44 protein-coding genes and 2 pseudogenes (1 of these 46 cut by a window edge) are annotated in these 57,671 nt (G+C 50.1%); 26 read left to right on the top strand and 20 right to left on the bottom strand.

All coding sequences use genetic code 11. The features are described 5' to 3' along the window. The first annotated feature begins 427 nt into the window (after nucleotides 1–427). The 4 genes from repA to BLS62_RS28345 all read left to right on the top strand — a co-directional run bounded on the left by repA (nucleotide 428) and on the right by BLS62_RS28345 (nucleotide 5,109). Entirely contained in the window at nucleotides 428–1,648 is a 1,221-nt protein-coding gene (gene repA / locus BLS62_RS28360; protein WP_093190358.1) for a plasmid partitioning protein RepA, read from the top strand. Then, on the top strand, nucleotides 1,645–2,715 hold the full coding sequence (gene repB, locus BLS62_RS28355) for a plasmid partitioning protein RepB (protein ID WP_093190355.1): 1,071 nt from the start codon (nucleotides 1,645–1,647) through the stop codon (nucleotides 2,713–2,715). The genes repA and repB overlap by 4 nt, the downstream gene beginning before the upstream one ends. Before the next feature lie 253 nt (nucleotides 2,716–2,968). Continuing rightward, entirely contained in the window at nucleotides 2,969–4,270 is a 1,302-nt protein-coding gene (gene repC, locus BLS62_RS28350) for a plasmid replication protein RepC (RefSeq protein WP_093190352.1), read from the top strand. 41 nt (nucleotides 4,271–4,311) lie between these two features. Further along, nucleotides 4,312–5,109 (top strand): hypothetical protein, encoded by a 798-nt coding sequence (locus tag BLS62_RS28345; protein ID WP_093190349.1) that lies wholly within the window; start codon nucleotides 4,312–4,314, stop codon nucleotides 5,107–5,109. Here BLS62_RS28345 and BLS62_RS28340 read toward each other — a convergent pair. The 6 genes from BLS62_RS28340 to BLS62_RS28315 form a co-directional block, all read right to left on the bottom strand. Then, the gene (locus BLS62_RS28340) at nucleotides 5,084–5,566 is read right to left on the bottom strand and encodes an NUDIX hydrolase (RefSeq protein WP_093190346.1); all 483 of its coding nucleotides are present in this window, start codon (nucleotides 5,564–5,566) and stop codon (nucleotides 5,084–5,086) included. The two genes, BLS62_RS28345 and BLS62_RS28340, sit on opposite strands and share 26 nt — an antisense overlap. A 108-nt stretch (nucleotides 5,567–5,674) precedes the next feature. After that, entirely contained in the window at nucleotides 5,675–6,721 is a 1,047-nt protein-coding gene (gene arsB, locus BLS62_RS28335; RefSeq protein ID WP_093190343.1) for an ACR3 family arsenite efflux transporter, read from the bottom strand. A gap of 45 nt (nucleotides 6,722–6,766) precedes the next feature. Beyond that, nucleotides 6,767–7,093, bottom strand: coding sequence for an ArsR/SmtB family transcription factor (locus tag BLS62_RS28330; protein WP_093190340.1), 327 nt, complete (start codon nucleotides 7,091–7,093; stop codon nucleotides 6,767–6,769). Nucleotides 7,094–7,231: 138 nt separating this feature from the next. Beyond that, the gene (locus tag BLS62_RS28325) at nucleotides 7,232–7,834 is read right to left on the bottom strand and encodes a peroxidase-related enzyme (RefSeq protein ID WP_093190337.1); all 603 of its coding nucleotides are present in this window, start codon (nucleotides 7,832–7,834) and stop codon (nucleotides 7,232–7,234) included. A 129-nt stretch (nucleotides 7,835–7,963) separates the two neighbouring features. Continuing rightward, a complete protein-coding gene (locus BLS62_RS28320) occupies nucleotides 7,964–8,485 on the bottom strand; it encodes a protein-methionine-sulfoxide reductase heme-binding subunit MsrQ (RefSeq protein WP_208991279.1) in 522 nt (173 codons plus the stop codon). Nucleotides 8,486–10,037: 1,552 nt separating this feature from the next. Continuing rightward, nucleotides 10,038–10,295: an SHOCT domain-containing protein gene (locus BLS62_RS28315; RefSeq protein ID WP_093190331.1), complete on the bottom strand. Its 258-nt coding sequence runs from the start codon at nucleotides 10,293–10,295 to the stop codon at nucleotides 10,038–10,040. A gap of 823 nt (nucleotides 10,296–11,118) precedes the next feature. Here BLS62_RS28315 and BLS62_RS28310 point away from each other — a divergent pair. Beyond that, nucleotides 11,119–11,724 carry a hypothetical protein gene (locus BLS62_RS28310; protein ID WP_143521629.1) on the top strand — a complete coding sequence of 202 codons (606 nt, stop codon included), beginning with the start codon at nucleotides 11,119–11,121 and terminating at the stop codon, nucleotides 11,722–11,724. Here BLS62_RS28310 and BLS62_RS28305 read toward each other — a convergent pair. Together BLS62_RS28305 and BLS62_RS28300 are read right to left on the bottom strand one after the other, a co-directional pair. Beyond that, complete coding sequence (locus BLS62_RS28305; RefSeq protein WP_093190325.1) at nucleotides 11,721–12,767, bottom strand: helix-turn-helix domain-containing protein; 1,047 nt, start codon at nucleotides 12,765–12,767, stop codon at nucleotides 11,721–11,723. The two genes, BLS62_RS28310 and BLS62_RS28305, sit on opposite strands and share 4 nt — an antisense overlap. 80 nt (nucleotides 12,768–12,847) lie before the next feature. Then, nucleotides 12,848–15,241, bottom strand: a complete 2,394-nt coding sequence (locus BLS62_RS28300; RefSeq protein WP_093190322.1) for a plasma-membrane proton-efflux P-type ATPase — start codon at nucleotides 15,239–15,241, stop codon at nucleotides 12,848–12,850. A 233-nt stretch (nucleotides 15,242–15,474) separates the two neighbouring features. On the opposite strand from BLS62_RS28300, the gene BLS62_RS28295 reads away from it, so the two are divergent. Together BLS62_RS28295 and BLS62_RS28290 are read left to right on the top strand one after the other, a co-directional pair. Beyond that, a complete protein-coding gene (locus BLS62_RS28295; protein ID WP_093190319.1) occupies nucleotides 15,475–16,461 on the top strand; it encodes an NADPH:quinone oxidoreductase family protein in 987 nt (328 codons plus the stop codon). Between the two features lie 2 nt (nucleotides 16,462–16,463). Continuing rightward, the gene (locus BLS62_RS28290) at nucleotides 16,464–17,255 is read left to right on the top strand and encodes an SDR family NAD(P)-dependent oxidoreductase (RefSeq protein WP_093190316.1); all 792 of its coding nucleotides are present in this window, start codon (nucleotides 16,464–16,466) and stop codon (nucleotides 17,253–17,255) included. Between the two features lie 162 nt (nucleotides 17,256–17,417). Here the strand turns inward: BLS62_RS28290 and BLS62_RS28285 are convergent, their stop codons facing one another. From BLS62_RS28285 to BLS62_RS28275, 3 genes are all read right to left on the bottom strand, one after another. Continuing rightward, a complete protein-coding gene (locus BLS62_RS28285) occupies nucleotides 17,418–18,533 on the bottom strand; it encodes an acyl-CoA dehydrogenase family protein (RefSeq protein WP_093190313.1) in 1,116 nt (371 codons plus the stop codon). 12 nt (nucleotides 18,534–18,545) lie between these two features. Beyond that, a complete protein-coding gene (locus tag BLS62_RS28280; RefSeq protein WP_093190310.1) occupies nucleotides 18,546–19,736 on the bottom strand; it encodes an acyl-CoA dehydrogenase family protein in 1,191 nt (396 codons plus the stop codon). A 66-nt stretch (nucleotides 19,737–19,802) separates the two neighbouring features. After that, nucleotides 19,803–21,062 carry an acyl-CoA dehydrogenase family protein gene (locus tag BLS62_RS28275; RefSeq protein ID WP_244283683.1) on the bottom strand — a complete coding sequence of 420 codons (1,260 nt, stop codon included), beginning with the start codon at nucleotides 21,060–21,062 and terminating at the stop codon, nucleotides 19,803–19,805. Between the two features lie 292 nt (nucleotides 21,063–21,354). Between BLS62_RS28275 and BLS62_RS28270 the strand changes: the two genes are divergently transcribed. The 10 genes from BLS62_RS28270 to BLS62_RS28225 all read left to right on the top strand — a co-directional run bounded on the left by BLS62_RS28270 (nucleotide 21,355) and on the right by BLS62_RS28225 (nucleotide 29,693). Beyond that, entirely contained in the window at nucleotides 21,355–22,188 is an 834-nt protein-coding gene (locus tag BLS62_RS28270; protein ID WP_093190307.1) for an SDR family oxidoreductase, read from the top strand. Nucleotides 22,189–22,196: 8 nt separating this feature from the next. Beyond that, nucleotides 22,197–22,667, top strand: coding sequence for a MaoC family dehydratase (locus tag BLS62_RS28265; RefSeq protein ID WP_093190304.1), 471 nt, complete (start codon nucleotides 22,197–22,199; stop codon nucleotides 22,665–22,667). Beyond that, nucleotides 22,664–23,575 carry an SDR family NAD(P)-dependent oxidoreductase gene (locus BLS62_RS28260; protein WP_093190302.1) on the top strand — a complete coding sequence of 304 codons (912 nt, stop codon included), beginning with the start codon at nucleotides 22,664–22,666 and terminating at the stop codon, nucleotides 23,573–23,575. The genes BLS62_RS28265 and BLS62_RS28260 overlap by 4 nt, the downstream gene beginning before the upstream one ends. An 82-nt stretch (nucleotides 23,576–23,657) precedes the next feature. Continuing rightward, the gene (locus BLS62_RS28255) at nucleotides 23,658–24,695 is read left to right on the top strand and encodes a phosphotransferase (RefSeq protein WP_093190299.1); all 1,038 of its coding nucleotides are present in this window, start codon (nucleotides 23,658–23,660) and stop codon (nucleotides 24,693–24,695) included. Nucleotides 24,696–24,722: 27 nt separating this feature from the next. Further along, nucleotides 24,723–25,388 (top strand): RipA family octameric membrane protein, encoded by a 666-nt coding sequence (locus BLS62_RS28250; protein WP_093190296.1) that lies wholly within the window; start codon nucleotides 24,723–24,725, stop codon nucleotides 25,386–25,388. A gap of 8 nt (nucleotides 25,389–25,396) precedes the next feature. Next, complete coding sequence (locus BLS62_RS28245) at nucleotides 25,397–25,819, top strand: GFA family protein (RefSeq protein WP_093190294.1); 423 nt, start codon at nucleotides 25,397–25,399, stop codon at nucleotides 25,817–25,819. Nucleotides 25,820–26,044: 225 nt separating this feature from the next. Continuing rightward, a complete protein-coding gene (locus BLS62_RS28240; protein ID WP_093191693.1) occupies nucleotides 26,045–26,923 on the top strand; it encodes a MurR/RpiR family transcriptional regulator in 879 nt (292 codons plus the stop codon). Nucleotides 26,924–26,948: 25 nt separating this feature from the next. Further along, complete coding sequence (locus tag BLS62_RS28235) at nucleotides 26,949–27,731, top strand: ABC transporter substrate-binding protein (protein ID WP_093190291.1); 783 nt, start codon at nucleotides 26,949–26,951, stop codon at nucleotides 27,729–27,731. 94 nt (nucleotides 27,732–27,825) lie between these two features. Beyond that, nucleotides 27,826–28,980, top strand: a complete 1,155-nt coding sequence (menC, locus tag BLS62_RS28230) for an o-succinylbenzoate synthase (RefSeq protein WP_093190288.1) — start codon at nucleotides 27,826–27,828, stop codon at nucleotides 28,978–28,980. Then, complete coding sequence (locus BLS62_RS28225) at nucleotides 28,977–29,693, top strand: GNAT family N-acetyltransferase (RefSeq protein WP_093190286.1); 717 nt, start codon at nucleotides 28,977–28,979, stop codon at nucleotides 29,691–29,693. The genes menC and BLS62_RS28225 overlap by 4 nt, the downstream gene beginning before the upstream one ends. A 63-nt stretch (nucleotides 29,694–29,756) precedes the next feature. On the opposite strand, the gene BLS62_RS28220 is transcribed toward BLS62_RS28225, so the two are convergent. Next, nucleotides 29,757–30,461 (bottom strand): putative metalloprotease CJM1_0395 family protein, encoded by a 705-nt coding sequence (locus BLS62_RS28220; protein ID WP_093190284.1) that lies wholly within the window; start codon nucleotides 30,459–30,461, stop codon nucleotides 29,757–29,759. Nucleotides 30,462–30,630: 169 nt separating this feature from the next. Here BLS62_RS28220 and BLS62_RS28215 point away from each other — a divergent pair, with 169 nt between their 5' ends. Continuing rightward, nucleotides 30,631–31,254, top strand: coding sequence for a TetR/AcrR family transcriptional regulator (locus BLS62_RS28215; protein WP_208991278.1), 624 nt, complete (start codon nucleotides 30,631–30,633; stop codon nucleotides 31,252–31,254). A 121-nt stretch (nucleotides 31,255–31,375) separates the two neighbouring features. Here the strand turns inward: BLS62_RS28215 and BLS62_RS28210 are convergent, their stop codons facing one another. After that, a complete protein-coding gene (locus BLS62_RS28210) occupies nucleotides 31,376–31,765 on the bottom strand; it encodes a MerR family transcriptional regulator (protein WP_093190280.1) in 390 nt (129 codons plus the stop codon). Between the two features lie 99 nt (nucleotides 31,766–31,864). Between BLS62_RS28210 and BLS62_RS28205 the strand changes: the two genes are divergently transcribed. The 3 genes from BLS62_RS28205 (at nucleotide 31,865) to BLS62_RS28195 (ending at nucleotide 33,717) form a co-directional block, all read left to right on the top strand. Further along, complete coding sequence (locus BLS62_RS28205) at nucleotides 31,865–32,188, top strand: hypothetical protein (RefSeq protein ID WP_093190277.1); 324 nt, start codon at nucleotides 31,865–31,867, stop codon at nucleotides 32,186–32,188. Nucleotides 32,189–32,192: 4 nt separating this feature from the next. Beyond that, nucleotides 32,193–32,408: a GDCCVxC domain-containing (seleno)protein gene (locus BLS62_RS32400; RefSeq protein WP_093190275.1), complete on the top strand. Its 216-nt coding sequence runs from the start codon at nucleotides 32,193–32,195 to the stop codon at nucleotides 32,406–32,408. Between the two features lie 229 nt (nucleotides 32,409–32,637). After that, nucleotides 32,638–33,717, top strand: coding sequence for an alpha/beta fold hydrolase (locus BLS62_RS28195; RefSeq protein WP_208991277.1), 1,080 nt, complete (start codon nucleotides 32,638–32,640; stop codon nucleotides 33,715–33,717). Between the two features lie 45 nt (nucleotides 33,718–33,762). Here the strand turns inward: BLS62_RS28195 and BLS62_RS28190 are convergent, their stop codons facing one another. Then, entirely contained in the window at nucleotides 33,763–34,785 is a 1,023-nt protein-coding gene (locus BLS62_RS28190; protein ID WP_093190273.1) for a GSU2403 family nucleotidyltransferase fold protein, read from the bottom strand. A 355-nt stretch (nucleotides 34,786–35,140) separates the two neighbouring features. Between BLS62_RS28190 and BLS62_RS28185 the strand changes: the two genes are divergently transcribed. The 3 genes from BLS62_RS28185 to BLS62_RS28175 all read left to right on the top strand — a co-directional run bounded on the left by BLS62_RS28185 (nucleotide 35,141) and on the right by BLS62_RS28175 (nucleotide 43,267). Beyond that, the gene (locus BLS62_RS28185) at nucleotides 35,141–36,001 is read left to right on the top strand and encodes a hypothetical protein (RefSeq protein ID WP_093190271.1); all 861 of its coding nucleotides are present in this window, start codon (nucleotides 35,141–35,143) and stop codon (nucleotides 35,999–36,001) included. Nucleotides 36,002–36,280: 279 nt separating this feature from the next. Next, the gene (locus BLS62_RS28180; protein ID WP_093190269.1) at nucleotides 36,281–38,062 is read left to right on the top strand and encodes a bifunctional helix-turn-helix transcriptional regulator/alpha/beta hydrolase; all 1,782 of its coding nucleotides are present in this window, start codon (nucleotides 36,281–36,283) and stop codon (nucleotides 38,060–38,062) included. 303 nt (nucleotides 38,063–38,365) lie between these two features. Further along, the gene (locus tag BLS62_RS28175) at nucleotides 38,366–43,267 is read left to right on the top strand and encodes an autotransporter outer membrane beta-barrel domain-containing protein (protein WP_159436598.1); all 4,902 of its coding nucleotides are present in this window, start codon (nucleotides 38,366–38,368) and stop codon (nucleotides 43,265–43,267) included. Between the two features lie 230 nt (nucleotides 43,268–43,497). Here BLS62_RS28175 and BLS62_RS28170 read toward each other — a convergent pair whose 3' ends face one another. The 6 genes and pseudogenes from BLS62_RS28170 to BLS62_RS28150 form a co-directional block, all read right to left on the bottom strand. Next, on the bottom strand, nucleotides 43,498–46,545 hold the full coding sequence (locus BLS62_RS28170; RefSeq protein WP_143521628.1) for an Ig-like domain-containing protein: 3,048 nt from the start codon (nucleotides 46,543–46,545) through the stop codon (nucleotides 43,498–43,500). Nucleotides 46,546–47,396: 851 nt separating this feature from the next. Next, nucleotides 47,397–48,401: an AraC family transcriptional regulator gene (locus tag BLS62_RS28165; RefSeq protein ID WP_093190261.1), complete on the bottom strand. Its 1,005-nt coding sequence runs from the start codon at nucleotides 48,399–48,401 to the stop codon at nucleotides 47,397–47,399. 77 nt (nucleotides 48,402–48,478) lie between these two features. Further along, nucleotides 48,479–48,606: pseudogene (locus BLS62_RS32395) on the bottom strand (transposase); the annotation flags it as partial. A gap of 65 nt (nucleotides 48,607–48,671) precedes the next feature. Beyond that, nucleotides 48,672–49,589 carry a glycosyltransferase family 2 protein gene (locus tag BLS62_RS28160; protein ID WP_093191687.1) on the bottom strand — a complete coding sequence of 306 codons (918 nt, stop codon included), beginning with the start codon at nucleotides 49,587–49,589 and terminating at the stop codon, nucleotides 48,672–48,674. Between the two features lie 40 nt (nucleotides 49,590–49,629). Then, nucleotides 49,630–50,415, bottom strand: a complete 786-nt coding sequence (locus BLS62_RS28155) for a glycosyltransferase family 2 protein (RefSeq protein ID WP_093190259.1) — start codon at nucleotides 50,413–50,415, stop codon at nucleotides 49,630–49,632. Nucleotides 50,416–51,062: 647 nt separating this feature from the next. Continuing rightward, nucleotides 51,063–54,977: an autotransporter domain-containing protein gene (locus BLS62_RS28150; RefSeq protein ID WP_093190256.1), complete on the bottom strand. Its 3,915-nt coding sequence runs from the start codon at nucleotides 54,975–54,977 to the stop codon at nucleotides 51,063–51,065. A gap of 506 nt (nucleotides 54,978–55,483) precedes the next feature. On the opposite strand from BLS62_RS28150, the pseudogene BLS62_RS28145 reads away from it, so the two are divergent. Both BLS62_RS28145 and ltrA read left to right on the top strand, forming a co-directional pair. Further along, a pseudogene (locus BLS62_RS28145) lies at nucleotides 55,484–56,076 on the top strand (IS6 family transposase); the annotation flags it as partial. Nucleotides 56,077–56,596: 520 nt separating this feature from the next. Beyond that, nucleotides 56,597–57,671, top strand: partial view of a group II intron reverse transcriptase/maturase gene (gene ltrA / locus BLS62_RS28140; protein WP_200798628.1) — the 5' portion only. It continues 164 nt past the right edge of the window; 1,075 of the gene's 1,239 nt are visible here — the first part of the coding sequence; its start codon is at nucleotides 56,597–56,599; its stop codon lies beyond the right edge, outside the window.

Genomic DNA, 57,671 nt, shown 5'->3' with positions numbered 1-57,671 from the left:
CAGTGACCAGCCGAGTTTTTGTTTCTTCTCTCAGTTTACTCGTTAAGTCTTTGAAAACTAGCGATGAGGAAGCGAGTTATGCCCCTGCTGTCAAATCCATGAAATGCTGCGTCAACATATTCTTAGGAATCAAAGGAGTGCCACTTGAGTCGGCAAGGAATCAACAAGAACGCTGTTTCATCTGAAACGGATTGATTGCCTGTCAGATTTTATGCACGTTTCGTTTTACTCTGCATATTGGAGCTAATATTATGAAAACAAACGATTATTATTGATTGATGGATATGAAAGTGGAAAGTGTTAACGTGGGTTAACTAAAAAGGGATTGAACTAATGTGTAGGTCAGTTACCCTTTCGACGCAAACAAGGGCCTTTTGGGCGTACTTACCGTTTGCAGATGACTGGAACCGTTTGAGGGCTATACGAAGTGGAATACGGCAATAATACTCTTTCGCGTGAGGAAACTCCGTCTGAGAAGATCTCCCGTTATTCGCAGCTCCTATCTGGTCAGCTGCACCGGTTAAGGCAAGAACTTTATCCGCCAGAAGCGAACAAAGCGCTGCGGTCGTTCTCTTCAGTGGATGTTGCGCGTCTTATAGGGGTTTCCGAAAGCACCGTTCGCCAGCTGGATCTGGATGGAGAAGGCCCAACGCCAACCCGCTTGGCCAATGGACGTCGTAGTTACACACTGGAGCAAATCAACGCGATCCGTGAAGTGCTTGCAGCGCGTAAAAAAGGCGACGAGGCAGTCAATATTCATCCGCGCCGGCGTGAGGGTGATAAACTTCAGGTCGTCGCCTGTGCCAACTTTAAAGGCGGCTCAGCCAAAACGACAACGAGCACGCATCTGTCGCATTATCTTGCGCTGCGCGGCTATCGTGTTTTGGCCATTGATCTTGATCCGCAGGCCTCCCTTTCCGCCATGTTTGGTGTTCAACCGGAATTTGACGTGGAGCCAAACTGCACTTTGTTTGGTGCTTTGCGATATGATGAAGGCCGCCGCACGTTGAAAGACGTGATCCGGCCAACCTATTTTGCCGGTTTAGATCTTGTGCCTGCCAATCTGGAGCTGGCTGAGTTCGAACACATCGTGCCAACTGCAATTGCATCTGGTGCCTCTACCGGAGAGGATATCTTCTTCCGGCGCATCCGTAATGTGCTGGGTGAAGTTGATGATGATTATGATGTTGTGGTGATTGATTGTCCTCCGCAACTTGGTTTCCTAACCTTGGGTGCCTTGTTTGCGTCGACCGGACTTTTGATCACACTCCATCCGCAGATGCTTGATCTTGCAAGTTGTAATCAGTTCCTCGGCATGAGTTCGGATCTCATGGGGGTGATTGAAAACAATGGCGGTGAGATGAACCTAGATTGGATGCGCTTCCTCGTCACTCGTCATAACCCCAATGACAGCCCGCAAACTCGGGTTGTTGGTTTGTTGCGTGCGTTGTTTGGTGAAGATGTACTAAACTCTCCGGCGCTGGAATCTACCGCTGTTGCCAATGCGGGTCTTGAAAAGAAATCGCTTTATGAGCTTGAGCCGGGGGCCATTGGCCGTGAGACGCTCAAGCGTGCGCTGGAATCCATGGATTCAGTCAACCGTGAAATTGAAGATCTTCTCCGTGGCTCTTGGGGACGACCAATATGAACAAAGCTAAGGACCGGAAAAACGCACTCGACACACTGTTTTCAGGCGGCGGAATGGCCGGGTTGGTTGCCGATGCGACAGCCCCTCGCCCGCGTTTGTCTTCTGGTGCGATTGGCGCTGCCGAGATCAATTTGATCAAGGATGAGCGCGACAAGCTGCGTGAAGAACTGAAAACCCTCAACACTCAAATGGCATCCTCAGTGAATGTGGTTGAGCTGGACCCTGAAACGGTTCAGCCCTCCTTCGTTGCTGACCGTATGGAAGTGGCGTTTGATCCGGCTTTTGAGGCTCTGAAAGAGTCTATTTCTGACAGTGGTCAGCAGGTACCCATTCTAGTGCGGCCAACGCCGGGTGATGAGGGAACCTATCAAATTGCCTATGGTCATCGCCGTTGGAAGGCGTGCCGTGCACTGGGCAAACCGGTTCGCGGTGTGATCAAAGAACTCTCTGATGAAGAACTGCTGGTTGCTCAAGGTCAGGAAAACCATGAGAGAAAAGATCTCAGCTTTATTGAGACTTGTCTTTTCGTGTTCCGTTTAGCGCAAGACTATCCGCAAACATTGATTGTAAAAGCAATTGGCAAGGACAAGTCTCTTGTCTCTAAACTCCGGAAACTGGCGGCAACCATGCCGGAGGCGTTTTTACGTGTTATTGGCCCTGCTCCAAAAATTGGCCGTCCGCGTTGGGAAGAAATGGCAAGCTATTTTGAAGATAGCGGGCTGTCTCCAGTCCATGACAATGCGGTGGCCTCGCTGTTTTCATTGGAGTCCTTTGCAGAGCTTAACAGTGATGAACGCTTTGGCGAAGTGCTTCAACTGCTGCAAGAAACCCCATCTGAGTTGGAAACCAAGTCTGTGGGGGCTGGTGATATTGCTGTGGCTGCGCATATGCGGAAGTCTAAAAGCTCTGAATGGATTGGAAACAAGCACGTCTTGGTGAAGCATTCTGGCAAAGCTACGACATTTGCCGTGGACACAAAAAATCACCCGGAACTAAGCGAGTTTTTGCTGCATGAGCTTCCCGGCCTTATTGCCAAGTTTGAAGCTACGAAGCAGGAGGACGCCTGATGGTGTAGCCCTGTAAAAGACGAAAGGCCCTGCTGACGGCAATCAGCAAGGCCCTAAAATCGTCGCCCAAGAGAGTAAAGAACTCGTCCAGGACCATCTTTAGCACGATCATCCTACGACGAACGCACCCTGCGAATCAAGTGAGCATTGCTTTCTTGTCCTGCTTTGTGGCGCATTTTTGCTTTTTCGGGCGCACAATCCCCAGTATCACTTGGATAACACCACGAGTTCGCTCTTGGTGAACGGGTTTGCTATGCAAAGCACGAGCGTTGCGTCTTTCCGCAAAATGACACCTGGCATGTTGGCCAGCCAACAATTGGCTATGGCGAATGACATTGTTAAAACCACAAAAGCCGAAGTTGCGATCACTCTCAAAAAGGCTGCGCCTGCCCTCGGCATTGATGGGACAACCTACCATATTCTCGACATTCTTATTGGCCTGACACGCGCGGATGACTGGAAACAGGATCGTCGCCCTTTGGTTGCCATATCAAATGACAAGCTGGCTGAATATGTCTGCCGCTCTACGCGCACTGTCATCAGATCTTTGAAGAAGCTGGTTGAAGTTGGTATTCTAGCCTATCGTGATAGCCCTACAGGGCGTCGGTTTATCTACCGCAATGACCACAGCGGTGAGATTGATCGTGCGTATGGGTTTGACTTTTCTCCTGCCCGACAACGTGTTGCCGAGTTTAAGCAGATCGCTGATGATTTCCAGGCCCGTATCCGTGCGGCTCAGGAAGCTAAGCGCACAATTAACAGGTTGTCGCGCGCAATTGTTGATGCGTGCCGTACAGGACAAGCTGAAGGGACCGATTGCAGCGTGTTCCTTGAAGATCTCAACGCTCTTATGGAAACCCCCATGATGGTTTTGGTCCGTGCAGAGAAGATAACAAAGCTATATGAACTGGTGATTGAAGAGCTGGTAAGGGCTGATGAAGAGCCCGTGACTCCGAGTAGTAATGAAGATATAAACCATCATATGTCATGCGACCATGACAGCAATGTCACCCCATATAATAATACAACCATTCAATCTCATAAAAATAGTAATAGTTGGAAGCCGTCTAACGACGACTACTCAAAAATTAAGCTCGCTTCTAACGAAGCTCACAAAAATGCTCTCGAAATAAGAAGCAAAAGCAAATCTTTTGCCAGATCAGTGAGTACTCGACAACAACAAAGCCTGAGAGCCACCGGTACGAATAGTTCTCTAAGCGAGCATCTTTCCTCCGTTTCTATCGGCATGATTGATGGGGCAACCAGGGAAACCAAAGAGATGTTGGGAGCCGGATTTGCAAGCTGGTTTGATTTGGTCGAGGCCGCGGAACAGCTTAGATTGGCTATCGGTTTGTCGGAGGATGGCTGGAAACAGGCCGTTGTTTCGCTTGGCGATAAAATGGCTGCGGCTGTTTTGGTGGTGACGGTTGAAAAGACCCTGCGTGATCCTGAGGGAATTTCGCGACCTGCCGGATACTTCCGCGCTTGCGTCGACCGAGCGATGGATGGAAAACTGGCTCTGCACAAGTCGCTCTACGGTTTGACGCTGAGCTAGGCCTTGCTGGCGGAAAGTCTGTAGATACAAAGGATTTTGGGATGCGTAGTCAGATTTTGCGGGCAATTGGCGAACTTACGCCAGCTGATGAGAACCGTGTATTACCGCGCATTGGTCAAGTTCCTGGCGCAAACTGGTCTGAGGTTATTGAAGAGCAAACGCATAAGTTGGAAAGTGAGTTTGGCGATGCGTTGATTAGCGTTATTTTACGTGGCTCGGTTGCACGGCAGACAGATGTAGCAGGTGTCTCGGACCTGGATTTATGTGTCTTCACCAATTCTGCAAGTAGGACGGGGATTGAACTTTGCTCTGCTCTTATTCCCTCTTTGGATTTGGATGTTGAGTATATTGATGTTGGTGCCTTCGCTAATCCAACAAGGTACCATTGGTTGAAATTTTCAATGGCCTATTCTGGCTGGACAATTTGGGGAGCAGATCTAATTTCGCAGTTGCCGGAACCCAAATTGAATGTGGAAGCAATTGCACACCTAAAAGCGGTGCCGATAAGGCTGGACCAGTGGATGGTACATTTTGATAATGCCGCCGATGATAGAGCTCGCAAAGTGGTATGTGCTTGGTTGATGAAGCGGATGGTTCGGTCAATCTTTGAATCGGAAATGCTTCAGCTCAATGCTTATAGCCGTGATATTTATATCTGCGCCAAAGTCGGTGTTGAAAAATGGCCAGCATACAGTGATCACATTTGGCGGACTGCAGAATACGCTATTGCTCCAGTTTCCTGTGCTATGCAGATTTCAAATGCCTGCTTTTCTCTCAAACCATTGCTCTTGAGATTGCATCAGAACTATATCGCTATGCAGGACACTCTGTCTGTGTGATATCTATCCGCAAATGAGGGTTTGGCGTGCGATCAACGAATTCAGATTTGATTTGCTCAAGGATACATCTTTGACCTGCGAAGCTAACCAGCTCCTTTGCATCGTCAATCGAGAACCATTGATAGGCATCATGTTCGTCATTGAGAACCAGCGGAGTATCGCGAGAAATTCTAGCGAGGAAGACCGGCAGGATTTCTATCGAGTTTTTAGCCGCGACGTAAAACTGCTCGCAGATATCTGCAGACCACAACTCGGTTAGTGAGATCCCGACCTCTTCTTTGACTTCCCGGAGAGCCGCCTGCCAAGCGGTTTCGTTCTCTTCGATTGATCCAGCAATTTGGCTCCAGGTTCCTGCTGGTCGATTGATACGCCGAAGCAACAGGACTTGTGGTTCTTCCGTGCTTGTATCAATTAGGAAAACGCAGATGGCTCGACAGAATATTGGGAGGTTGGTCATGTGCTGCTCTTTGAAATGGATGAGTAAAAGAACGAGCGTAACCGTAGACTGAGCTAATGCCAAGCCTAGTATAAGACAGGGAAGTTCATCCCTCCCCTGCCCTGCAATTTAGTGCGATTGTATTTCGGTTTTTCCTTCCACTTCATCTTCAGAGAACTGACCGCGTGTTTTGTTGGCATAAGAAACCAACGCCAGCATTACGGGCACCTCCACCAGAACACCAACTATGGTTGCCAGCGCTGCACCCGATGTAACGCCGAACAGACTTATTGCGACAGCAACAGCGAGTTCGAAGAAATTTGAGGCCCCGATCATTGCGCCTGGAGCTGCGACGTTGTGTGGTTGTCGCCATTTCTTCATCCAGATGTATGTGATGAAGAAAATGAGAGCCGTCTGGATCAACAATGGAATTGCGATCAGAACGATGTCTGCTGGTGCGGCGATGATGTTGTTGGCCTGAAGGCCAAAGAGGAGGAACACGGTTCCCACCAGTCCGACGATAGAAAATGGTTTCATGCCAGAGCTGAAGGAGACGAGATGCGCGTCGTTTTTAAAAGCAAGTCGGGTCAACCACCCTGCCCCCAATGGCAAGGCAACAAAGAGGCCGGTTGAAACCAACAGTACATCCCATGGGACAATGATATCTGAAACACCAAGAAGGAAGGCCGCAAGGGGCGCGAATGCAAAGATCATGATCAAATCGTTGGTCGCGACCTGCGCAACAGTATAGCTGGCGTTTCCTTTGGTGAGATAAGACCAGACAAAAACCATCGCTGTACATGGGGCGACACCCAGCAAGATCATGCCCGCAATGTATTGATTGGCTAGATCTGGAGATATCCATGAGGCAAAGACGTAGCGCATAAATAGGATTGCTAATGCTGCCATCGTGAATGGCTTCACTAGCCAATTCATTGCTAATGTAACAATCAAACCTTTTGGTTTCACAAAGCAATTGCGTACTTCGGTGAATTCTACTTGTACCATCATTGGATAGATCATCGACCAGATCAGCAATGCAATGACGAGGTTGATGCCGCCAATTTGTAGTGTGCCGATTGTTTCAAACAGCTCAGGTTGCAATAAGCCGGCGCCTATCCCTGCTCCCATAGCGAGAGCTACCCAAACTGAAAGGTAGCGTTCGAAAATTCCCACAAGTTCTCCTGTCTATCGTCGATTGACGATTAAATTAGGCAAATTTTAGAGCTTAAAGCTGCTTTCAAAGAGGGCGTTGAATTTCTGAAGTTCAGCACGATTTACGGAATAGCAAATACGTGGGCGTTGTGATTCAGATAATATGAATCCTGCGTCTTTAAGTATTCGGAGATGCTCAGAAACTGTTGACTGGGCCAGGCCAATTGAGTTGACCAAATCGCCTCCAACACAACCGGGTTGCGCTGCCATGATTTTGAGAAGACGTACACGCGCAGGATGGGCCAAAGCTTTCGCTTGGGCCGCAAGTTTGTTTTCTTCTTCTTCATTCAAGGAAGCAGGTGAAAACGTGGTTATGCATTGGTTAACTGTCATTTGGCATCACTCGCAAATCGTCGATTAACGATATAATAGTGCTCACAGTGTTGCAAGTGTTATTTTCGCGCGTTGACAGCTGTCAACTTTTGAAGTTGTCAGCTGTCTTAGCTCTCCCCTCCCCCAAACTGGGTGGAATTAGCGGGTCATGCCATGATATTCGGCATTCGGCTGAATGCCGATTGCGGAAGCCATTCTGTTTGACATTGAGAAAAATGCGGCAACTTCGCAAATATCCCAGATATCCTCCTCTGTGAAACCGTGGTGGCGCAATTGCTGGCGGTCAGCTTCAACTATTTCAGAGGACATTTTTGCGATCTTTGCTGCAAAATCCAGCATAACGCACTGCTTATCAGTGAGGTCTGCATAGCGATAATTCATCACAATAGCTTCGCCCAACTCCGGACTGTTGGAAAGCACGCGAACAGCAGCTCCATGCGCAACTTGGCAATACCAACAGGAGTTAATGGATGAGACAGTCACGGCAATGACTTCTCGCTCTAGTTTGCTGAGGCCTGACTCTCCAAGCATCAACTCATTGTACATTGCTGAGAACGCTCTGAGTTTTTTTGGTCTGTGTGCGAAAGCTACCAAAACATTGGGAATGAGACCCAGCTTGCTCTGGCATTTGCCGAAGGGTTCTTGAATGTCATCGGGCAGTGGGTCTGGCAGTGAAAGGTTCAATGCCGTTGGGTGTTTTAAATTTGAGGGGTTAATCCTCGGAAAATCTGTCGTTACCATAATAAGTCCCTCCTCCAAAACAGCAGCTTACCTCTGTTTTGGGTGGCTGTCCTCTGTACAAAAGGAGTGCAAAGTGAAGCCCGCCATCTTGAAGAAAGATAACGGGCTGCTTGATGGGTTGGGGAAATTTTATGCACGGACGACTTGTTTTCGGGACTTACGTTTGTTTGCGATGTGGATATAGCGGTAAATTTCTAACAGGATGAGTGGTGTGAAATGGACGAGTGCGGGGCCTGGTTTAAACTCAAGAGTGACCCAATGGACGAATACGAGCGCAGCGGCAACATAGGTCCATTTTTGTAGTGACTTCCATTTTGCTCCCAATCTAGAAATAGCCCAATCATTGCTGGTTATTGTTAGTGGAATAAAGACGAAGGAAGCTAACCAGCCAAACCATATTCCGATTTTGACCAAATCTTCAATGACCTTGCCAAAAGTGCCTTTGTCCAACAGATAAACTGCAACATGCAAGGTTGCAAAACAGGCGGAGGCAACACCCATATAGCGACGCCGAGCCATGAGCCACCGAACCCATTTCTGTCCGTTGGTTAAGAACATGAGCGGCGTGATCATCAGAGTTGCGATGAGGTAACGGGCTGCAAACTCACCGCTGGGGTTCATAAGGTGCTCTAGTTTTTCACCTTCGCGCAATAGCCCGCCGATTATTGGAACACCTGGAATGCTCAGGAGAAACCAAAATGTGTATGGCGAATTCCAAATAGTGCGGAGGTAAGTCATGGGACGCTCAGTCAGTTGGAGCAATTTGCCTAATTTGATATTGGGTGCACACTGCCGGAAACGCGGTGTTGGGGCCGTGGGAAGCCAGCAGTGTGCGGTCGATTGCGTTTGCGGTTATCGCGTTCAACCTCTTGTTCAAATTGCTCGATATCTGCATTTTCAGCAAGAAATCAACTGTAACGAAATATCTCAGAATTTCGGGATCTCAGTGGGTTGCCGGCGATGCCATACCAACTGCGAGTTCTAGTAACACACTGATTTTATTAATTGATTCACAAATACTGCGTTTATAGTGGTGAGGGCTTTTAATTTATGGTTGCAACGATCTATTACACTTTAGCTTATCTTGGTGCATCCTTAGTGCAGTTTCGTTGAATCTAGGAATGGAGAAAGGTGATAGCTGGCCGGTCGGTTTAACTTTTCGCTCGCTGTTACCCAATTTTTGCGCCTTTTTTCTTCTGTGTTGGCTGCAGTCAACTTTGGTCATAGGACGTCCATTGAATAGTTAGGCCCAAGTTCGACTAGTGGAGAAGTTTCCGGTGTCTGTTGCCATCACCAGCCAAAGTGATACCTCCGCTGGAGGGCTGTCTTCGATCGTTTAGCAATCGGAATTAGCACAGCTCCTTGCGCCTCAACTTAAGTAGATTGGCCCTAATGACATTCTTGTTGCTGAGAACTGTATTCTGACAGAAAAGCTGGAAGACGATGTTAGAGACGCGGACTAAATTGTGTTTTTTGTCCATATGGGTAAGGCGAATGTCTCACTTTCCGTGGATATTTGGTCGTAAATTTTGAGATTAAATAGCGTCGATTTGCTCATCAATGCAGAACGGGACATTTTGCTAAGGGGCTATGAGTGTGCTGGAAACCGATAACAAGGTGGCTTCGGCAATTGCAATGTTCCTGGTAGAGAAACGTAAATGCGGCTGCTGGTTCTCAATATTGATCCATCTATCTAGCTCTCGTGCCGGATGAGGTTATCGGTTCCGGCTCATGGATCTTTCGAGGTTTCCAGTCAACTACGCTTTTACGATCAATGGAGGCCAGCTGCGTGAAGGCGCCTATGAGACCCTCAAGGCGGTCTCCGCTGACGTCTGAATTCAGGACCTGTCTGCGCATCCAGTGCCTACAATAGGTGTGCTTTTAGTCGCGGTTATATGATCAATATGTTTACCAAAACCGAAGTCCCGGCGCTTACCGAGGATTGAGAAGGGTGCTGGTGGGTCTCTGGCTGTAAGGCCCGGCCATCGAATTGCCAGCTGCGAATAAAGATTTGAGATCATGATCTGGAGAAGTTTAACAACAAAAAGGCGACGTGTAGTTGAGATTGTTGAAGAGCTCAGATGCATTCAATCGAATGCGAATATCTGGTTGGCTTGCTCTGTTTGGCTACATCAAAAGGCTCGTGAATTTAGTTTTACCGTCACCTCAAGCAGTATTCGAAGTGACGGAAAACAGATTTGTATTACAAGTTCAGGCGCAGCACTTGAGATCGTTTTTGGAACTCTTCCTCGTCGATCTCTCCTTTGGCAAAGCGCCTATTTAGAATATCCAGCGCTTCGCTGGTGGAGGATTTTGGCTCGGGTGTACTCGTTTTTGGAGAGGATGCCTGGCCTAAGTATCCGTAGGATCGTGCGATGAAATACGCGATGACCAGAAGAAGAATGAGGACGAGCGGGAATGGGAAAAATCCGAAACCGTGCATGCCAGTTTGATGGTACATAGTGATCTCCTTGCAGAAGTTTTCTTGATATTTGTAGAGTGGAGATCTCTTCGCTGAATTTCAAATTCAAGTTGTAATCAAATGTATTATGCGCTCCGATTACGGAAACTTGATACACTTTTATGAAAGTGGACAGCTGTCAACTTCCGGAAAACCGCGTTCATCCATATTTTCTGTTGTTAGGAAATCTTCGAAAGCGAACTCAATCAGGTTTGAAAGTTCAGAAAAGGGCGAGCAAATTGATTAGTTTATTGGATGAGAGAAGCTGTGACGTTTGGAATCAGTCGAAACGCCTCAGCAATAAAGTAGCAAGAATGGATTGAGATTGCTTTGAAGACCCGTGCAATATTCTGAGGGGCCTCGGTACCAACCAACCAAATTGTTGGGAATGCGGCCTGCCCAATATAGTTGCTCTACTGCATCAGACAATACGGCCATTGGCGGTGGTTTCCCATCAATCCTTCTGGACCAAATATGGCTTCGGTACCCAAGATATAAGCTTGGGCGTGTGTGTCTGTCATTCTGTTGATGGCCACGAAACGCGTGCCAGAAAAGTCCGATCCAGTCATGATCTTCACAAGTTTGAACGGGAAAGCACATTGCAATCTCAGGGCTAGTCTCAGCGCATTCTATGATGAGATCCGGAATGCTCTGAGCCCGTTAAGTCGGCCGGCGTGGCTCAGTTCGGTATTGGATAGAGCGGGTCTCAGGGAGGGTACTTCTTTCTGTTTCAGGACGTAGAATTGGTCTCAATTCATGTATTAGGTCTCGCATAATGCGGTGTGTGTTCATGTTTGTGTTGGTTCAAACATGGAGTTTCCAGATGGCTACTAAAATCGTATTGGGTGTAGGTGCAGCCCTGCTAGCAATTGCAATAGCGTCTTATGCATCTGTTTCCAGCGGAATGGAAAGTCACCAAACGCTTAACCCGGATGGTATCAAGGCCATTGAGATTGTTGGAAGCAACACGGGCTTGCGGCTCGTTGGCGAGAGTGAAGGCACCTCTCGGATTTCAGTCAACACGAGTGATGCGATGGGGTGTAGCCTTACCGCAAATACATCCAAAGCAAATGGTGTGTTGACGATAGAACTGGAGCGAAGCGGAGGGTGGCCATTTGGCTGGTGCGACCCAGAAGCTTCTATTGTTCTGCCAAACCGGATCGACGTTGCTGTTAAACTTGATAAGTTGGCGGGCGATTTTTCAGGCAGCTTCAACACGTTTTCAGTTAAGGCTGAGAAGTCGGTGATCTATTTCGTCGGAGACGTTTCAAGCTTTGATCTGAGCGGGGATATGGCTGCCGTTTATCTTAAATTTGCAGAGGGTGTGAGTAAGGAGAACATCCATCTCAACGTAGATAAACTGGTTTCTGATATGAACTTCACCGGCGGTTGGAAGAGTGCCACAAGCATCCTGCGTGAAATCTTCTAAGCTGGCTCAGCCTGCTTGGTCGCTTTGTGGGCCTTCCGCCATGCACTGGGGCTCTTCTCCGTAATGCGTTGGAACTCTCTGTTGAAGTTTGACTTGGTGGTGAAACCTACTTCAAAGATGATTGTGGTTATGGGAGTGTCTGTCGTCTCCAGCATATGACAGGCTTCCTCCACGCGAAAACCATTGGTGTATTGCGGAAGGTTGATCCCTCTGACGCTGTTCACCGCACTGGAAATCTGCCGAGCTGGAACGCGGAGCCTGCGGGCCATTTTTTCCAGAGACAGGCCTTCATCCCGGTAGAGATGTTCTGATCGCATCAGTTGATCTAATGCGGCCAGCAGCTTTGTCTGATCAGAGGTTGCTGGAGTATCGCTTCGTTTGGAGGCAACCGCCTGCTGTGTGGCGGGTGTGGTTCCCCGACTGCTGACGAGGACCAACACAACCAGCGCGAGCAACATGGTCAAGTTAGCCATGCCGACAATCGTTGCAGCGTTGCTTCCCTTGTTCAACGCGAAATCTGCAGCTACACCCAAATCCACCAGGGCGGAGGCGGAGAACACGCTGCCGGCAACAAGCAATGTTCGGCGCACAGGCAAAATTTGACTGATGGCCAGCTTGCTCGTCCACTCCCATTGGTGGCGGGTCGCTGTACGGAAGAACAGAAAACCGTATCCCAGATAAACGCCAGCCCCGACCAGATCGATGAGAACGGCAATTTCAAGTGCTGGAGCTAAGGTGATGAGTGAGAGCAGAAAAAGCGTAAGGCCTGTCGTCCAATAAATTGCAGAGCGCTTCAACTTCTCAGTGAGTTGAAGGAATGCCAACCATGTGACGGGTGGCAACATCAATGCCAATCCGATGAGAGCCCATGATGGAAGTCCGCCCATGCCCCACTTGATGCCAAGCAATGCCGACTGGATTGAATAGAGCGCAATGGTGAGGATGAGGAGGGATGGAAGTTTGCGTCCGTATCCTGCCAGTAAGCGCAGTAGGATGAAGCATAGAAAGAGAGCGGTAAAAAAGGGAAGGGGTAAACTCGGCACGGACCAACTCCATCAGCAAACATCCTCATATGTCTAGTTGCTTTATCCAGGGTGTGGAAGTGCAGCCTGCAATTTCTTTTCTAGCGGCACACCTTGCGGGCAATGTTGAGGATAAACATCCAAAGGATCGCCTGTGCCCAGACTATGCCAATCAACTCCCACCTGAGTGCTGGCACGAGGAACCCACTACGGCAGATGATGACGGCAAGAAGTTGTGTGGCGATGATTGCAGTCAGCAATTTGATGGAGGGGCGCGGTGCCTGCCAAAACCAGTGATCATGTCTGCAAACGAATAACAGCAAATGCCCTGCCACGACCAGCTGAAGAAACATGACGCTTTGTAGTTCTGCTGTGGGAACTTCTAACCAATGCTTTGCCGCCAACATCAGCACGAAGTTTTCAACCACGGATATGAGACCGAGAACGGTGGTAGTCCGCAGCATGTTACCCAACTGCCATTCCATGGGTGCGGATGCTGCTTCGGTATTGTCATAGGCGATGGTGATGATCGGGACGTCATCCAGCAAGGCCAGCATCACAATCATGATCGCGGTCAGAGGCACCTGCTCCAAGGCGATGACACTGGCGGAGACGAAGACCATCAGATTGATCGTCATGGCTATGCGGTAGTCCACGTAACTGATCATCCGCGCGAAGATCTTGCGAGCCTCGATAACCGCCTCGGTGATGATTGAGAGGCCCGGCAATGTGAGGATCAGGTCTGCGGCTGATCGTGCTGCATCTGTTGCGCCGGAAACGGCTATACCGACGTCGGCCTGCTTGAGTGCCGGGGCATCGTTTACACCGTCACCTGTCATAGCAACGTAGTAACCTGATTGCTGGAGCGCTTTTACGATTCCGTATTTATGTTCTGGAAACACGCGGGCGAAGCCATCGGCGTTGATGATTTCTTTGCGGATGCTTTCTGGTAGATTATCCATGTCCTTTGTGTCTGCAAATACCTGAGCAGCGCTTTGAAGCTCTGTGCCCAAACCAAGTTGCCCGGCGATCTGTTTGCCAATGGCGATGTCATCCCCCGTTACCATCTTCACGGTTATGCCTGCCGCCTGCGTTTCTTCGATAACCTGTTTGGAATCGTCTCGCGGTGGATCAAAAAGCGAAAGGATGCCAAGCAGATGTAATTCGTGTTTCTCGTTGGTCTTTGCTATTCCAAGGGCACGTAAACCTTGGACGGCAAATTCGTGTACGGCCTCTGTCGCAGAATCCTTTTCGTCCTGCGAGTTGGTGCAGAGATCAATGACCACCTGTGGTGCGCCCTTGATGACTTTAAAAGCGCCACTCGGCCCAGAAATGCCTGCCTCGGTCCGCTTGTTGACGGGGTCAAACGGCGTGAACGTGTTTTGATGGTAGAGCTCCAGAATGTGGCGGTCAGCTTTGCTAACAATGAGGTGGTCGATGACGTCCTTCTCGATTGTACTGGATGCCAATGCGGCCATGACGACCAGTTCTTTCTCATTGCGTGCGTCATACAAAATTGAATTACCGAGCGTGAGTTCATTTTTCGTCAGAGTGCCGGTCTTATCGGAGCACAGCACATTTACCCCAGCGAGCTCCTCGATGGCTTGAAGATGCGAGACGATGGCTTTTTTCTTGGAAAGTGTCAGCGCACCCAATGCCATAGTGACGGAAAGGACCGCAGGCATAGCCACGGGTATTGAAGCAATCACCAGAACGAGCACTAACTCAACGATATCCAACAGGCTTTGTTGCAGATAAAGCTGCTTGATGATGATGAGTGCCGCGAGCAAGGCTGTTCCGAAAATCAGGAACTTACCAATCGCAAGCACGCTCTTTTGAAAGTGGGAAATGTTCCCCGCTGTTTGTACCAGCTTAGCCGTGTTGCCAAAAAACGTATCGGAACCCGTGGCGGTGACAAGCGCTTGCATGGTGCCCTGTTTTACGATGGAGCCGGAATAGGCAACGTCATTCCTGCCTTTGTCGACGGGCAGAGATTCGCCTGTTAACGCTGCTTGATCAACGGACAGATACGGCCCGCTTGTGAGAATGCAATCCGCCGGTATGATATCTCCATTTTCCAGATTGATGATGTCGCCCGGTACAATTTCGGCGGCAGGTAAGTCTACCCACTTGCCGTCTCGTTTTACGCGGGCTTTTAAAGCCATGGATGATTTGAGCGCCGCAAGAGCGTCAGCGGCTTTACTGCTTTGAACAAATTCAATGCCGGAGTTGAGAACCAACATAAACAGGATGATAGCAAAATCTGCCCAATGCTGAATGACCGCAGATAGGATCGCGGCAATCTCAATAAGCCACGGAATTGGCCCCCAAAAGGTTTTGAGCAACTCGGCCAGTTTGCTGGTTTTCTTCTCTTGCAGCGCATTTGGACCGTATAGCTTCAGCCGGTTCGCCGCTGCTGTGCTGGTCAGCCCTTCCGCTGAGCTTTCCAGACGTTCGTATTGTTTCTCAAGGTCGGGCTTATCCGTTTCAGCCATTTGGTTTTTCCATGGTCAACACGTACTCGTTTGCTGCAGTTTGAAGAGGGTGCGTAAACGGATCATGTGATCTGCGGTTTTCTCCGCTGACTGTGGTTTCCGGTTTACGAAAGAGCTGCCTCAAATTGAGAGAGGTTTTGTGGCAGGGCAGGCGACTTCACCCTGCGTTGCAGTTGCGCCTTTGTTAATTCCGTAACATACTCACGGGTATGTTTTGATTTGGGAGGTAAATCATGCGTGCTGTTGTCTGTTCCGAGTATGGGCCGCCAGAATCGTTGAGCGTCCAAAATGTGGACCGGAAAGAACCCGGTAAAGGGCAAGTCCGAATTGCTGTTGAGGCGGCCGGAGTTAATTTCCCGGATACGCTGGTGATTGCGGGCAAATACCAGATCAAACCACCTATGCCATTTGTGCCAGGCGGTGAAATTGCGGGGCGGATTGATGCGCTTGGCGAAGGTGTTACTGGTTTTGCTGTTGGTGATCCCGTTATGGCCTTGCTGCTGCAACAAGGCGGGTTTGCAGAGGAAGCCGTGGTGGATGCATCCGCCGTGATGAAACGCCCGGAGGAGATGTCTGCGACCGTCGCCGCAGGTTTCACTATGACTTACGGAACCTCAATGCATGCGCTGAAACAGCGGGCTGAGTTAAAAGCTGGCGAGACGTTGCTTGTGCTTGGTGCGGGCGGAGGTGTTGGCTTGACGGCGGTTGAACTTGGTAAGGTCATGGGGGCGAGGGTGATTGCGGCTGCCAGTTCCGCAGAAAAGCTGGAGGCAGCCCGAAAAGCAGGCGCAAGTGAGCTGATCAACTACACCACAGAAGACCTGAGAGAGCGCCTGAAGGAAATCACCGGTAAGAAGGGCGTTGATGTTGTTTATGATCCCGTCGGCGGAGATATGTTTGAAAAAGCACTGCGCTCGACGGCATGGAATGGTCGTGTGCTGGTTGTAGGGTTCGCCTCCGGTGAGATTCCGACTGTCCCGGTAAACCTGACGTTGCTGAAAGGATGCGCCATCACAGGTGTGTTCTGGGGTGCCTTCCGCATGAGAGAACCGGAAAAGGATATGGATAACTTCTCAGAGCTGTTTAAATGGTTCCAGAGCGGTAAAATCAATCCAACCGTAAGCAGGAGCTACTCTCTTGAAGAAGCGCCTGAGGCCCTGCGAGATCTCATGGAAAGACGTGTCGTCGGTAAGGTCGTTTTGGCAACGGGGAGGGAATGAGCATGCAACCCAGATTTGCAGGGCAGGTCGCCCTCATTACAGGCGCCGCCAGCGGTATTGGACGGGCAACGGCCATTAGATTGGCCGAGGAAGGCGCGACTGTTGCCCTCGTGGATATGAATGCAAAGGGACTGGAAGAAACTGCTGCACTTCTACCAGAGGGATGTCGCGCGCGCATTTACGAACTGGATGTTTCCAACGAGGAGGCCGTTGAAAGTTGCGTGGAGGCGGTTGAAAACACCTTTGGCGGCATCAGCGTACTTTGCAACAATGCGGGCGTTATCTGTAAAGGCTCGTGGGGTGGCAGCCATGAGGACTATGAGGATTGGCTCAAAGTCTATCAGGTGAATGTACTTGGAGCCATGCTGTTTACAAAGTACACCCGCCAGCAACTCAAGGCTTCTGGTATAGGGGCTATTGTGAATACTGCATCAGTGGCCGGAATACGTGCAGGGGCAGGGGGCAATGCTTATAGTGCTTCCAAAGCGGCTCTCATCAATTTCACCAAGACATCCGCCTGTGATTTTGGCGAGGATGGCGTGCGGGTAAATGCCGTTTGCCCTGGCCTTATTGAAACTGGCATGACCAAGCCTGTGTTTGACCATGCACGCGATGCAGGCAAGGAAGATCGCCTTGGGTCACGGGCAGAACTGAGGCGTCATGGAGATCCATCTGAAGTTGCAGCAACAATTGCGTTTTTGGCGAGCAAGGATGCAAGCTTCATAACGGGGCAAGCTCTGGCGGTAGATGGTGGCAACACATCATCGCTCAATATGCCGGGCATGAAAATTTGAGTATTCGAAAGCCTTGGTCGTTTTGAAAAACAAAAGAGCCAGTCAGCAACACCGGGCAATGCTGTTGCAGACTGGCTCTCGCTGATCCAAAGGGGCGGATCAGTACCTTCAATTATGAAATCACTTAGGAAGCAATCACAAGTAAAAATACTGATTATACAGTCAAAGACCCTTATGGCTTAGCAAAAAGTCTATGTGATGGGCACTGTCCCCTAGCATCTCTGTTAATACTCTGTCGTGTTTCATAAACAATCCGACATCCACTTCATCAGTCATGCCGATTCCGCCATGCATTTGTACCGCCTCTTCTGTTGCACAGCGCGAAACTTTAGCTGCCTTAGCTTTCGCCGCGCGTGAAAGAAGCTCTGCGTTATCTGCAGTTGCATCAATTGCCCGCAGGGCAGCAGAGATAAGAGAAGCCGTTTCCTCAATCCGGCAATACAAGTCCGCCATGCGGTGCTGCAGTGCTTGAAAAATGCCAATCTGAACGCCGAATTGCTTGCGTTCACCAAGGTAAGCAACGGTTCGCTCGGCCATCTCTCGTGCAACGCCAAGCTGCTCGGCGGCTGCAACTGCGCGGCCAGAGCGCAGCGTTGCGGCCAGCACGTCGGCGCCTTTATCAAGTGGGCACAGAAGGTCTTTTCCATCCAAATGCAGATTGTTGATTTGAATGTTGGCTGCATTTCGGCTGTCCAGCAGGGCGCTGCGTTCTACCTCAACCTCATTGGCGCTTGGGTCAACAAGAAACAGCGCTGTCTCATCACCAACCTTTGCAACGACAATCAACCGGTCGGCGTTATATCCATCGAAAACCGCCCGTTTTCTTGCATTGAGCGTGAAGCCGTTCCCATCCGGTATTGCCGTTGCTTTGATGCGGGATGGGTTGTGTTTGGCACCCTCATCAATGGCCAGCGCAATCACAGCTTCACCTGCGGCGATCTTCGGTCCCCAATGGGTAAGATGATCGCTGTCCGATTCGCGCAATGCGATAGCACTGAGCACAGCGGTGGAGATGAAAGGAGAGGCGGTCAGGTTGCGGCCCATTTCTTCCGCGACCAGGCCGGCAGCGCGGTGGCCAAAGTCGTATCCGCCAGCCTCCTCCGGTAACAACATGCCAAACCAACCCATATCCGCGAGGGATTTGTGCAGCTGTTGGTTAAACCCAAGCGCTTGTTTTGTATCGCGAATTTCCCGTAAGGCCCGCACAGGAGCTTTTTCTGACATAAAGCCAGAAGCTGAGTCCTTAAGGAGGGTTTCTTCAGAGCTAAATAGTTCCATGATAATCTCCCTTTAACCCAGTGTCGGTAGGCGCAAGACCGCCTTGGAAATGATGGACAGCATAATCTCAGAGGTTCCGCCCTCAATACTGTTGCCTTTGGAGCGCAGCCAAGTTGCGGCCGGACGCCCTATGCCGTTGTTATCTTCAGGGCCAGTAAGCGCTTCCAAACCACCAGATTGAACTGCAAGGCTCTGACGGCGCTTGTTTAATTCCGTTCCCAGATACTTAAGCTCTGCCGACCGCGCGCCCAATTGGTTGCCTGCCCGGTGAAAGTCTTTTGCAGCAGCGAGATGAGCAGTTAACGCGATTTCATCGACAATGAAGTCACCTATATCAGCGCGGAGCAGTGGGTCATCCAGACGGCCACTGTCATCCAGCCCAATGCACTTAAGCGCTGTCTCGTATAATCCTGTAGATCCGCCGAAAATTGCATCAAGGCTACTGACCATCTCGCGCTCGTGTGTGAGCAGATATTTTGCGATGGTCCAGCCATTGCCGCGCTCGTCAACCACGTTCTCCATGGGCACTTTTACGCAGTCAAAGAAGGTCTCACAAAACGGAGATCCGCCTGAAATCAAGAGGATAGGCTTGGTGCTGACGCCCTCGCTGGCCATATCAAACAGGAGAAAGGAGATGCCCTTGTGCTTCTTTGCATCAGGCTCTGTACGAACCAGAGCGAAGATCCAATCAGCTTGATCTGCGTAAGATGTCCATACTTTCTGACCCGTGACGAGGAAGTGGTCACCCATATCCACGCCCTTGGTTTGGACGGAGGCAAGGTCAGATCCTGCACCGGGTTCTGAGTACCCTTGGCACCAGCGGTGTTCGCCAGTGGCAATTTTCGGCAGATGTTCAAGTTTTTGCTCATGGGAGCCGTATTTGAGGAGAGCAGGGCCGAGCATCCAGATGCCAAAGCTTTCCAGTGGTGAGATGGCGTTGATGCGTTTCATCTCTTCTTTCAGGATCTTAACTTCATCTCCGCTGAGGCCGCCGCCGCCATACTCTTTTGGCCAGCTGGGAACAGTCCAACCAACGGAGGCCATGCTGTCCAGCCACTGCTTTTGCGCGGGGGATTTAAAGGTCCAATTGCGTCCGCCCCAACAGATATCCTCTTCTGTCGTGACAGTCCTGCGCATTTCTTTAGGGCAGTTTTCTTCAAGCCAACCCCTTGTTTCTATGCGAAAATCATCATGCAATGTCATTGCGTTCTCCCCGTCTTGGAGTGCATTTGCAAAGAAAGGGAGAGCGTTTACTCTCCCCTTTGCGATTTAGATTTTTTCTTGCGTATGTTTGCGCAATTCTGACCGTCCGATGAAATTGCGGTGCACGGCATCTGGTCCGTCCGCAAACCGTAAAGTGCGCAGGTTCATCCAATTGGTTGCTAGTGGGGTATCCTGAGAAATGCCTTGTCCGCCAAACATTTGCATCGCTTCATCGGTCACCTTTAGCGCCATGCGAGGGGCGACTACTTTGATCTGGCTGATCCAGAACGCAGCTTCACGGGCAGAGGAAGTGTCCATCATCCATGCCGCTTTGAGGCAGAGGAGGCGGGCCTGTTCAATTTCCATGCGACATTCGGCGATGATATCGAAGTTGGAACCGAGTTTGTACAACGGTTTGCCGAAAGCTTCTCGGCTGATGGCGCGTTTGCACATCAACTCAAGTGCTTGTTCTGCTTGACCAATTGCACGCATGCAGTGGTGAATGCGGCCCGGTCCAAGGCGACCTTGTGCTACTTCAAACCCGCGCCCTTCTTCCAGCAGAAGGTTTTTGGCGGGAACCCGAACATCCTCAAACCGCAGATGCAAATGACCGTGTGGGGCATGATCGTGGCCAAAAACTCTCATGGGGCGCAGTTTGGTGATGCCTGGTGTGTTGGCGTCAACCACAATCATGGAATGTTGCTGGTGCTTGGTGCCTTCGGTTGGAGTGGCGACCATGGTGATGTAAACAGCGCAGCGCGGATCGCCTGCGCCGGAGGACCACCACTTCTCTCCGTTCAGCACGTAATCGTCACCGTCACGCACACAAGACATGCTTATGTTTGTTGCATCAGATGAACCATGATCCGGCTCAGTCATCAGATATGCTGAGCGAATTTCGCCGTTGAGCAAGCGCTTAAGCCACGTTTCCTTCATCTCCTCAGAGCCGTAACGCTCAAACACTTCCATGTTGCCAGTATCAGGTGCGTTGCAGTTGAATACCTCTGGTCCCAGCGGAGATTTACCCATTTCTTCAGCGAGATAGGCGTACTCAACGGTGGTAAGGCCGAAGCCGCGATCTGAGGCAGTTAGCCAGAAATTCCAGAGACCTTTTGCACGCGCACTGGCCTTCAAGCTCTCTAGAATTTCAGTCTGCCGGGCGGTGTACTCCCAGCGGTCACCAACTGAAATTTCTGCATGAAACTCTTCGTCCAGAGGTGCAATTTCCTCAGTGATCATGGTTCGCACTTGTTCGATCAGCTGAGCTATGCGCGGGCTCATGCCAAGGTCCATAACTGGACGTTGGTCTAGTAGTGTGTCGTTCATGAGTGGTCCTCCCAAGACCCCGGAGTTCTTGTGCCTCTCTTTCTCGATTGGAAAAACCAACGAAAAAACAATAGGATGAGTGATCAAAACTCTTATTGAAGACCAATCACACAAGCAGGAGAGCCAAAAGAATTCCTGGTAATATTTTGCTTTACAACGGTTGATATACGGAAACATACTAGCGAGTATGTTGTCAACTGCGCCTGAAAAAAGTGTGCCTGCCCATTGGTTTAAGGTCGGCATGGAAAGCGGTTTGCAGCTCAAAGAATAAAGTGGGAGGTAGGGTGTCTCTATGGGATATCTGGAGGAACTGTTTGGTGTTGCTGGCAAAACTGCGCTGGTAACAGGTGGAGGAACCGGCATTGGCCGGATGGTCGCAACTGCTTTGGCAGAAGGGGGCGCGCGGGTTTTTATCTGCTCCCGCAAGCTGCAAGTCGTTGAAAACACTGCCGAAGAAATCAACGCCGCGCTAAAGGCTCGTAACCCGGATGCTGCGGGTTCTGTGGAGGCGTTTGAAGGGGATGTTGGCTCTGAAGAAGGCGTTTTGGCGTTGGCTGCAACCTTGCGCGAGCGCACTCCCACGCTTGATATTCTGGTCAACAACGCGGGCATAAGCTGGGGTGAGCCATTGGAAACATTCCCACATTTCGCGTGGAAGCGGATTATGGATGTGAATGTCACAGGTTTGTTTCATTTAACGCAAACTTTGTTGCCGGAGCTGAAGGCGAGTGGGCGTCTGGAGGACCCTTCACGGGTCATAAACCTTGGCTCTGTTATGGGGTCTACTCCCATCGGCGACGGGGCTTATTCCTACTCTGCCTCCAAAGCTGCGGTGCATCACCTGACCCGTATTATGGCGAAGGAGCTGGCGAAAGAGCATATAACTTTCAATGGCTTCGCACCCGGACCGTTCCAATCCAACATGACGGCATTTGCCACCGGAACGGATGAGAAAGCCGAGCGCGTGGGCAAGGGTGTTCCCCTTGGGCGCATCGGATATCCTCACGACATTGCGGGAGCAACCCTGTTCCTTTGTGGTAAGGGTGGGTCTTATGTGACTGGTGATATTATCGCACTGGATGGTGGCATTCATGTCGCCACGGGGACAAACCTGTTTGGGCAATGAGGCGACTGATGGATAAGACGGTTGAGGAGCTGGAGGCGAAAGTCGGGCATGAGCTTGGCTTATCCTCCTGGGTGGTGGTGGATCAGGAGATGATTACCGCCTTTGGAAAACTGACGTTTGATGAGCAATTCATTCACATGGATGACGCCCGTGCGAAGGCAGAAACCCCGTTTGGCGGCACCATTGCGCACGGGTTTTTGACGCTTTCCCTTGCCAGCAAGTTTGCCATTGAGGTGTTGCCGCGCGTGAAAAGTCAAAGCATGGGCGTGAATTACGGGTTCAATAAAATCCGCTTTTTGCACCCGGTTGCCAGTGGCAAGCGCATCAGAGGCCGCTTCACCCTTGATAAGCTTACCCGAAAGGGGCAGGGGCAAATCCTGCAGGAGTTTGGTTTATCTATTGAGATTGAAGGTGTTGAGAGCCCGGCCATGGTCGCAAAGTGGCTCACTATGACGTATTTTGAGGAGGTTTCCGCATGACGCACGCAGCGATGGATTTTACCGGGCAAGTTGCCATCATCACCGGAGCAGGCGGCGGGCTTGGCCGCCTTTATGCGCTGGAGCTGGCCAAACGCGGCGTTGCTGTAGTGGTCAATGACCTTGGCGGCGCAGTTGATGGCTCCGGTTCTTCCGCCACGGCGGCCGAAGCTGTGGTGGCAGAGATTGAAGCTGCTGGCGGCAAAGCCATGGCCAATGCAGCCGATGTAACGGACGAGCTCGGCGTCAATGCCATGGTGAGTGAGACGTTAACCGCTTATGGTCGTGTCGATATTCTCATCAACAATGCCGGTATCCTGCGTGATAAATCATTCGCCAAGATGGAAATGGACAACTGGAACAAGGTGGTCAACGTTCACCTGACCGGCGCCGCCATTTGCACCAAGGCGGTGTGGAACGTGATGAAAGAGCAAGGTTATGGCCGCATTGTCATGACCACATCTCCCTCCGGCATCTACGGCAACTTTGGGCAAGCCAATTACGGTGCGGCCAAAGCGGGCTTGTGGGGCATGATGAACACGCTCGGCCTTGAGGGCATGAAAAACAACATCCACATCAACTGCATCGCGCCTTCTGCTGGAACGCGCATGACGGAAACCATTATGGATGCGGGTACATTGAAGGTGCTTGCGCCGGAAAATATCACCCCGGCTGTGGTGTTCCTCTGTTCCAAACCCGCGCCAAATCGCAAGGTTCTTGTTGCGGCGGCTGGTACCTTCACCATGGCGGAAATGGTTGAAACCACTGGCATTCATTTGCCAGAGGGCGAGCGCACAGCAGAAGCTATTGCCGCAAACTGGGCGAATATCTCCGATATGTCTGGCGCACAACCGGTGAACAGCGCCATGGAAGGCGTTGCCAAGCTGGTGAAGGCAATGGCCAACGCATAATGCAACGCGAGCTACTCTGCCTGACCGTGCAAAGGGACAAATGTGCGGTCAGCTGATGCATACGATTTAAAGGAGGGAGCCCATGCCCAAAGCTTTGCACAATCTGGATATTCCAGCGTTACAAGCCTATTTGCAGCAAAACATGCCGGAGTTTGGCGAACTGCTGGAAATTGAGAAGTTTTCAGGTGGGCAATCCAACCCAACCTATAAGCTCAGGACAGCCGACAAAACCTATGTGATGCGGGCTAAACCACCGGGCCAGTTGCTGAAATCCGCCCATATGGTGGACCGGGAATTCCGCGCCATGGGGGCCTTGGCAAAAACGGATGTACCTGTGCCAGAGGTCTACCACCTGTCTGGCGATGACTCGCCCATCGGCACTATGTTCTTCATAATGGAGTATATCGAGGGCCGGATCTTCTGGGATCCTGCTTTGCCGGAGTGTTCCAATGAGGAACGCATGGCAATTTACGCGGAAATGAACCGCGTACTGGCAGCCTTGCATGATGTTTCGCCCAATGCGGTTGGGTTGTTTGATTATGGCAAGCCGGGCAACTATTTCGCGCGGCAAACAGGGCGCTGGATCAGCCAGTATAAAGCCTCCGAAACCACCAGTATTCCGGCGATGAACAAGCTGATGGACTGGCTGGAAGCCAATATGGTGGATGATGATGGTGCATCCTCCCTCGTGCATGGCGATTTTCGCCTCGATAATCTGGTTTTCCACCCAACAGAGCCGCGCATTCTGGCGGTTCTGGATTGGGAGCTCTCCACCCTTGGTCATCCGCTGGCAGATGTGGCTTACCAATGTATGCAATGGCGCTTGCCGTCGTTTAAAGGTCTACGCGGTTTGGCGGGGCTGGACCGTGTTGCACTGGGAATACCGTTGGAAGAAGAGTACGTTGAGCAATATTGCAAGCGCCGTGGCTTGGGTGAGATAGACAACTGGGAATTCTATCTGGCGTTTTCCATGTTCCGACTTGCCGCAATTTTGCAAGGCGTCATCGCGCGGGCAGAGGCTGGCAACGCCTCCAACCCGGACGCAGCGAACATGATGCGCATGGCCGTCCCCCTCATCGCCAACATGGCATGTGAGGTGATTGGCGAGGCGGTGGAGTAACGAGCTGCATTCGAAAGGATTATTGGAATGCCTGAAACAAAATTTTCGCAAGAACAATATGTGAAAGAATTCTATTCAGACAAAGATATTAGGAAGGTAGCTCTAAATCGTGCTCTTGATACGCGCAAGTTTGAAATAGAGTTATATTGGAAGCGCGCTACTTATTTCTGGACATTCATAGGTGCCACATTAGCCGGATATCTAGCCGTTCAGGTGTCAACTGCGAGTACAAAAGAAGATCTTTCAATTGTACTTTCTTGTGTTGGCTTGGTGTTTTCCGTTGCGTGGATGTGTGTAAATCGCGGAAGTAAGCACTGGCAAGAAAACTGGGAAAAGCACGTAGATATGTTAGAAGATCAGATTTCTGGTCCTTTGTATAAGGTCGTTTTGACACGAAGAAAGCCGTGTGGATTTACTGATGTTGCAAAACATCTTTTTACAGGGCCGTCTCCATTGTCTGTTTCCAAGATCAATCAAATTATTAGTCTGTACATAAGCATTTTATGGGGAATTCTTTTATTTAAGTCAGCGAGTGAATTGGAGATTACCTCGGATACCTGTTGGTTCCATCTTTCGATTATTTCCTTGAGTATTCTTGCATGCGTCGGTTTTTTCAGTCTGGGACGCTCATATCAAGGTGGATCTTGGCATGGGGCAACAATCCGGACTTCAGAAATAAATAACAACTCATAGGAGCAGAGATGAAATCGACAGGACGTTGTTTGTGTGGGGCTGTCACCTACAAAGTAGAGGGCGAGCCGCTTGTGGTTGCGCAGTGCCATTGTGAGGAGTGCCGCCGCACCAGCGGAACAGGGCATACAGTGGGGGCTATGTTCCGCGCAGATCAGGTGGAGATGCAAGGCGAGCTGGGAGAGCACATCTACGCTTCCAGCAAAAACTCACAGGTCACCAAAGCTTTCTGCCCCAAATGCGGAAGCCCGATGTTTGGCCGCAATACAAACGCACCAGACCACATGACCCTTCCCCTCGGCTCCATGGACACCGCAGAGGCGCTGGCGGTTCAAGTGGTGATCTTCAACCGAGACAAACAACACTGGGACGCCTTACCAGAGACAGCCGCGATCTTTGAGACACAGCCAGATTGGAAACCTGAGACAGTGTAAGGAGAGACGTTGAGCTACTACCGGCGTTTATCGGGAAGGGCTTTTTGGAGTAGAACTTCAGCTTCATCAAGCGAAATCCGCTTCACTCAACCGTGTGAATTTTGCGCGCGGAACCCACAACGGCAGCTTTCTGATTAGTCGAAATGATAAGAAAATTTCAAATTTGACATAATGACAGATATATTTCATATTGATTTTGGAATGATTATATATTGAGTGAATCTGTTGTTATCTTCGCTTCAAGAACGCCTTCAGACTGTAATGGTATCCGGCTCTAAAGCTGAGAAGGTGCTTGCGTCTTATATGAACGAGGCGTTTGCTGAATTGCCGTTTGAGACGGCTGCAAGCATCGCGGCTAAGGCAAGGTTGAGTGAGGCTACAGTTGGTCGCTTTTGCAGGTCCATCGGCTTTAAAAGCTTTAAGGATTTGAAAGAGCACCTGCGCGGCAACGAGATTGAGCACCCTTGGCTATTGGGGAAGCGTCTTGAAGATCTGCACACCAGCAGCAATGAGGACAGATCAGATCTGGCCGCTGGTATGGAGATGGAGATTGCAGCGGTCATCAAAATCTATGAGATGTGTGGCTCCGTCGCGTGGGAACGTGCTGTTGAACGCCTTTCAACCTGCAAAAGAGTCATGGTTGTCGGATTTCAGACCGAGCGGGGACAGGCTCAATATTTCGCAAACCAATTACAATACCTGCGTGATGGCGTTTCGCTGCTTGATCTAACAGGCGGCAATTTCGCGGAGGCTCTGCTCACCGACGAAGAATGTTGCGTCGTGATGTTTGAGGCGCGGCGGTATTCCAGACTTGCCAAGGGCCTTGCTGCCCAGGCGAATGACGCCGATATTGCCGTGACGCTTGTAACTGACAGCTTCTGCGATTGGGGGCAGGAACTGGCGGATGAAGTGTTCGCCATCCCCACTCTGTTCAATCAGTTCTGGGATTCAACGGCGCAGATGTCTTGCTTCAGCAATCTCCTAATAAACAGTGTTTTCAGGGCTTTGGGCCCCAACGTCGAAGATCGCTTCGACAAAATCACTCGGTTATATGGCGGCTTTACAGGGCATGTTGGCGCGGCTGACACACAGATTTTTAAATAACGACTACATTTTGGAGGAGAGACCTATGAAAAATAAGAGTGTTATATTGGCCGCTGCGGCCACGTTGTTTGCATCGGGCCTAGTTGGCAATGCTGCTGCTGAAAAACTCAGACTCGGCACAGAGGGGGCATACCCTCCATTCAACTATGTTGAAGCCAATGGCGCCGTAAAAGGCTTTGATGTTGAGATCGGTCTTGAGCTTTGTAAGCGTATTGGCGCGGAGTGTGAGATCGTTACTCAGGACTGGGATGGCATCATTCCGGGCCTCGTCGCAAGCAAGTATGATTTCATCATCGCGTCCATGTTCATCACCGAAGAGCGCAAGGAAACTGTAGCCTTTACAGACCCTTACTACGCTGCTGCGATGACACATGTGGTGGCTAAGGGTGAGAAGCTTACCGAATTCACCAATGAAACTTTAGCGGGCAAAGCGATCGGCGCTCAGGCTGGCACCACTCAGGCACAGTTTGCCGAGGAAGCCTACCCAGACGCTGATATCCGCCTGTACCCGACACAGGATGAGGTGAATCTGGATATGGTGAGTGGCCGTATCGACCTTCAGGTTGGCGATATGCTGCCGCTTTGGGATTGGGTCAACAAGTCCGATGATGGGTCTTGCTGTAAGATCGCGGGCGAGCCAATCACTGATCCAAAGTATGTTGGTGACGGTGTAGGCATTGCGCTGCGTCTGGAAGACACTGAACTGCGTGAGCGTTTCAACGCAGCTCTTGCTGAAATTCGTGCTGATGGCACTTACAAAGCAATCAACGACAAATACTTTGAAATCGACCTTTACTCCATGAAGTAAACGAGTTGCCCGCAGGGGTGCTCGCACATGAAGCCAATGTGTGCAGCAACACCTGCGGGCTTATTTTCGGTGATCCAACATCAATAGTAAGCTTATGCACCCAGATAACCAATCAGCCAGCACTTCGCAAAACTCAGGCGGAATTCTAATTGAATCCGCAGAACTGCGCGTAGTTGAACTGCCGCTCGTCACCCCGTTTGTTATCTCAACGGGTACGATGACCCACAAAACCTTCCCGCTGCTCGTTTTAAAGGGTGAGGGGTTAGAGGGTTATGCTGAAGCTGTCATGGACCCTTATCCTGATTATCTGGAGGAAACCGTTGCTGGTGCAATGACCTTCCTGCGAGATGTGTTGCTTCCCGCGGTCATCGGCAAACGCTTCAATACCCCATATGAATTGCAGTCGTTACTTGCCCCTTGGCGTGGCAACCATATGGCCAAAGCTGTGGTGGAAATGGCCCTCTGGGATATCTGGTCCAAGAGTTTGGGCACTCCTTTGAAAGCCGTAATAGGCGGCGTTGGAGACAGTGTGAGTGTGGGCGTGAGCATTGGCATTGCACCCATTGAAAAAACGCTGGAGCGTGTGGCAGAGGTTGTTGGGCAAGGGTACCACCGCACAAAGTTAAAAATTGCGCAGGGGCATGACATCGCTTTGGTTGAAGCGGTGCGCAATAAATTCCCGGATATCAAGCTGACTGTTGATGCAAACACAGATTACGGCATGAACGATCTGCCGATCTTGCAGGCCCTTGATGAGTTTAAGCTGGACTATATTGAACAGCCCCTCGCATTTGATGATATCCACGATCACGCCAAGGTTCAGGCTGCGTTGAAAACCGCGATCTGCCTTGATGAGAGCATTCGCACCCCAAGCGATGCCCGCAAAGCGCTGGAAATTGGCGCGGCGCGTGTCATCAATATCAAAGTCGGGCGCGTTGGCGGCTTTGCGGCGGCCAGAGCGATCCACGACCTGTGCGCAGCCTTTGATGTGCCTGTTTGGTGTGGCGGCATGTTGGAGAGTGGCATTGGCCGTGCTCACAACATCCATCTGTCAACCATGAGCAACTTCAAAAAGCCGGGCGATACATCAAGCGCAAGCCGTTATTTTGAACGAGATATCATCCATGAAGCGCTGGAAGTTGAAAATGGCCTTATGGCTGTGCCGAATAACGGGGCGGGCATTGGGGTTACGTTGGATTATGACTACCTAGAAAGAGTGACCCAGCACAAAGAAGAGATGGGCGCATGATCCGAGAAGAAGACGGGCTTGTCTTTCGCCAACTGGGCCCAATTTCAGAATTCAAGCGTGCAGAAAGCTTTCAACGAGAAGTTTGGGGGCCCGACGACCCGCCAGATAATTCTGATATCATGTTGGCCTTGCAGCATGAAGGCGCGTTGGTTGCGGGAGCCTTTGAGGGAGACCGTATGGTCGGTTTCCTTTTTGGATTCCCGACAAAGGACCCCAAAATTCAACACTCTCACCGTTTGGCCGTTCACCCGGATGCAAGAGGCAAGAAGCTCGGCACACGGCTGAAATGGTATCAGCGCGACTGGTGTTTGGAGCGCGGTATTGAGCTTGTTCGCTGGACATATGATCCAATCCGCAGCATCAACGCAACGCTCAACATTGCGCGGATTGGGGCAACTGCAAAGACCTATCATGTGAACTACTATGGCGACATGGAAGGGATCAACGCGGGCGTTCCCTCCGATCGGTTGGTTGCTGATTGGGTTCTTAATGATCCACGCCTTGACCACAAACGCACCAATGGGCAGTTACCAGAAGACGACGTTCTGCAACGTGTCCATATCCCACAGGATTTTGGTGTTCTTTTGGAGCAGGACTTGGAAAAAGCGCTGAGTGAGCGTTTGCGCGTGCGCGATGAGCTGATCTCATCTTTCAATAAGGGCCTGAAAATTATAGGCTTTGATCCCAAGAACACAGATTATTTGCTGGCCTAGAGATTTAGTTCATCAGGTGTGGCTGGATCTGAAACGGCACCAAATGCGCAATCAGTCGCTAATTTAAACTGCCGCGGCTTGGTAGGCTTGGGTTGCGTTCACGATGAGCGCTGCCGGGTCGGAGGCCGTTTCAGGGTATTCCTGAATTTGCAGCAGAGATTGCAGGCTGCTGGCCTCGCTCTCTTCCTCGACTGCGTCTTCACCACCGCTAATGCTCTGCTCTTGCAGGTCAGTGTATGCCTGCGCCAGATTTTGCTGTGCTTGAGAAGCGACAGCTTGATCCTGACCGGAGGGTTCAGCCGGTGCAAGCGCTGCAGCAATAACGGTGTTTAGCTTGGCGATGGTTGCGTTCGGATCACCTGCAATGGGGCCGGAGTCTATGGAGACTTCACCCGCTGTTGCATAAGCATGGCCATCTGGACCAGTGGTTTCTGTATAGTTTGGCGCACCAGCAAACGCGCCACCTGCCGCAGCATGGGCCTGTTCGTGCGTGCGCACTTCAGCATCGCGGGTCTTGAGCTCCTGAATGTTCTTCTGTTCCGCCTCAGACGGTTCCTGATTGGACTCGTTTTTGGTTTGTTCAGAAGAAGAGGCTGCCGCAACTGGATGTGCGGTAAGATCGCTGCTGATCTCGATAGAATCTTTTGGCACAGCATGCTCAATGGAAACAGCTTTGGCTTCCTGCACGTTTTCACGCGCGGGTTGTGCCGCGTTGTAAGACGCAGATCTCGTTAAACCAGAAAAAGATGCACCAAGACGATCTATCATAGGTTGAACTTATAATATTGAGAGCACCTATAGGTAAAGCCTTTTCTGATACACAATTTTGTTAGTTGTTTTGCCGTTTTGCTTTGAGGGGAATGCGTTAATCCGTGTATTTGGTTAGGGTAGACAGGTTGTGGCGGATGAAAACAGGAATGCAGGAATGATTGGAGACATGAGCCAGTCTCAACAAGAGATTTTGGATGCTGCCGCCGAGTGCTTTATGAGGATGGGGCCAGATGTGGCGTCCATTGACGATATTGCCGGGCGTCTTGGCGCGACCAAAGGCCGTGTTTACCACCATTTCCGCTCCAAGGGAGAGCTGCTGTACGCCGTGCGTTTGCGCTCTGTCTCTCTGCTCATGGAAAAGGTAGCGCCGATTGCCGCGCAGGATTTGCCAGTGTTGCAAAAGCTCAGAGCTATGTCAGTCGCCCATGTCTTGCGCATTCTCAAATACCTCAACTATCATCGTGTAGTGAGTGAGGATCCGCGCATGTTCTTTCGTGGCTCTGCCAAGCCCTATGAAACCGAGATGGTAGAAAAGATCATCGGGATGCGGCGCGCCTATGAGAACCTCTACCGCGCTGTGCTGAGTGAAGGCATGGAGAGCGGTGTGTTCGCAAAACAATCTCTCTCTATCACCCTGCACTCGCTGATTATTCTGATGAACGGACCGTGCTTTTGGTACTCACCGCGCCCCGAGCAAACCGAGGCCGATTTGCAGTTGATTGCACAAGATGTTTCCAACCTTGTCCTCCGCGCCGTTGTGGCTGATCCAGCCCTGTTGAACGGGGCATAACCTCACCAAAGGCTCGCCTCCCTGCGGGGATAAGCTTGCTGCGTTGTTATGTGCGTTGCTTTGCGTGGAATTACGTTTTTCTGCAAGGTTTAGGGTTTTGCAGCGTTGCTATGCCTAAACTTCAATCTGCGTGCAACTGATCCAACATTGGGCACTGAATGGTGCCGGATGCGCAGTTTGACATCAGCTCTTCCAACGCCCTTTCCAGCCGTTTCAGATTAGCGATCTTTTCGCGTACTATTTCTAAGTGTGCTTTGCTCATATCATGAGCGATTTTACAGCTTGCGTCCGTTTGACCGCCAAAGTTCAACAGTGCTTTTGCATCCTTTATGGTGAAGCCCAGATCTCGGCAGCGCTTGATGAAACGCAGCTGTCCGATCTCGGCCTCTGAATAAGAGCGGCGCCCATTTTCAGCACGCGCTGGTTTTTGCACGATACCTTCGCGTTCATAGTAACGGATCGTCTCAATGGAAACGCCGCTGCGCTTTGAGGCTTCCCCAATCGCGAACATGTGATCTCTCCAACCTTGCACCTGTAGGGCCTACAGCATCTATAACTCGATCAGAGAAAGACAACAACACCGCGCAGATGATTGGAGATGGAACCGCCCATGAAGAACTACCTTAGCCTGAGTTATCTCGGCTCTTTCACGTCCCTTGGCGTGGCGACTTGTTGCGTGCTGCCAATCGCATTGATGCTGGTGGGACTTGGCGGCAACTGGCTTGCGATCTTCGGCAAGATTGCAGCCGCAAGTTATTTCGTCCTCGCTGCATCTACGGTGATCCTGCTGCTGGCGTGGGCTTTCGCTTACGGGCGTGGTTCACTTGAGCGCTTGAAGTGGCATCTGCTGGGAAGCACCGGTGTAACCGCCTTCGCATGGCTGATTGTGCTCAATGAGACTGCCATTAACGACCACCTGATTAACTTGATGTGATGCCATGACCGAAACAATTAAGCTTCAAAGCACACTAACTTGCCCTGAGTGCGGGCACGTTGAAACGGAAACCATGCCAACGGATGCGTGTCAGTGGTTTTATGAATGTAAATCCTGCAAGGCGCTTTTTAAGCCTTTACCGGGCGATTGCTGCGTTTATTGCTCTTACGCAACAGTGCCATGCCCACCCATCCAAGCCAATGAAAGTTGCTGCGGATAAATGAACGGGCGATGTAAGGGCGATCGGTGTTTAAGGCGTTCAATTGGGTTAGATCTCAGACGCAACTTGACACTTGTGGTCTCTCGCCCGCATCATTCTTCAAATTTTAAGGATTTAAAGCAATTTGCCTTTTTCAGGCTCAACTCAACTGCTTTAATCCTTTGTTTTGGCGTAGTCCTGTTTGAAAGTCCTGAGGCTTTACTGGAGTCTGTGCCAAATAATTGGAGTAATGATGTTTAATATTCCAACTGTTCTTGAAGCACGTATCGTTCAATCTGCTCGTTTAAAAACGCGGGTCCTGTTTTCTGGGCCTGAGGATGGTACGCCCATTGTTTTTATTCATGGAAACCTTTCTGCAGCGACGTGGTATGAGGAGACCATCAAGCGCCTTCCCAACACGTACCGCGCTATTGCACCGGATCTGCGTGGATATGGCGGAGCTGACAAAACAGCTCTCGTAGATGCAACGCGCGGGCTGAAAGACTTTTCAGATGATCTTGCCGCGCTGATGGAAACACTTGGTGTAAGCGCCGCGCATTTTGTTGGCCATTCTCTAGGGGGTGGCGTGCTTTGGCAGTTTCTCGCCGATTATCCGGAGATGGTTTTGTCCCTCACACAGGTTTGCCCGTCTTCACCTTATGGGTTTGGTTGCTCCAAGCCTGACGGGGCCCCGTGTTATGCGGATGGTGCAGGCAGTGGTGCAGCAGCTGCCAATCCGGAATTTGCCAGATTATTGGCAGCGGGTGAAACCGGCAAGAAGGATCATTTTGCTCCTTACAACATCCTCAACGGGTTTGTTTGGAAACCGCCGTTTGTGCCAGCCCGCATGGATGACATCCTGAGCTCTGCTCTTGCGCAGCATACGGGCGATAAGTCCTATCCGGGTGATTTTGTTATTTCACAAAACTGGCCGGGTGTTGCGCCGGGAAATTTCGGCAGCGTCAATGCGCTGGCCCCCAATCATCAGCCAAACCCTTTGGGCTTTTGTGAGGTTAGCGAGAAACCTCCCGTGCTGTGGGTGCGCGGTTTAGATGATACTGTGGTCTCGGATAGCTCTTTGTTTGACTTAGGTTCCTTGGGCAAAATGGGTGCTGTGCCAGGTTGGCCGGGGGAGGATGTTTTTCCACCGCAACTTATGGTCACGCAAACAGCAAACGCGCTAGATCAATATGAGCAAACTGGTGGTGAGGTAGAGCGTTGCGAGATGCTAAATTGCGGGCACACTCCTTATTTGGAACGACCTGAAGAATTCGACGCGGTGTTCCACGCTTTCCTGCAAAAGCATGTGAAGATAACCGAGGTGAGCTGAAGGGTAGACGCAAGCCGAGCTCTCTCCGTTTAGTGCGATTAAAATTCAAAGCGCATCGACGAATTCTTCAAATTCAGCTCGCTCACGCCATGACCCATCTGGCCAGAGCGCCCTCATGGCTTTGGTGATTGGCTCGCTCCAACCTTGTTTTCCCTGTGCGTGCGCATCCAGAAGCTGGTCACTGATCAGGCCGGGGCGCGTTCTCTCGATCACTTCAATCAAGGCTTTTGCTTGTGCCAGATCCTTTAATGTTTTGGTCGGGGTGTGAGCTCGTTTTTGTGAGATGATGAGCTTGTGGACCGCATAGCGCTCTGGCCGTGGCACGTATACCGGAATTCCCGAGCCGTAGGGCAGAGCCGCGGGGCTGGATTCGTCAATCAACCACGCCAGATATTGCAGACTCATAGCACCAGCATCCAAGCCTTGCAGTTCCAACGGCTGCTTTTCATCTCGTTTGCGGGTTGGTGTTAAAAGGTCAACGACAAAGCCTATTCGGGACCGGAACCGTGAGGGTTTGGCACGCCCGTCCAGCTCTGGAATGGGCGCAAAACTTGGATCGGCATCCTTCAGGATCGAAAGCATATCAATTCCGTCATCTGCCTTAATGGCCAGTGAGGCGGCGACCAGATCGGCATCATCTGTTGCCAACTGAGTGGAGGGGAGGGTGCAGCCCAAGAGCAGCGGGTAGCACTGATAAGCCAGAGTGCCCACCAAAATTGCGCCGTTTCTAAACAGGCCGTGGTAGGACATGGCATCCAGCACGCGCCCGGCATAGCTGTGCGTGGAAAGAACGCCCACTTTGTTGAGGACACTCAGGTCTTTACGCCGTGCCCGTGCGCGTTCGCTGGCGTGTTTGATTGCCTCGACCTTCGCCTGCGTTTCTGTTTGCAGGGCAGGGCCTATGTAAAGGCTCTTTCGTCCAGCACCCACCGGCATTTTGACGAAAACGTTCTCAATATTGCCTTTGGCCTGCTGATAAACAGAGCCCCGAAGAACCCCACCATCGTCATGGGTTTTCTGAATATAATCTGCAGCAAGGTTTTGATAGGCGAGAGGAAGATCGGTCATAGAGCGAGTATAGACAGTTTATGCGAAAAATGTCTATACCGATTGATCTTGGTATTTAGCAGATGTTCTATTCGCGGAATAGTACCACAGACAGAGGGTTTCACCCTGAATTGAGCACGAGATAGTCGTAAAACGACTGCCCGAAAAATAAAGCTTCTGGATGAACATAATTCACATGCAATATGCATGAATTGTGATATTATATTTTGCAACCGATACATTGAATAAGCTCAGCGAGGGCCTAAGCGATTATTGTTTGGGAAGTTGTAGACCTTTATATAAGGTGCATGATGCATTTCTACAGCCTCGGGTATTTCCGAGTTGTCCCATTATCAACTATGCAGGGGCAGAGCTTATGAATTCTGTTGGTTTGAACAGCTCAAATATTCAGTTATTTAAGGTCGAAAGCGATCGGCCAGACGCGATGCTATCTATCGGCCCTCAAGGTGTCGGTGCAAATAAGGTGGCACCAGCGGTTGAAAATTCGCATGAACCCGAAATTACCTTTACAAAAGCGTCTTTGTATACCGGTAATGAGCCTATATTCGAAGAGCTTAAGCTAAGATCGGATGCATCTGATCTGAGTAGCGCATTCGCGCCGCTCAAGATGACAATGATGTTGATGAACTACAATTTGAAAAATGCAATTGAGCTTGGAGACTATGGAAGTGCCGCCAAACAGCTAGGCCCATTTCAGGAAAAATTGCGCGAGACAATTGGTGGTGTGGAACTCGATCCGGATAATAAAATCCTGAAAAACGAAGAGATTGCGGAATTGATAGAGGGTGTCTTTCCCGACGGTTCCGATGGCGCAGTTAATTCTGCGACAACTTCAGAATTTTGGGCACTTGGTGGTGCAAAAGCGACCAGTGCGGGCGTTAACGGCGTGAATCTAACCTCATTAGACACCTCAAAAATTACTGGAGGTGAGGGGTCTCGCAGGCCTCTGGAAATTCTATCCGAAGTTATTGAATATCAAATTCAGATGATATCCGACATCGAAGATGAAATTGAAGCACATAAGGATATGCAAATTGAAATGCTGTATCCTCCTAAAGAGCCTTCAGATGAGGAGGTTGCCGAGCTTGTTGAAAATAACTTGAGTGTTCAGGAAACACGCGCCAAGGCGCAGGAGCTTCAACCGTTACTCAACATTCAGGCGTTCTCCATGGCCAATGCCACCTCTCAAAGCATCGTAACCTCATTCGCATTATAAGCTGATATGGTATTGCCACGTCATTTGAGGTGAGTTGTAAATACCCCGTTCAGTCAAGTTTCAAGCCGTTATTTCAGCTGTGTAGTCCGTCCAAACAAGCGGGCTCACATGGCTTGTTGAATTTTGATGTATGTGTCTGGTTTTTTTGATATCTTACTTCTCACGGTTTTAATTAGATATTTCAGGCAAGTCGCATAATCATGGTGCGGTCCATATTGATTGTTGTGTTTGTATAAAATTTTATTTGATATTTAAATATGTGAGTATATGAGCTGAATAATGCGTTTGCCTAGGAGAGATAAGCTCATATCTGCTGTCTACTCAGCTACGTTGTCTCCAGATGGCTATGACGAGACGCTGGATGTAATTGATGAGCTGGTCTTTGGTGCACGCCTTCATGAAGACCAGAAGGCCGCCCCCTCTGAACGGGTGGGGCTGCATGGAGTTGGTGAGCGGGTTGAACTGGAGGTGGACCCTGAGCTTCTGGACCATTTTGGCAGAGCTCACGATATCCAGAAACGTGTTGGCCGACCCAAATATCAGCAGCACAAAGCCTTGGTTCTGTTGGAGACGGCTCCAAATCCGACCTTCATTTTTGATCAATCTGAAAAAATAATTGCGAGAAATATACCGGCACGTGACAGTGGGCAAGCCGACTCCCAGTCATTGGAAGAGGTGTGTGGCGATGCCGACGTTCTCGAAAATATACGGAACTATGTAGCCGGGCGGGGTGAAAACGGCAAACTCGCAGTGCCGGGCCACCAACGGAGCGCGCGCGGGTCTAATACATGCATTCTCGTGGAAAAGCTTGACGCTGATATGAGCGAAAGCCTCTTAGAAGGCGAAGAAGGAGCGGAAACCCACTACTTTCTGACAGTCGTTGATTTAGGTTTTGGTCCTGAAATTACTGAGTTATTCCAAAAAACCTACGGCCTTACAGGGGCTGAGGCGGATATTTCATTACACCTTGCGCGTGGGTTACAAGTAATTGAGATTGCGGAGGAACGCGGCGCAACTGTCCAGACATTGCGCACCCAGTTAAAGAGCATCAAGCGAAAGACCAACACACGCGATATTCCAGCCATTGTCCGCCTGCTTTGTGGGTTCTCAGCGGGTGTTTTGGTGTCCTCACAGATCTCCGCAAAAAGGTCTTCAACCAGCCCCAACTTTGAAGTGATGAAGTCTACAAAGCAGATCCGCTTAAGAGATGGGCGGCGTATGAGCTACATGGAGCAAGGCAACCCAAACGGCATTCCGGTCCTTATGGTTCACAACATGCCTTATGGAGTGGAATTACCGGAGGCAGCTATTCAGGCGGCAAGCCGTTTAAACCTGCGCATTATTGCCCCTTACCGTCCCGGCTATGGGGACTCTGATAGAGTAAAACACGCCACGTCCAAATCCATATTGAATGCGGTTGCCAGCGATTTTTGTGAATTGCTCGATAAACTCGGCATTCCTCAGGCGACGGTGCTAGGACAAACGATTGGGGCTGTCTACGCTCTTCGGTTTGCAAGGCTCTATCCCAATCGTGTCACGCACTTATTTGCAGTTGGGCGTGCGCCCATATGGAAAGATGAGTGGAGTGCTCAAACACCGAAGCGCCAACGTCTTGCTCTTAGGCTTGCCAAACACTTACCACAACTTCTCCAGATTATTATGTGGGCTACCGTCAAGTTTCTGGACAAAGGAAATGGGGAGGAATTTATAATTACATCTTGCAAGGATGGTACCTCAGATGCTCATGCCTTGAAAAACCATGAGACTCTCCGGTTGATGGTAGAAGGGGCGGACGACGGCTTCAAGCAAGGGGTTGATGCCTTTTGCCTAGATTGTTTTTTGGCGGTTGAAGACTTCACCGATGAGGCGCGGGAACTGATGCATGCATTCCATATTCTACATGGCGATGACGATCAGATAGTCAAGATTTCCCAATCACAAGCGTTTGTAAAAAGTGTGCCGGGGACTGAACTTGAAGTGATTAAAGGCGCAGGGCAGCTGCTGATGTATAGCCACTGGGACCGGGTTCTAAAAGCAATCAAAACCAAACATCGATATTAGAGAATCATGCTGCATACCCACAAGTGGGCATGACGACCCGCGAAGTTGAAACTAGTGGTTATTACCTAGTGTTATTTTAACTTTTCGCGAGATGCGCCGACCTCGATGAACCGGTTTGATGCCATAACTTTTGGTGTCACTGGCTTCAACTCAATTCAGCGCAGTCGGGTTCGATGTTTGGGTTTTATTATGCGTGCGACGTTCACTGATCTCGCTTTGAAGATTTTACAGTTATGTGCCGAGTACTTAGTAGGTAGCTTCCGTCGAGTTTTAAGAGGTGATGCCTTTCTCAGAATATTGTTGGTGGGGCTGCCCCTGCTTTCAGGCGGTCAGTTTTATTCCAATAGTGCAGAAGCGGCCAACGGAAGTTGTCCAACCATATCCTTTGTCAAGGGGTCTGATAACATTTTCAGAACGCCTTATGTCTATGTCGATGCAGATACCGGGCAGTGTAAATCACAAGTTACTCACACGCCTCTGCCCTACCAGAATGGGGTATCCCTTCAGGGATATTCTCAAAATGGGGTGTTCTGGCTGTTACCCGGCAAAACTGAAAGTGGGATTAACGACAGGTTTGGCACATCGCAAACATTGCTGGGCGCTTGTGTTGGGGATGGGTGTGGCAACGCCGGGCGATCTGACTATGTACTATGCGATCCTGCAGCAGGGGCTTGTTCTGTTAGTCATAGCTATACGGATGCTGCGGGACGTGATGTAACGTTCTCTTTTGTCATGCCAGCGGCAAGTGCAACACCCACGGACGAATATGAAATTAGAAACTTCAGCACAACCTATAGCGCTCCTAAGAACAACCAAGTCATTTCATTCGGCCCCATTAGCAATCGAAAATATGGCACAGCTGACCCGGTCGTTGGCGGATGGAGGGTGAAGGCCGCAATTGCCTCATCTAACCCGGATGCTCCAACAGTTAAGCCGGCACCTCCTTTCTTGAGGTCGTTGACGCCAAGCGTTTGCACAGCTGGGCGCGCTTTCGTGAACCATCCGCTTGAGCCATATTATTATTTCATAAACCACGAAGGCATTGGCACATGTACAATTGAAGCTTATCATGATGGAAATTCCGGTTGGAACGCTGCCACTTCTGTTCAACAGTCCTTTGTTATTAGCCAAAACGATCAGGTAATCCTGTTCAACGATGCTACTATAACGCCGCAAAGTTTCGTCATAGACAAGGTACATCGTTTCTCTTCTGTAGCTACTACGAACGGAGCAACCAGTTGGGCTCAACGCGACGTTAGTAGTAAGTTAATGGTGTCCTACTCGTCTCTAACCCCTAATGTTTGTACTGTATCTGGGTCAACTCTGACGGCCTATTTCGCGAATCCAGCGTACTATCATTTTTCTAATGCCAGTATCACAATGGTCGCGCCCGGAGACTGTACGCTACAAGCAACCCAGGCCGGGGATGCCAATTTCACGGCTGCACCCACTATTCAAAAAACCATCAAACTGGTCCCGCCAGCTTTGAATCTTACCATTGCTGTGCCTTCAAAAACCGTCAATGGTGGAACGAGTATAACTGCATTCACACCAGTGACCGCAACAGGTGGCTATGGAGCGCTGAGTTATGGTATTTCCCCTGCTTTGCCCACAGGGCTGTCCATGGCAGGAAGCTCCGGGCAGATTTCCGGCAATGCGCAAGCTGCAGCGGTGGGCCGGGTTTATGCGGTGACAGTGACTGACAGCACTTTGGGTACTCCACAATCCAAATCTGCCAACTTCACATTTCAGGTAGGTGCTGCGTGCACCGCAACGCTAAAGCCAAATGCAATTTCAGATTTAACCTATAGTCCCAACACCCAACCAATAAACGTGGCAACGCAGCTCGAAAATTGTATTGCGGAAAATAAGGGACCAATTGGTACGTCTATTACGTACTCGTCTCCTGAGGTTAGTTCATCTCAACAGAGCGTCGCCAGCGTTGCCAATACTTTTTATGGTGCAGGGTTGCAATTGAAGGCAGGCACTGCTGTGGGCAACTATTCAGTAGTGGCAACATTCTCGGCGGATGCTGGTGGTCTCTACACAGCCAGTAACAGCCCGGTTCATATTCCTTTTAAAGTCGGAAAAGCAGACCAGGCCATTAACTTCACCGATCCTGCAGATCAGATCTTTGTGTTAAACGCAGCTGTCCCATTGGTTGCAACAGGCGGGGCCTCCAGTATCCCGGTCACCTTCACCACCCAAACCTCTACCGTGTGTTCAATCTCAGAGTCTCAAGCCACCATGCTGACTGCCGGAAACTGCACCATCCGCGCCTCACAGGTTGGCAACGATAACTACAACGCCGCGCCCGTTGCGGATCAGACCTTTGCAATCGGAAAAGGGGCGCAGACCATCAGTTTCACGAAACCTGCTGATCAGGCGTTCACACCAAACGGTGCCGTGCAACTGACGGCAACAGGCGGGGCCTCCGGTAATCGGCTCACCTTCGCCTCCCAAACCTCTACTGTGTGTTCTGTCTCAGAGTCTCAAGCCACCATGCTGACTGCCGGAAACTGCACCATCCGCGCCTCACAGGCCGGCAACGATAACTACAACGTTGCGGCTGATGCAGACCAGACCTTTGCAATTGGCAAGGCAGCGCAGACCCTAAGCTTCACGAAACCTGCGGATCAGGCGTTCACACCCAGCGGTGCCGTGCAACTGACGGCAACAGGTGGCGCCTCCGGTATCCCGGTTACCTTCACCACCCAAACCTCTACCGTGTGTTCAGTCTCAGAGTCTCAAGCCACCATGCTGACTGCCGGAAACTGCACCATCCGCGCCTCACAGGCCGGCAACGATAACTACAACGTCGCGCCCGATGCAGACCAGATCTTTGCAATTGGCAAGGCAGCGCAGACCCTAAGCTTCACGAAACCTGCGGATCAGGCGTTCACACCCAAAGGTGCCGTGCAACTAACGGCAACAGGCGGGGCCTCCGGTATCCCGGTCACCTTCACCTCCCAAACCTCTACCGTGTGTACAGTCTTAGAGTCTCAAGCGATCCTGCTCACTGCCGGAAACTGCACCATCCGCGCCTCACAGGCCGGCAACGATAACTACAACGTTGCGGCTGATGCAGACCAGACCTTTGCAATTGGCAAGGCAGCGCAGACCATAAGCTTCACGAAACCAGCAAACCAGGCGTTCACACCCAACGGTGCCGTGCAACTGACGGCAACAGGCGGGGCCTCCGGTATCCCGGTCACCTTCACCTCCCAAACCTCTACCGTGTGTACAGTCTTAGAGTCTCAAACGATCCTGCTCACTGCCGGAAACTGCACCATCCGCGCCTCACAGGCCGGCAACGATAACTACAACGTCGCGCCCGATGCAGACCAGACCTTTGCAATTGGCAAGGCTGCGCAGACCATAGGCTTTAGTGCAAATCCCACATCGATTCAGATCACGTATGCTTCCGCACTCACCGTAACTGGTGGGGCAGGGACAGGACAGGTGTCTTATGCCCTCAAAGACGGTGCGGCCTTCTGTTCCCTGTCCGGTTCCGAGGTTACCGGCCTTGCGACAGGGCAATGCACCGTCGAAGCCACAAAAGCCGGAGACATTTCTCATAACCCGGCCAAGAAAACCCTGAGTATTCAAGTTGCCAAGCTCACTGCCACTGTGGATTTATCTGGATCCTCAACGCAAGCAGAGTTGGGCGAACCGGTCACCTACACAGCAACGGTCAGCACCAACCGCAAGCCAGCCTTGCGTGTGCTACGCACCAGTTTGCCGCTGTCGCCACCGCAAGTGCAGGGCACCGTCACCTTCAGCGACAATGGCAACCCGATTTGTGCAAAGGTTCCGTTGGTGAACAAGGCAGCTCAGTGTACTGCACGATTCACAACGCCGGGCGCACACAATGTCACTGCGCAGTTCCATGGCAATGCTTCTTCCGCCACCAACATGTCCCGCCAGCTGGCGACAGCAATCGACAACAGCGTGGAAAAAACAACGCAGGTGCAGGTGGAGTTTATGGAAGAACGGGCAAACCTTCTTGTGTCCAGTCAGTTCGGCGGAGGCCGGCAAGTCGCCCGTCTGCGTGCAGCAACCACAGACCAGCCGACACAAACAACATCACTGGCCAATTCCTCCGGCTCAAACTCCTACCTGCTGTCTTCGTCCCGTCTCAGCAGCGTGGCCCCACAATTGAGCGATGCCTTTTTTAAACACAACCCAAGCCAAAACGTCTCTGCAAAGCCTCAGGGCGGGTTGGCAGATCTTTCCATCAGCCTGCTGAGCAGTTTTATGCGTCAGGGGCCGGATAATCTGTCATTCAGCAGCAATTTGAGCGGTGTGGAAGTATCCGGTCGCATCAGTGACCGTATTGAAATGGCATTTTCCACCAGCTTGTCGGCGTTGAACAAAGCCAGTGAAGCCGGAAACGCACTGGAGTTTGATGACCGCACACCATCAACCAACCAGTCTTTCGACATGTGGGCAGAAGGCAGCTTCAGCACTTTACGCACTTCCGGCAACAACGACGGCCATTTTGGTATTCTGACACTGGGTGCAGATTACGTGCTCAACCCGTCGGTTCTTGTGGGTGCTTACATGCAGTTCGACAGCATGAACCAGTCTTCTGACACCGCGAGTTCCAGTGTGCGTGGTCAGGGCTGGATGGCGGGTCCTTATGCTACAATCCGGTTGACTGAAAATCTGTTCTTCCAATCCCGCGCTGCTTGGGGGCAGTCCAAAAATAAAATCACCCCAACCGGTAGCTATACAGACATGTTCGACACAACCCGTTGGTTGGCCTCAATGAGTTTGACTGGCAACTACGAGCAGGGCAACTGGCTCATTACACCAACAGCTTCGTTGTCCTACTTCGAAGAAACCGCTGAGAGTTACAGAAATACCTTCGGTGTGTTCATTCCTGAAGTTGAAACAAGCCTTGGTCAATTTAAGGCAGGACCAGCGATCAGCTACCGGTTCCAGTTATCAGCAAAGACGGTTCTTGAACCGCACTTTGGCGGACAGGTTATCTGGAATTTTGCCAACCGCACCAGCGCAACTGGTGTGCCCTCGTCCAAATCAGACGGCACCAACAATCTGCGGGCACGCGCTGAGTTGGGTCTAAAAATCTCCATGCCCAATGGCATAGGTGCGGATCTGCAAGGGTCTTATGATGGCATCGGGTCAGATGATTTTGAAGCAATCTCGGGCCGCATGCGCGTCAACATCCCGCTGAATTAGTGAGCCACTGTTCCGGCAACCCAGTTATCTGTGGTTGCTGGAATTTTTTCAGGTTTGCCACACCTGAGGATAATCCGCTTATTATTAGAGGTATGATGGCATAGAGTTATGTCATCATCTTAAGATGATTGCAGAGTGAATCTGTGTGGTCAGCAACTGCAATCACCCAACGACATAGTTTGCGATGCAATCTGACAAACATCCGGTTCATGATGTTGGTGGCAGTGACCTCAGAATTTTCGTGTTAACTGCAAGTTCAGGCTGAAACTTTCATAGTCATCGACGCCAATGCCATCGTACTCAGCATCAAACTTGATCTCATGACTATCCTGAGAGCTATATATGAAACCCAACTTGGTGGAGGCGCGCCATCCTTCATAGGAAGGTACGACGGTTGCCGCTGTCCCTGTGCTTGCGCTCCAAATGCCTGAAACGCCACCATTTATGGCGAATTTTCCGTCAAAAATGGTCATCTCTTTTTCAAATTCCAGACCAGTCTGCACCTGTGAGACCATGATATCTTGCTTGGAAATTTCATTGCCCGGTGTATCTTTGTAACCGTCTGCAACATCCATAAGATAAGAGGCGTCCACGAAGGGAACCCAGTCCACTTGATAGGCCCGCAAAGAGCCGCTCAGCTGAATTTGGGCCAGTAGCCGAGTTGTAGTAAACGCATCACTGTAGCTTCCCCCTGGGCTAATGTGATTGAACGTTTGGCCAAAGAGAGCTTTGCCCTCCATGTAAAGAGGTTGTTCAAATAGTTGCGCGCCAAAGTATGGCCCGGCAAGCCAACCCACACCGGAGGTTGTCGCCTGCCCTTCTTTACGCTCCAAATAATCCAGCTCAAGCATGCCGCCTACAATTAAGTTGGGTTGCATGTAACCATGCATGCCTATAGCGCTGAACAGATAGAGGCTTTCTCCGCCGCCAGAAAATGTCAGATTGCCGGATAATTGCGTCCATATAGGTAGATTGAACGGCTGGTCAGCGGTGAGTTTCCCGATGGTTCCCGCAGGACCCGCTTTTAACTCAGGTGTTTTCGTTTTCTTCTTTATGAATGCTGTGAGTTTAGGTTGTCGAGAAAGCAGAAGTGTTGCCCGTTCTTGCATGAATTTTGTGATCTGTTCCTCTGTCGTCTGTTTGGTCTTGTCAGCTGATATGACTATATTTGAAGCAAGGTTGGTGTTTCTGAGCAAACCATCTACGCGTCCTTCCGGCAAGAAAAGTTCAACATCCCCAACACCGCTTGTTGTTACCTTGACTTTGAACACTGAGTTGTCTGCATTCGCGCTCAAAATCTCAACACCTGCGTTTTTTGACACAAAATCAGAAGGCTCAAAGCCTGTGATGCTTTGAGAGAATGTCACCTCTAAAATATGAGAGGTGGCCCCGGCGACCTGTTTTGGCAGAGCAGAAAGGGAAACCCTGATCGGATCCCCACGCACAACAACATCAACATAGCGCACTGGAGACAAATTGTTTGCAGCATCAATTGCCTGAATAGATACTTTCCCATTTGTTTGCCCTATTTGTGAAACGACTGCATATCTACCATTTGCATCTGCTTTCGCCTTGGCACTATCGCCTTTGGGAAAACGAACGACAATTTGTGCATTGCGTTCTGCCAGACCAGTCACATGGATGGCATCATCATCCGTGAATGTAATATCGGGCTCAAGTGGCATATCGGGTGCAACCAGATCCTGTACTGTGACTTGGAAACTTTGCCTCAGAGCATCATTGCCGGCATCATCAGTAGCGTCCATGGTGACGACTGTTACACCCAGCGGGAAACTGTAGAGTCCATTGAAAACGGAAGTCCCAATGCGAAAAATAATAGATAGGTTGCTACTGTGATTATCACGGATCTGACCAAGAGTTGTCACATCACGAGAGACTGATGTGTCTCCTGTCGCCACATCTAAAACTATGTCAGAGGGGGGCGTTATCACAGGCAATTCAATGTCTCTTACCCTGACAATAAACTGCTGCTGATCTGCAATATTCCCATCCCCATCCCCATCCGTTGCAGTAATGAGGATGAGGTTGTCACCAATTGGAAAATCAAAAGGGCCAGTAAGTTCTGTCGTTCCCCAAAGGTATCGGGAGGAATAAAAACCTGAGTTATCACTGATATTGACCAGGCTGGTCACATCTACTTCTGCTGTTTGTAACGGAGGCACAGCATCCCGAATTTGCGTGGATGGAACGGTGATAATTGGAGCTTCATCATCTGTGACATGGACATCAAACGATTCCTGAACCGCAGTGTTGCCACTTGTGTCCTGCGCTGTAACCGTGACAGTTGTGCGCCCTATTGAGAAGGCGTAAAGGCCTGTGACGGGCGTTGAGCCAATCAGATGCGTGATCGTTAGTCCACTGGCGACGTTGTCACTCGCTCGACCAATGAGGGTTGGGTTATATGTTGCCGTGGGCTGCCCTGCGTCGGTGTTTAGCGTTACGTCCCGCACATCCAAAATGACAGGGATCTCTCTGTCCTCAACAATGACTTGAAAACTAGTGATGGCCTTATTGCCACTGCTATCTACCGCTTCCACGCGTACATTATTGCTGCCCAATGAAAAGTTGTGTTGGCCGGTTATTTGGGTGCTGCCGAGCCAATAGCTTACAGTAGGGTTGGGATCAACGATATCCGTCGCTGTTGCGCTAGAGCTAACGTCATACGAGGCGGTTTGCTGGCCTGGATCTGTAGGTATTGTGGTATTTGCAGGCGTGGATATGCTCGGTTTTTCATTGTCCTTCACCGTAACGGTAAAGGCCTTGGAATCTGACTTGCGGTCTACATGATCAATAGCACGAACGCTAACCGCTGTTTCTCCCAGCGGGAAAGTATGGCTCCCTGTCACAACAGCGCCGTTGATTTTATATTCCACCCGCGGATTAGGATCTACACTGTCAGTAGCAGTGACGTGGCCTGTGAGTGAAAGAACAACCACGCTTTGTCCAGTTGGGATGTTTCTGCTAATAGCATTGGCGGGCCCTAATACGGGCTTTTTGCTGTCAACGGAGATCGGATTTGTGCTGACGACATGAGCGCTGCTGGTCCCATCACTTGCGAAGCCGCAAACATATTTGCCGTTATCGGACTCGTCGTCTGTTTCAAGATACCAAACTGGGCCAACCCCGTTGTGTCCGTCGGGGCAATCGCTTTGGCTATTAGTAAATCCAATCCAGTCTGTTCGCTGTCCATAAGCACCGGCACCGGATTCAAAAGAAAACCGGGCCCGTTTCACTGTATTAGCGGAAATGTCAGTCATAATCCTGGCGTGGATATTTGTATAATCTGTTGCTTTTAGTTCATATTTATATTCACCGGCACTTACGCCGTTCTCGGCATGGTCCACCACATAAGAAAAACCGTAATATTGATCATCTCTAAAATTACTGTCTGCGCCATTTTGACTTAAGGAGCTTATGTTACTTTCTGCAATATTCAGGCAACTTGCGAGCACAGCTTTGCTTATTGAACTATAGGAACCTGAGCCCAGAGGCCCATAATATGTGCCACCAGCATAATAGAATTGAGGATTTGGAACGGGTGTTTGGATTTGGACAGTTGCATAGGAAGTCGCATGATTAATACTTAAAGTGTAAAAACAACTACCAATTTTGCTGGCAGCATCCTTATTGGTATCTGCAACTGTAAACGCCTTGACTGAAGTAATTCCCAAGCAAAACAAAATGAGAACTGCAAAGAGGATCCATAGCTTGCTGTTTTTAAACGCACTCATAGTTCGGATCACAATTTAATTGAGAGAAAGCGGAACTGCGAAACTGAGACCGAATGAGTGGGGGCACGTCGGGAATTAATTAGACATTCGAAGCCCATATCTTGATCAAGCCTTAAATTAGAAAAACCCAATATAAATTGGTGTTATTGCCTATAAATACGTCTTGATCAGGACAATTAGGTAGTCGGAATACAAAGTAAATGCGGAAATTTTGTAGGTTTTAGCACACGGTATTTGGAGTTTTTTAAGATTGAAACGAGAGAAAAAATAAAGCCTGCCGAATTCGTCCTGTTTGAAACATCACAGTAAAAGCCTGTGATTTTCCACGCCGTGGTAAGCCATCGCAGTTATCAACACGTTTAGGAATCTTGGGCAGTTTATTGGGCTGTAGCCCAGTACACATATGTGCTGAGAGGGCTCTTATCGCCCTCATGGATCTCAGCCATCATCTCTCTTGGACTCATATCAAACTCATCTCTAAACACCTTTGAGAATGTTGAGAGATGTTTGAAACCACATTGGTTGGCAAGCTGACCTATTTCAACACGTTCATGCTGCTGCAAACACTGACGCGCTCGTGTAAGGCGCATTGAACGCAAGTACTTTGTGAAACCACCAACTGGCTCCAAGAGGCGATACAGCGTGCTGCGGGAAACGCCCATCAATTGCGCAAGATCATCATTGCCTAATTCAGAATTTGAAAGATGGTGCCTAAGCAGATTTTTCGCATATAGGCGGCGTAATAGTTCGCCTGACTGTGCCAGAGTTGAATTTCTACTGTCATCAGTTCGCTTTGAAATTAACTGCCCGATCAGATCTGAAACGCAATCAACAATGCTGGAGTATTGATCATCTGTCAGCGCATTGATCTCTGCACCCAAGCTCAGCATTAACTGGCGGATGATCGGCAGGGGAGCCTCATTTCCGCGAAAAACTTGGGTCGCATGACTATGATGCACCGATAGATATTCTTGCATCTTTTCACGAGGGATTATGAGTTTGCAGAGAGTATAATCTGAATGATATGCAGACATAGGCTGTGTAGCATCGTAAAAAACGAGATCACCAACCTCTAGGGAAAATTGACCTTCAGGGGTATTCAGTTCATTACCATCAGCGTGCTGATACAGTTGTAAGCAATACACATCTATGTTGTCTTGTGCAGCGCGTTTTTCAGAACGCTCGACAAAATAATTACCACCAGAAATGACAGCAAGAGTAGAGCTAGGGAGAAACCGCGCACTTACAGAAGCCGAGAAATTCTCAATTGGAGGGCAATAGGCTTTATTAGCAACTTCGCCCGTCACCATCTGGTAAGTCTCGACCCAGTCGTTCCAACCTACGTTAAGTTGACGATGGAATTTGATTGCTTCAGTGTCCATACTTTATAGTAGCTGTAATACACACATTTACAATTATTGATTGTAAATATAAAGATGCTGTAGAAATTGGACTAGTTCGAGCACCACTTATAATTGGAAGTCGTGCTCATGCCATACTCACGGCAAAGCTGCACAACGGGAATGCCACTTTCCCCTGCTTCAATATCGCGATAATTTGAGCATCGTGGAAACGAGATTTCTTCACAAAATCAGACCTCAATAGGAGGCATTTCCATGCCCGTTTCGGCACTAATTCCTAGAGCTATGCTCTTACATTCTTCTTATTTTTTTTGCCGTAAGCATCTGCTCTTTATACTTCTCCAGCTTCTGATCCGTGATCGGAACTTCAGGAAGTAGTCGGTTTGCCGCGTAACGAAGAAATGGTTCAGAGGCAAATGAGGCAAACCTATGCCTGTCTCTTTCAAGTTTCCAACGGGATGAAACAATCTGCCTGGTAAGGGCAGATTTCGCATCCTGTGAAATCTGTTGTTGTTCAAGTTGATAGTAAGCAGCGAGGAAGCGATCGTGGTTTTGCTGGTCAGTATCTGCACTGAGATTGTTGCCGTCTCTAGGGCGCAGCCAATACACAACATCATGAATATAGGCCAGACGATTGGCATTGGCGCTTAATCTGAGGGGGAGCGATTGGTCCTGTATAAATATACGTTCATCTGCTCCTCCAGCTCTTTTCCAGAGCGCAGCTTCCACTAGAAACCCCATGTGCACAATTTGTTTCCTGGCGCAGTAAGTTAGGGGTTCATTTGATACTGTGGTCTGTGCATTGGTTAAAATGCGGCTTGAAGGTTTGTATCCTCTCTTGGACTGGCCAAATACGAGAGGCGCAGCACGGTCTCCAGACATATCCAAGAGGACACGAGTGCTATTTAACGGGAGAAAATCGTCGGCATCTAGAGGGATGAAGTAGCTACCTGAGGCAAACGTGGCAGCTTGATTGATTCTGACGGAAGGGCCAAAATTCCGGTCGTTCTCAATTACTTTTACGCGAGGGTCTCTTTGAGCTTCCGAATTGAGAAACTCTACCGATCTATCTGTCGAACAGTCATCGACAAATATAAACTCTGTCTGGGCGCCCCCCAGTCTTTCTTGTCTTCTAAGGCAATCTAGGGTCTCCGGCAGTTCATTTTCCTTGTTAAACACTGTCACCAGATAACTTATCAAATTCTTCAAGAAACACCCCATTCTAGCCATTTATATCTATTGGGCTATTTTACTTTTTCGCGTTTTTAATCAATTGGTACTGGTAATATTTCGCTATTCTAATGAAGCGTGAGTAGGCATAGTTGTGTGCGTCAATAAAGCCCCACCAACCGTAGATAAATCCTCGCCGGACAATGAAACTTTTTAAAAAGGCTATCGGGAATTCTGTCAGTAACCTAAGCGACGATATATGGCGCCCTTTACTAATCATATGTTGGAGTTGCATTTCGGAATAACGATTGAATTTTTCGACGGAAAATTGGATAGAGGGTTGAGATCTATGATCTACTTTGCCATTCAATTTGGCGATTGTTGCACCCTCAAAAGGCCTTACCGTGTCATGAACGCTGGATGCGGAAAATCGTCCCTTTTCCTTATTGTAAAGGCGGTACTGCCAGTATCCATAGGCCCATTTTTTGGCGGTTTTCTCATGGGGGAAAACGTTCACAATATGGACTTTGTATATGTCTTTTGGAGGTGCGGGATCAAAAAGGGATACTATTTCATCTGCAAGCGAGGGGGTGATGGCTTCATCAGCGTCTATGTTTAAGACCCACGTGTTGCGGCATTGGTCCTCGGCGAAACGTTTTTGCTTCCCGTATCCCTCCCACTGGTTAAAAGTAACTTGTGCTCCTGCTTTTTCCGCAATCGCCACAGTTTGATCTGATGAGCCAGAATCTACAACAATTACCTCATCAACCCAGCTTTTGATGCTGTTGATGGCCGATAGGATACGGTCTTCTTCATTTTTTGTTATAATGAAGGCTGAAACGGGTATTTTTTTTTCAAAGGACATATTCAAATTACGTGTTCTGTTCATCCGCAATAGATATCGAAATACTTATGAGTGTGATTGATGGGGAGTTTAAAGCGCTTTGGTTAACTGTCCTCGTGTAACACATCCTCACTATGTTGCTAATGCAATTTCCTCGGAAGGGTAAGGCTTTTTGTAGGTACCTAGTTCATCCGTATTTTGTTCTTTCGCTCCTTTTTACCCCTAACTTCTCGATAAACAAAGTCGTGTGGCTCGGTAGTTTGTGAAAGCCTCTAAAATCCTGTGGAGTAGCATTTTTTTGCGAAAACAGTTTTGAGACCAGCAACAACTGGACTGCCCTGGGAACGTTGGTGGGACTTTTGTCAGGTTCAGAACCAGAGAACTTTATAGGGCAACACGTTCAACCCTGCGCGACTGGATTAGGGAGTTTACGGATCCTGATTTACTGGCAGGACACATGAGGATGCAAGTAAAGAGCTTGCCATCTGCCTATGAAGAATGAGAACGTCTTCGCTGGGAGCGCGATATGTTCAGTTGAAGCACGGACAAAAAATGGACCAACGGGCATTGCCAACTCAATAATTACAGCCCCTAGGCGCCCGACGTTCGAGCCCGTTTCATGACCCAAATTCACGGAGCTGTCGCATTGGTCAGAGGTTTGCCTCGCTCTAGTAGTTGATGAACAAACGAGCGTTGACGCCGTGGTCCACCGCTTCGTCAGCCAGTAAACCATAGTAGTTGAGATTGAACTGGATGTTGCTGGCAAGGTTGGATTCCAGACCCACTTCGAGCAGAGCCACGTTGCGGGCGATTGGCACGCTGGCAACTGTGAACGGGTTGCCGCTGTCTATGAAGCTTTGGGTGTAATCCAGCGTATCAGCCGTGGAATATTGCCATGCTGCCATACCAACGAAGCGGGTGTCGCCATAAAGATAGTTGGAGAGGTCAAACTCTCCGCGAGTGCCAAGGGTGACGAAGGTAAGGTCGTTTGATTGACTGTCTGCCTTCAGGGCTGCGACGCCGCCTGTTTCATTAAACCCGGGGCCGGAGAGGTAGGCATAAGCGATGCCAGCGAATGGCTCTAGATTGCCGTAGGCGTTGGAGAAGGTGTAGCCGAGCTCCCCAAATACTTGCAAAGAGCCTGCGGACTGATCCGATGTGAGGCGCTCTTCAGGTGCGAAGTTGATATCACGATCGGTGGTGATGCTGTACCACGTGCCTGCAACGCCGCCGCGCAGCTGAACTGCATCAATCGGGTTGATGCTGCTATAAGCACCAACAGTGTAGGTGTCGCTGTCTGACGAAGCGTCGATGGAGCTGATGTTAACAGAAGTCCGGCCAAAGCCAGTGAATACACCCACCTGCATCATGTCGTAGACCGAGGCGTCCACTCCCACGAGCAAGCCGCCGACGCTTCTGCCCGTGGTGCGGGCGTTGCCGTCCGAGAAGAACTCACCCCAGCTGCCATAGACCTGTCCCCACATTGCATAGGGGCCGACGCGGCGGGTGGAGGTGTCCTCATCATCAACCTCATCGGTAAAAGCGCTGTGGGCCTTGTAGAGCCTGTCGTTGACCACCTGACGGACAAAGCGACTGTCGGCCAGCAAAATGGCACGGGTTGAAGCGTTGATCTCGCCCGAGAGCGGATCGAGGAGAGCCCCGATCTGGACGTTAGTGAGCGGAGCCAGTTGAGAGAACAGGTCTCCCGTTTCGTTTGTGGTGTCGAGCGCGGAGGTCACTGCATATTGGTTGCGTGTTGTTGCAAGACTTTCGAAATTGTTGGAGCTGCGAATGAACTGGATGGCCACATCCTCTGGTTCTCCCGGGATGCCGTAGAGCACGTTCACATCTAACATGAACATGTCGTGGCTGACGGATAAGAAGGTGCCGGTGGTTGAAGGGCTGTCAATGATAACAAATTCATCGCCGATGCGGATGGGGTTCGGTCCCATCACCGGGGTGAGGCTAAGAGCAATGTTGGTCAGATCAGCTGAGCCGCCAGCGGCAATCAAGATTTGGTCAACTGAACGACCGCCGGTGCTGGCATCATAGCCGACCTCGATATCCAATGTGCCGCCGGTTGCGGTGGCATCCAAGGTGCCCAGAGTGATGCTGCCGAATGAGGCGCCGGGGGAAATGGTGCCGCCGTTAAGAGAGACCGTTCCGTCTACCGTTCCAAAACCTGCCAGCGTGCCATCGGAGTTGATGGTTAAATCTCCTCCGAGCTCAGAGGTGTCGGCTGAGGATGCTCCGATCTGCAGCGTGCCGCCGTTGATGGTCGTCGTTTGCAGGTCTTTCGTACCATCTGACAGAATAAGTGTACCTGCACCGTCCTTCTCAAAAGTACCTCCGCCTGGAGAAGCGTTCCCCGTCCAGGTGAGGGCAGCGCCAAGGTTCGCTATGTCGATGGCGTTCGCCGCATTGCTTACTTGCAAAGTGGTTGTGTCAACTGCCTCAGCACTTGTACCCAAATAAGACAGTCTGCCACCATTCAAGATGACATTACCGGAACCAATAGCCGAAGTAGAAAAACCTTCCAGACCAACGGAGCCGCTGTCAATTTCGATATCAGCTGAATAACCGGAGTTGTCGCCAAGCAGATTGACTTCTCCTGGACCAGTGAACTTGATTTGATCTGCTCCAGTCAGGCCCGACATGATGTTGATGATGCCAATGCTGTCGGTGGCGCTAACCTCATTGCCCGCGCCAGAAAAAACAACATCGGAAAGTGTAACCGTACTGCCTCCGGTGAATGTCAGGAATGATGAGTTTAATGTGATGGTGCCATTGCCATTGCCGACATTTTCAGCAGAACTGAATCTCAGCTCTGTATCTGTGAGAGATAAATCGCCTGTCCATGAGCCATTTGTGCCGGAAAGTGTGTTGGAGTTCCCGCCGTCGAGTAAAAGGCTCCCGGAGCCAGACAAGTTGGAGGATATCTCAATATCGACAGCAATATCATCGATGTCGATGGTATTGCTGGTGCTGCTGGCGAGCGAAAGATTTGAGAAGTTTACATTCGAAGAACCGGTATAGAGCAAGTTTCCGTTACTTAGAGTGACAGTCCCGCTGCCAAGGCGATCAGAATCAGAGAACACGACGGAACTGTCTTCCTGAACAATAAGCCCGCCGGAAAATGTATTGCTGCCTTGCAGGTCAACCGTGCCGCCGAAACCAATAGTGAGTGCACCTGCTGAGCTGCCGTCAATGATGTTGCCTGTCAGCGTAAGAGTGCGCCCGGCAATGACATCAAGTGTTCCGTCATTGTGCATTTCAAAGTTGTTCGCAATCGAAGTATCTGACCCTGAAACAAAAATCAGGTCGCCACCGTAATAGATGATTGTTCCTGAGCCGATGTTTGCGGCGGCTTCAAACTGGACTGTGCCCTCCGCCAAATCGAGCCCGCCACTAAAGTTACTGCCGGAACCGTCCAGCACCAGCAACCCTGTGCCGAGTTTCTTCAGCCTGCCGGAGCCACTGATATCGTTGTCGATGGCAAGGATATCGCCAGAGCCGACTTCGATGGCGGACGTCCCATCCAGATCAATGAGGTTGGTGATCGTGGCTGTGCTGCCATTGAACGTGAGATGGCCGTTGTTCAGTTCAATTGCGCTGCTGCCAAGATTTAAGCTGCTTGAGAATATAACTTCAGTACCATCGATATCTGTTCCGCCAGTCCACGAATTGTTTCCTGTCAGTGTGGTCGTGCCATTGCCAGCAAAGCGGATGGCTCCGGTGCCGGATATATCTCCAGCGAGAACAAAGTTTCCTGAGGATGTGCTAATGAAGTTGGCGTCACTCGACTCTGGTCCGTCAACGACCAGAATGTCGCCATTGATGGTTGTGCTTCCGATCGCGGTGATACTGCCGCCGGTAAATTCAAACTGCCCATTCCCGGCGGAGTTCGTGGTGATGAATTCGACGTTTGCTCCTTCATCCACGTTCATCTTACCTCGGAACAACTTGTTGTTGGATGTAAGTCGCGTGGTTCCTTCTTCAAAATAGATATCGCCAGCGCCGTCTTCGGAAGAGGCTAATTGAGCAATCAGATGCTCTCCCCCGCTACTGATCGCGTTAAAAACAACTGTTGCACCATTGAAGAAAATTAGATCTCGGGCATCAATTATGCCAGGTGTTGCTGCTGCATTACCGAGTTCTCCGCCGACATTAATCGTCCCGCCGCTGCCAATGACAATGCTGGTTGGCGAAGCAAGGAAACTGCCGTTGTTTGAAAGATTGAGAGTTCCCTGATTTGCAGTAGTCCCAATTTGCAGTGAAAAGACTGAACCGGTTTGCACCATGGAAGCGCTATCAGTGATATTCACAACTCCGTTGGCATTGATCTGTCCAATACCCACGAAGTCGCTGAAGTTAACCGTTTCGGAGTTGGAAATATTTAGCGTTCCGTCAGTCCCAAACCCCACATAAATGCCATTGGTCGCATCTATGATGTCTGGCGGAACGTTTACGGTACCGGTCACAATTTCCTGAGCATTAGCCAAATTGACTGAGAGACCAATCAGGCAGGTAAAAGTGAGACCCGCAAGTGCAGTTGTTCCGAGAAGACACTCGCCGTACCACATTTCAACCCTCACACATTTGCCAGTTACAGCAGTTTTGAGACCGTTGTTCGATCGAGCAAAGTCTTCACGGAGGAACGTACTTAGAATACGTACGACCTCAGCACAGATAATCGCATCAGTAATCTGTTAGGATATCTTCGCGTTACACAAAGTCGCTGCTTTCAATTGAGTAATCATGAGGTGATACGCAATATTTTTTTCACTTCAGTAATAATGATTGAATCGAGTATATGCATCAATAGAGCTTTTATTTGTTAAATAGTATTTAACGGTGATGAATATGTAAATTATGCAGTAATTGATCAGTATAAAATAGTAAAATACTACATTTTTATTGAGCTTAATCTATCCGAAGGTGGTCCTGTTGAACAGGAAAAGCACGCCAGCCTCATTGCCAAGGTTACCATGCTGTCTAAGGTAGTGTCGCAAAGTTTGGTCGATTTGCAGTTTCCTCCTCTTCAGTTTCGAAGAGTTCGCTCCAATTTCACGCTCCAAGGTTTCCTGCTTTGAGCAGCTTAAAAGGTACCCACTATCCTAAAGATGTTACCCTGTATGTGGTGTTTTTCTACGTTCGCTATGCCGTTCCTACCGCGATCTTGAAGAAGTCGTGGAGGAACGGGGTGTTGAGGTTGATCAGGCCACCCTTAATCGCTGGGGTGTGAAGTACGCGCCGCTGATTGCAGTAGAGGCCCGAAAATAAAAACGCAAAGTGGACACCTCTTGGCGGAAGGACAAGACGTATATCAAGATTAAGGGCGAATGGGTGTACCTGTATCGTACCCTTGATGAGCATGGGGATACCGTTGATTTTATGCTCTCAACGACCCGCGATGAGGCTGCGGCTACGACTTTTTTTGAAAACGCTATTGGCAGCAATCGCCTGCCGGAGAAAGTTGTCATGGACAAGAGCGGAGCCAATCGTGCTGGGCTGACAAATATCAATTTTTATTTGCTCCTCACAGGCAACTGGCGGGCGTTCATCGACATCCTTCAGGTCAAAGACTTCAACAGGATCATTGAGCAGGACCAACGGTTCATCAAGTGGTTAACCGGACCGACTATGGGGTTTAAGGCCTTCCACTCTGCCAAGGCCACGTTGTGTGTCACGAAGTCTCTTCGGAGACGAACTGTGTGTAAGATGAGGGTAGGCCCCTCGGAACCGTCTTTCAGGAGGAGGTTCCAAACCACCTTAAGCTGCTGTGGTTAAGAGCCATGGTGGTGAGCGTTAAGGAAAAGGCATTCTAGAAATGTCAGGTGCGTATCAAAGGAGGCGAACGCAAGTGAACCGTTGATGAGGTGTCGAAATGGCTAGATGATGTCAAAACCAGCTACAAGTGGGTAGTTGGGATTAGTTCAGCGGCTACCTGATTACTGGCTGAGCGGCATCCGGCATAAAGACGGCGCGACCTTGATACAGGCTTATGCACGGAACGTGAGAACCTGTCGTCCGGGTGCTAAGGGAGAAGCTCAAGCAGAGGACCTGCAAGAGCCTGAGTACCAAGACCGGGCACAGGGGCGGAGCAGTCCGTAGTAGTGAGGAAAGGTCTTTAATGGACCCGGAGCGAAGGGGCTGCCCTGTTCAGTGGAAATTATTAAACAACCGGCAACGGGATGACTTAATGACAAACACAAAGCCCTTCGATGTTTCCAAACAGCTTGTCTGGGAAGCGTGGAAGCGAGTTAAAGCCAATAGAGGAACCTATGGGATTGATCTTGTAAGCTTGGAAGAGTTTGAGGCTGATCTGCCGAAGAACTTGTACAAGATATGGAATCGGATGTCGTCAGGTTCCTATTTTCCGCCTGCTGTTCGCAGGGTGGATATACCCAAAGATGATGGCCGCACACGACCCCTTGGCATTCCCACAGTGGGAGACCGGGTGGCTCAAACGGTTGTCAAACTGGTGTTGGAACCGCAGATTGATCCAATCTTCCATCCCAATTCCTATGCTTACCGGCCTGGAAAGTCAGCAATCGATGCTGTTGGCCAGACCCGGCAGCGCTGCTGGAAGTATAACTGGGTGGTGGATCTGGATATAATGGGGTTCTTCGATACCCTTCATCATGATCTCCTGATGAAGGCAGTCAAGAAACACACCCAGAACAAGTGGGTGCTGCTTTACATCGAGAGATGGCTGAAAGCGCCTGTTGTCTATCCCGATGGAACAACAGAAAGCAGAACTGTCGGTACGCCACAAGGTGGTGTTGTAAGCCCCTTGCTGGCAAACCTGTTTCTGCACTATGCGCTCGATGTCTGGGTAAGCCGTCACTTTCCGCAGGTTCGTTTTGAACGGTATGCGGATGATGGCGTCTACCATTGTGCTTCTCAAGGTGAAGCGGAAACACTATTGGAAGCGTTAGAGCAACGCTTGAAGGAATGCCACTTATCCCTCCACCCGCAGAAAACTAAGATTGTTTACTGTAAGGATAGATACCGTAAGGGAGCCTATCCTGAGATCAGTTTTGACTTTCTAGGCTTCACCTTCCGGCCAAGACGGGTCATGCCAAAGCATGGAATGGTATCCATTGGATATACACCTGCACTTAGTCGCAAGGCTCTTAAACGGATCGGTACGGTCATCAGGAAGTGGAAACTTCAAAGATGGAGCGGGCGTTCTATTGAAGATATTGCGCGTGTGCTGAACCCGGTTGTGGCTGGGTGGATAGGGTACTATGGACATTTCGGCAGGCGGGAAC

Source organism: Pseudovibrio sp. Tun.PSC04-5.I4, assembly GCF_900104145.1.
Lineage (GTDB): Bacteria > Pseudomonadota > Alphaproteobacteria > Rhizobiales > Stappiaceae > Pseudovibrio.
Note: the sequence above shows the minus strand (reverse complement) of the source record. Positions and strands in the feature narration are given on the sequence as shown.

Coding starts and splice junctions, on each gene's coding strand:
- repB (WP_093190355.1), top strand. CDS start 1,645: ATGAACAAAGCTAAGGACCGGAAAAACGCACTCGACACACTGTTTTCA.
- repC (WP_093190352.1), top strand. CDS start 2,969: ATGCAAAGCACGAGCGTTGCGTCTTTCCGCAAAATGACACCTGGCATG.
- BLS62_RS28345 (WP_093190349.1), top strand. CDS start 4,312: ATGCGTAGTCAGATTTTGCGGGCAATTGGCGAACTTACGCCAGCTGAT.
- BLS62_RS28340 (WP_093190346.1), bottom strand. CDS start 5,566: ATGACCAACCTCCCAATATTCTGTCGAGCCATCTGCGTTTTCCTAATT.
- BLS62_RS28330 (WP_093190340.1), bottom strand. CDS start 7,093: ATGACAGTTAACCAATGCATAACCACGTTTTCACCTGCTTCCTTGAAT.
- BLS62_RS28325 (WP_093190337.1), bottom strand. CDS start 7,834: ATGGTAACGACAGATTTTCCGAGGATTAACCCCTCAAATTTAAAACAC.
- BLS62_RS28315 (WP_093190331.1), bottom strand. CDS start 10,295: ATGTACCATCAAACTGGCATGCACGGTTTCGGATTTTTCCCATTCCCG.
- BLS62_RS28310 (WP_143521629.1), top strand. CDS start 11,119: ATGGCTACTAAAATCGTATTGGGTGTAGGTGCAGCCCTGCTAGCAATT.
- BLS62_RS28300 (WP_093190322.1), bottom strand. CDS start 15,241: ATGGCTGAAACGGATAAGCCCGACCTTGAGAAACAATACGAACGTCTG.
- BLS62_RS28295 (WP_093190319.1), top strand. CDS start 15,475: ATGCGTGCTGTTGTCTGTTCCGAGTATGGGCCGCCAGAATCGTTGAGC.
- BLS62_RS28290 (WP_093190316.1), top strand. CDS start 16,464: ATGCAACCCAGATTTGCAGGGCAGGTCGCCCTCATTACAGGCGCCGCC.
- BLS62_RS28285 (WP_093190313.1), bottom strand. CDS start 18,533: ATGGAACTATTTAGCTCTGAAGAAACCCTCCTTAAGGACTCAGCTTCT.
- BLS62_RS28280 (WP_093190310.1), bottom strand. CDS start 19,736: ATGACATTGCATGATGATTTTCGCATAGAAACAAGGGGTTGGCTTGAA.
- BLS62_RS28275 (WP_244283683.1), bottom strand. CDS start 21,062: ATGAACGACACACTACTAGACCAACGTCCAGTTATGGACCTTGGCATG.
- BLS62_RS28270 (WP_093190307.1), top strand. CDS start 21,355: ATGGGATATCTGGAGGAACTGTTTGGTGTTGCTGGCAAAACTGCGCTG.
- BLS62_RS28265 (WP_093190304.1), top strand. CDS start 22,197: ATGGATAAGACGGTTGAGGAGCTGGAGGCGAAAGTCGGGCATGAGCTT.
- BLS62_RS28260 (WP_093190302.1), top strand. CDS start 22,664: ATGACGCACGCAGCGATGGATTTTACCGGGCAAGTTGCCATCATCACC.
- BLS62_RS28255 (WP_093190299.1), top strand. CDS start 23,658: ATGCCCAAAGCTTTGCACAATCTGGATATTCCAGCGTTACAAGCCTAT.
- BLS62_RS28250 (WP_093190296.1), top strand. CDS start 24,723: ATGCCTGAAACAAAATTTTCGCAAGAACAATATGTGAAAGAATTCTAT.
- BLS62_RS28245 (WP_093190294.1), top strand. CDS start 25,397: ATGAAATCGACAGGACGTTGTTTGTGTGGGGCTGTCACCTACAAAGTA.
- BLS62_RS28235 (WP_093190291.1), top strand. CDS start 26,949: ATGAAAAATAAGAGTGTTATATTGGCCGCTGCGGCCACGTTGTTTGCA.
- menC (WP_093190288.1), top strand. CDS start 27,826: ATGCACCCAGATAACCAATCAGCCAGCACTTCGCAAAACTCAGGCGGA.
- BLS62_RS28225 (WP_093190286.1), top strand. CDS start 28,977: ATGATCCGAGAAGAAGACGGGCTTGTCTTTCGCCAACTGGGCCCAATT.
- BLS62_RS28220 (WP_093190284.1), bottom strand. CDS start 30,461: ATGATAGATCGTCTTGGTGCATCTTTTTCTGGTTTAACGAGATCTGCG.
- BLS62_RS28215 (WP_208991278.1), top strand. CDS start 30,631: ATGAGCCAGTCTCAACAAGAGATTTTGGATGCTGCCGCCGAGTGCTTT.
- BLS62_RS28210 (WP_093190280.1), bottom strand. CDS start 31,765: ATGTTCGCGATTGGGGAAGCCTCAAAGCGCAGCGGCGTTTCCATTGAG.
- BLS62_RS28205 (WP_093190277.1), top strand. CDS start 31,865: ATGAAGAACTACCTTAGCCTGAGTTATCTCGGCTCTTTCACGTCCCTT.
- BLS62_RS32400 (WP_093190275.1), top strand. CDS start 32,193: ATGACCGAAACAATTAAGCTTCAAAGCACACTAACTTGCCCTGAGTGC.
- BLS62_RS28195 (WP_208991277.1), top strand. CDS start 32,638: ATGATGTTTAATATTCCAACTGTTCTTGAAGCACGTATCGTTCAATCT.
- BLS62_RS28190 (WP_093190273.1), bottom strand. CDS start 34,785: ATGACCGATCTTCCTCTCGCCTATCAAAACCTTGCTGCAGATTATATT.
- BLS62_RS28185 (WP_093190271.1), top strand. CDS start 35,141: ATGAATTCTGTTGGTTTGAACAGCTCAAATATTCAGTTATTTAAGGTC.
- BLS62_RS28180 (WP_093190269.1), top strand. CDS start 36,281: ATGCGTTTGCCTAGGAGAGATAAGCTCATATCTGCTGTCTACTCAGCT.
- BLS62_RS28170 (WP_143521628.1), bottom strand. CDS start 46,545: ATGACTGACATTTCCGCTAATACAGTGAAACGGGCCCGGTTTTCTTTT.
- BLS62_RS28165 (WP_093190261.1), bottom strand. CDS start 48,401: ATGGACACTGAAGCAATCAAATTCCATCGTCAACTTAACGTAGGTTGG.
- BLS62_RS28155 (WP_093190259.1), bottom strand. CDS start 50,415: ATGTCCTTTGAAAAAAAAATACCCGTTTCAGCCTTCATTATAACAAAA.
- BLS62_RS28150 (WP_093190256.1), bottom strand. CDS start 54,977: ATGTGGTACGGCGAGTGTCTTCTCGGAACAACTGCACTTGCGGGTCTC.